The organism is Clostridium sardiniense (genome assembly GCF_019753795.1).
Classification (GTDB): domain Bacteria; phylum Bacillota; class Clostridia; order Clostridiales; family Clostridiaceae; genus Clostridium; species Clostridium sardiniense.
The window spans coordinates 1-57,671 of record NZ_JAIKTU010000017.1; the positions used below are offsets into that span (position 1 = coordinate 1).

At 29.2% G+C, this 57,671-nt stretch carries 52 protein-coding genes, 2 tRNA genes, 1 other RNA gene and 1 pseudogene (1 of these 56 running past the window's edge); 43 read left to right on the top strand and 13 right to left on the bottom strand.

Annotated features, from left to right (window positions below; translation table 11 throughout):
• A partial coding sequence (locus K5V21_RS16820) for an LPXTG cell wall anchor domain-containing protein (RefSeq protein ID WP_221862253.1) occupies positions 1-478 on the top strand: 478 nt, incomplete at its 5' end.
• Positions 479-891: 413 nt separating this feature from the next.
• Here K5V21_RS16820 and K5V21_RS16825 read toward each other — a convergent pair.
• Positions 892-1,653, bottom strand: a complete 762-nt coding sequence (locus tag K5V21_RS16825) for a hypothetical protein (RefSeq protein WP_221862254.1) — start codon at positions 1,651-1,653, stop codon at positions 892-894.
• A 150-nt stretch (positions 1,654-1,803) separates the two neighbouring features.
• A complete protein-coding gene (locus K5V21_RS16830) occupies positions 1,804-2,532 on the bottom strand; it encodes a lysophospholipid acyltransferase family protein (protein WP_221862255.1) in 729 nt (242 codons plus the stop codon).
• Between the two features lie 138 nt (positions 2,533-2,670).
• Between K5V21_RS16830 and K5V21_RS16835 the strand changes: the two genes are divergently transcribed.
• The 6 genes from K5V21_RS16835 (at position 2,671) to K5V21_RS16860 (ending at position 9,220) form a co-directional block, all read left to right on the top strand.
• Positions 2,671-3,450, top strand: coding sequence for a staygreen family protein (locus tag K5V21_RS16835; RefSeq protein ID WP_221862256.1), 780 nt, complete (start codon positions 2,671-2,673; stop codon positions 3,448-3,450).
• Between the two features lie 42 nt (positions 3,451-3,492).
• Entirely contained in the window at positions 3,493-4,071 is a 579-nt protein-coding gene (locus tag K5V21_RS16840; protein ID WP_221862257.1) for an alpha/beta hydrolase, read from the top strand.
• 111 nt (positions 4,072-4,182) lie between these two features.
• Positions 4,183-6,552 carry a cation-translocating P-type ATPase gene (locus K5V21_RS16845; RefSeq protein WP_221862258.1) on the top strand — a complete coding sequence of 790 codons (2,370 nt, stop codon included), beginning with the start codon at positions 4,183-4,185 and terminating at the stop codon, positions 6,550-6,552.
• Between the two features lie 210 nt (positions 6,553-6,762).
• A tRNA-Arg gene (locus K5V21_RS16850) sits at positions 6,763-6,837 on the top strand.
• 459 nt (positions 6,838-7,296) lie between these two features.
• Positions 7,297-8,748, top strand: a complete 1,452-nt coding sequence (locus K5V21_RS16855; protein WP_221862259.1) for an aminoacyl-histidine dipeptidase — start codon at positions 7,297-7,299, stop codon at positions 8,746-8,748.
• Between the two features lie 226 nt (positions 8,749-8,974).
• A complete protein-coding gene (locus tag K5V21_RS16860; RefSeq protein ID WP_204596186.1) occupies positions 8,975-9,220 on the top strand; it encodes a hypothetical protein in 246 nt (81 codons plus the stop codon).
• Between the two features lie 69 nt (positions 9,221-9,289).
• Here the strand turns inward: K5V21_RS16860 and K5V21_RS16865 are convergent, their stop codons facing one another.
• Complete coding sequence (locus tag K5V21_RS16865) at positions 9,290-9,850, bottom strand: hypothetical protein (protein ID WP_221862260.1); 561 nt, start codon at positions 9,848-9,850, stop codon at positions 9,290-9,292.
• Between the two features lie 110 nt (positions 9,851-9,960).
• Between K5V21_RS16865 and K5V21_RS16870 the strand changes: the two genes are divergently transcribed.
• The 5 genes from K5V21_RS16870 to lgt all read left to right on the top strand — a co-directional run bounded on the left by K5V21_RS16870 (position 9,961) and on the right by lgt (position 14,848).
• Entirely contained in the window at positions 9,961-10,341 is a 381-nt protein-coding gene (locus K5V21_RS16870; protein ID WP_221862261.1) for a heavy-metal-associated domain-containing protein, read from the top strand.
• A gap of 215 nt (positions 10,342-10,556) precedes the next feature.
• Complete coding sequence (malQ, locus tag K5V21_RS16875) at positions 10,557-12,035, top strand: 4-alpha-glucanotransferase (protein ID WP_221862262.1); 1,479 nt, start codon at positions 10,557-10,559, stop codon at positions 12,033-12,035.
• Between the two features lie 200 nt (positions 12,036-12,235).
• Positions 12,236-13,486, top strand: coding sequence for an HlyC/CorC family transporter (locus K5V21_RS16880; protein ID WP_221862294.1), 1,251 nt, complete (start codon positions 12,236-12,238; stop codon positions 13,484-13,486).
• 63 nt (positions 13,487-13,549) lie between these two features.
• On the top strand, positions 13,550-14,020 hold the full coding sequence (locus K5V21_RS16885) for a nucleoside deaminase (protein WP_204596181.1): 471 nt from the start codon (positions 13,550-13,552) through the stop codon (positions 14,018-14,020).
• 42 nt (positions 14,021-14,062) lie between these two features.
• A complete protein-coding gene (gene lgt, locus K5V21_RS16890) occupies positions 14,063-14,848 on the top strand; it encodes a prolipoprotein diacylglyceryl transferase (RefSeq protein ID WP_204596180.1) in 786 nt (261 codons plus the stop codon).
• 52 nt (positions 14,849-14,900) lie between these two features.
• Here the strand turns inward: lgt and K5V21_RS16895 are convergent, their stop codons facing one another.
• Together K5V21_RS16895 and citG are read right to left on the bottom strand one after the other, a co-directional pair.
• Positions 14,901-15,863 (bottom strand): sugar-binding transcriptional regulator, encoded by a 963-nt coding sequence (locus tag K5V21_RS16895; RefSeq protein WP_204596179.1) that lies wholly within the window; start codon positions 15,861-15,863, stop codon positions 14,901-14,903.
• Between the two features lie 114 nt (positions 15,864-15,977).
• Positions 15,978-16,838, bottom strand: a complete 861-nt coding sequence (gene citG, locus K5V21_RS16900) for a triphosphoribosyl-dephospho-CoA synthase CitG (protein ID WP_221862263.1) — start codon at positions 16,836-16,838, stop codon at positions 15,978-15,980.
• 302 nt (positions 16,839-17,140) lie between these two features.
• Here citG and citC point away from each other — a divergent pair, with 302 nt between their 5' ends.
• From citC to ffs, 10 genes are all read left to right on the top strand, one after another.
• Positions 17,141-18,196: a [citrate (pro-3S)-lyase] ligase gene (citC, locus tag K5V21_RS16905; protein ID WP_221862264.1), complete on the top strand. Its 1,056-nt coding sequence runs from the start codon at positions 17,141-17,143 to the stop codon at positions 18,194-18,196.
• 1 nt (position 18,197) lies between these two features.
• Entirely contained in the window at positions 18,198-18,491 is a 294-nt protein-coding gene (citD, locus tag K5V21_RS16910; RefSeq protein ID WP_221862265.1) for a citrate lyase acyl carrier protein, read from the top strand.
• Positions 18,491-19,381, top strand: coding sequence for a citrate (pro-3S)-lyase subunit beta (gene citE, locus K5V21_RS16915; RefSeq protein WP_221862266.1), 891 nt, complete (start codon positions 18,491-18,493; stop codon positions 19,379-19,381). The genes citD and citE overlap by 1 nt, the downstream gene beginning before the upstream one ends.
• A 3-nt stretch (positions 19,382-19,384) precedes the next feature.
• Entirely contained in the window at positions 19,385-20,944 is a 1,560-nt protein-coding gene (gene citF, locus K5V21_RS16920) for a citrate lyase subunit alpha (protein WP_221862267.1), read from the top strand.
• A gap of 2 nt (positions 20,945-20,946) precedes the next feature.
• A complete protein-coding gene (gene citX, locus K5V21_RS16925) occupies positions 20,947-21,474 on the top strand; it encodes a citrate lyase holo-[acyl-carrier protein] synthase (RefSeq protein ID WP_221862268.1) in 528 nt (175 codons plus the stop codon).
• An 81-nt stretch (positions 21,475-21,555) separates the two neighbouring features.
• Positions 21,556-22,698 carry an NAD(P)-dependent malic enzyme gene (locus K5V21_RS16930; protein WP_221862295.1) on the top strand — a complete coding sequence of 381 codons (1,143 nt, stop codon included), beginning with the start codon at positions 21,556-21,558 and terminating at the stop codon, positions 22,696-22,698.
• A gap of 24 nt (positions 22,699-22,722) precedes the next feature.
• Positions 22,723-24,063, top strand: a complete 1,341-nt coding sequence (locus tag K5V21_RS16935; protein ID WP_204596171.1) for a 2-hydroxycarboxylate transporter family protein — start codon at positions 22,723-22,725, stop codon at positions 24,061-24,063.
• 172 nt (positions 24,064-24,235) lie between these two features.
• Positions 24,236-24,451 (top strand): hypothetical protein, encoded by a 216-nt coding sequence (locus K5V21_RS16940; RefSeq protein WP_221862269.1) that lies wholly within the window; start codon positions 24,236-24,238, stop codon positions 24,449-24,451.
• 289 nt (positions 24,452-24,740) lie between these two features.
• Positions 24,741-24,830 (top strand) — tRNA-Ser (locus K5V21_RS16945).
• A gap of 3 nt (positions 24,831-24,833) precedes the next feature.
• Positions 24,834-25,098, top strand: an RNA gene (gene ffs / locus K5V21_RS16950) — signal recognition particle sRNA large type.
• A gap of 235 nt (positions 25,099-25,333) precedes the next feature.
• Here ffs and K5V21_RS16955 read toward each other — a convergent pair.
• The 4 genes from K5V21_RS16955 to K5V21_RS16970 all read right to left on the bottom strand — a co-directional run bounded on the left by K5V21_RS16955 (position 25,334) and on the right by K5V21_RS16970 (position 28,237).
• Entirely contained in the window at positions 25,334-26,002 is a 669-nt protein-coding gene (locus tag K5V21_RS16955; RefSeq protein ID WP_221862270.1) for an NAD(P)H-dependent oxidoreductase, read from the bottom strand.
• 236 nt (positions 26,003-26,238) lie between these two features.
• A complete protein-coding gene (locus K5V21_RS16960) occupies positions 26,239-26,730 on the bottom strand; it encodes a dihydrofolate reductase (RefSeq protein WP_221862271.1) in 492 nt (163 codons plus the stop codon).
• The gene (locus K5V21_RS16965) at positions 26,730-27,521 is read right to left on the bottom strand and encodes a thymidylate synthase (protein ID WP_221862272.1); all 792 of its coding nucleotides are present in this window, start codon (positions 27,519-27,521) and stop codon (positions 26,730-26,732) included. Before K5V21_RS16965 ends, K5V21_RS16960 begins: the two co-directional genes overlap by 1 nt.
• Positions 27,522-27,619: 98 nt before the next feature.
• Entirely contained in the window at positions 27,620-28,237 is a 618-nt protein-coding gene (locus K5V21_RS16970) for a hypothetical protein (protein WP_221862273.1), read from the bottom strand.
• 297 nt (positions 28,238-28,534) lie between these two features.
• Between K5V21_RS16970 and dnaX the strand changes: the two genes are divergently transcribed.
• From dnaX to K5V21_RS17010, 8 genes are all read left to right on the top strand, one after another.
• The gene (gene dnaX / locus K5V21_RS16975) at positions 28,535-30,175 is read left to right on the top strand and encodes a DNA polymerase III subunit gamma/tau (RefSeq protein ID WP_221862274.1); all 1,641 of its coding nucleotides are present in this window, start codon (positions 28,535-28,537) and stop codon (positions 30,173-30,175) included.
• Positions 30,176-30,323: 148 nt separating this feature from the next.
• The gene (locus K5V21_RS16980; RefSeq protein WP_204596165.1) at positions 30,324-30,662 is read left to right on the top strand and encodes a YbaB/EbfC family nucleoid-associated protein; all 339 of its coding nucleotides are present in this window, start codon (positions 30,324-30,326) and stop codon (positions 30,660-30,662) included.
• A gap of 198 nt (positions 30,663-30,860) precedes the next feature.
• Positions 30,861-31,298 (top strand): MarR family winged helix-turn-helix transcriptional regulator, encoded by a 438-nt coding sequence (locus K5V21_RS16985; RefSeq protein WP_204596164.1) that lies wholly within the window; start codon positions 30,861-30,863, stop codon positions 31,296-31,298.
• Between the two features lie 108 nt (positions 31,299-31,406).
• Complete coding sequence (locus tag K5V21_RS16990) at positions 31,407-32,777, top strand: MATE family efflux transporter (RefSeq protein ID WP_221862275.1); 1,371 nt, start codon at positions 31,407-31,409, stop codon at positions 32,775-32,777.
• Between the two features lie 147 nt (positions 32,778-32,924).
• Positions 32,925-33,734, top strand: a complete 810-nt coding sequence (locus tag K5V21_RS16995) for a CPBP family intramembrane glutamic endopeptidase (protein WP_221862276.1) — start codon at positions 32,925-32,927, stop codon at positions 33,732-33,734.
• 206 nt (positions 33,735-33,940) lie between these two features.
• Positions 33,941-34,537, top strand: coding sequence for a recombination mediator RecR (gene recR, locus K5V21_RS17000; protein WP_204596162.1), 597 nt, complete (start codon positions 33,941-33,943; stop codon positions 34,535-34,537).
• A 195-nt stretch (positions 34,538-34,732) separates the two neighbouring features.
• A complete protein-coding gene (locus K5V21_RS17005) occupies positions 34,733-35,011 on the top strand; it encodes a DUF2508 family protein (RefSeq protein ID WP_221862277.1) in 279 nt (92 codons plus the stop codon).
• Positions 35,012-35,024: 13 nt separating this feature from the next.
• On the top strand, positions 35,025-35,276 hold the full coding sequence (locus tag K5V21_RS17010) for a pro-sigmaK processing inhibitor BofA family protein (RefSeq protein WP_204596160.1): 252 nt from the start codon (positions 35,025-35,027) through the stop codon (positions 35,274-35,276).
• 67 nt (positions 35,277-35,343) lie between these two features.
• Here K5V21_RS17010 and glsA read toward each other — a convergent pair whose 3' ends face one another.
• Entirely contained in the window at positions 35,344-36,273 is a 930-nt protein-coding gene (gene glsA / locus K5V21_RS17015) for a glutaminase A (protein ID WP_221862278.1), read from the bottom strand.
• Between the two features lie 521 nt (positions 36,274-36,794).
• On the opposite strand from glsA, the gene K5V21_RS17020 reads away from it, so the two are divergent.
• The 3 genes from K5V21_RS17020 to K5V21_RS17030 all read left to right on the top strand — a co-directional run bounded on the left by K5V21_RS17020 (position 36,795) and on the right by K5V21_RS17030 (position 40,770).
• Entirely contained in the window at positions 36,795-38,285 is a 1,491-nt protein-coding gene (locus K5V21_RS17020; RefSeq protein WP_221862279.1) for a phosphohexomutase domain-containing protein, read from the top strand.
• 302 nt (positions 38,286-38,587) lie between these two features.
• Complete coding sequence (locus tag K5V21_RS17025; protein ID WP_204596157.1) at positions 38,588-39,502, top strand: ABC transporter ATP-binding protein; 915 nt, start codon at positions 38,588-38,590, stop codon at positions 39,500-39,502.
• Complete coding sequence (locus K5V21_RS17030; RefSeq protein ID WP_221862280.1) at positions 39,502-40,770, top strand: ABC transporter permease subunit; 1,269 nt, start codon at positions 39,502-39,504, stop codon at positions 40,768-40,770. The genes K5V21_RS17025 and K5V21_RS17030 overlap by 1 nt, the downstream gene beginning before the upstream one ends.
• A gap of 70 nt (positions 40,771-40,840) precedes the next feature.
• Here the strand turns inward: K5V21_RS17030 and K5V21_RS17035 are convergent.
• Positions 40,841-40,939, bottom strand: a pseudogene (locus K5V21_RS17035) (IS3 family transposase); the annotation flags it as partial.
• Between the two features lie 196 nt (positions 40,940-41,135).
• Positions 41,136-44,117, bottom strand: a complete 2,982-nt coding sequence (locus K5V21_RS17040; protein ID WP_221862281.1) for an NPCBM/NEW2 domain-containing protein — start codon at positions 44,115-44,117, stop codon at positions 41,136-41,138.
• Between the two features lie 564 nt (positions 44,118-44,681).
• Here K5V21_RS17040 and K5V21_RS17045 point away from each other — a divergent pair.
• The 7 genes from K5V21_RS17045 (at position 44,682) to K5V21_RS17075 (ending at position 53,804) form a co-directional block, all read left to right on the top strand.
• Positions 44,682-44,858 carry a hypothetical protein gene (locus tag K5V21_RS17045; protein WP_204596154.1) on the top strand — a complete coding sequence of 59 codons (177 nt, stop codon included), beginning with the start codon at positions 44,682-44,684 and terminating at the stop codon, positions 44,856-44,858.
• A gap of 24 nt (positions 44,859-44,882) precedes the next feature.
• A complete protein-coding gene (locus tag K5V21_RS17050) occupies positions 44,883-46,379 on the top strand; it encodes a carboxypeptidase M32 (protein ID WP_221862282.1) in 1,497 nt (498 codons plus the stop codon).
• A gap of 658 nt (positions 46,380-47,037) precedes the next feature.
• Positions 47,038-48,615: a glutamate:gamma-aminobutyrate antiporter gene (gene gadC / locus K5V21_RS17055; RefSeq protein ID WP_221862283.1), complete on the top strand. Its 1,578-nt coding sequence runs from the start codon at positions 47,038-47,040 to the stop codon at positions 48,613-48,615.
• A 123-nt stretch (positions 48,616-48,738) separates the two neighbouring features.
• On the top strand, positions 48,739-50,142 hold the full coding sequence (locus K5V21_RS17060) for a glutamate decarboxylase (RefSeq protein ID WP_221862284.1): 1,404 nt from the start codon (positions 48,739-48,741) through the stop codon (positions 50,140-50,142).
• 329 nt (positions 50,143-50,471) lie between these two features.
• A complete protein-coding gene (locus K5V21_RS17065) occupies positions 50,472-51,548 on the top strand; it encodes a pyridoxal-phosphate-dependent aminotransferase family protein (RefSeq protein WP_221862285.1) in 1,077 nt (358 codons plus the stop codon).
• A gap of 21 nt (positions 51,549-51,569) precedes the next feature.
• On the top strand, positions 51,570-52,478 hold the full coding sequence (locus K5V21_RS17070; RefSeq protein WP_221862286.1) for a D-2-hydroxyacid dehydrogenase: 909 nt from the start codon (positions 51,570-51,572) through the stop codon (positions 52,476-52,478).
• 84 nt (positions 52,479-52,562) lie between these two features.
• Positions 52,563-53,804, top strand: a complete 1,242-nt coding sequence (locus tag K5V21_RS17075) for a DUF1015 domain-containing protein (protein ID WP_221862287.1) — start codon at positions 52,563-52,565, stop codon at positions 53,802-53,804.
• Between the two features lie 32 nt (positions 53,805-53,836).
• On the opposite strand, the gene K5V21_RS17080 is transcribed toward K5V21_RS17075, so the two are convergent.
• Positions 53,837-54,532, bottom strand: coding sequence for a 5'-methylthioadenosine/adenosylhomocysteine nucleosidase (locus K5V21_RS17080; RefSeq protein ID WP_221862288.1), 696 nt, complete (start codon positions 54,530-54,532; stop codon positions 53,837-53,839).
• Positions 54,533-54,716: 184 nt separating this feature from the next.
• On the opposite strand from K5V21_RS17080, the gene K5V21_RS17085 reads away from it, so the two are divergent.
• The 3 genes from K5V21_RS17085 to glcT form a co-directional block, all read left to right on the top strand.
• A complete protein-coding gene (locus K5V21_RS17085; RefSeq protein WP_204596146.1) occupies positions 54,717-55,481 on the top strand; it encodes a tRNA threonylcarbamoyladenosine dehydratase in 765 nt (254 codons plus the stop codon).
• 437 nt (positions 55,482-55,918) lie between these two features.
• Positions 55,919-56,851 (top strand): GNAT family N-acetyltransferase, encoded by a 933-nt coding sequence (locus K5V21_RS17090; RefSeq protein ID WP_221862289.1) that lies wholly within the window; start codon positions 55,919-55,921, stop codon positions 56,849-56,851.
• A gap of 20 nt (positions 56,852-56,871) precedes the next feature.
• On the top strand, positions 56,872-57,671 hold the 5' portion of the coding sequence (gene glcT, locus K5V21_RS17095) for a glucose PTS transporter transcription antiterminator GlcT (protein ID WP_221862290.1). 58 nt of this gene lie beyond the right edge of the window; 800 of the gene's 858 nt are visible here — the first part of the coding sequence; it begins with the start codon at positions 56,872-56,874; its stop codon lies beyond the right edge, outside the window.

Below are 57,671 nucleotides of genomic sequence, written 5' to 3' on the forward strand. Positions count from 1 at the left end.
TGATAGTGGAGAAGCGGGGAAACCAGAGACACCAGGAACAGGGGGAACGACACCAGATTTACCAGGTGAGGAAGGGTCAACGCCAGATTTACCGGGTGATAGTGGAGAAGCAGGGAAACCAGAGACACCAGGAACAGGAGGAACAACACCGGATTTACCAGGTGAGGAAGGAACAACGCCAGATTTACCGGGTGATAGTGGAGAAGCGGGGAAACCAGAGACACCAGGAACAGGGGGAACGACACCAGATTTACCAGGTGAGGAAGGGTCAACGCCAGATTTACCGGGTGATAGTGGAGAAGCAGGGAAACCAGAGACATCAGGAACTACAAATCAGGATGTATCAGGTGAGACTACTAATTCAAGTGAAGTAGAAAGGTTACCTAACACTGGTTATGAAGATACATTACCATATATGGGAGCGATTATGACTTCATTAGGTGGATTTTTAGTATTAAAAAAGAAAAAACGTAAGTAATTCTAGAGTATTTTACTTATAACAAAAGAGTGTTTGAAATATTTCAAACACTCTTTAAATTTATATGTTATGTTGAGAATAGGGTACCAGCAAAGGTTCATGTTATGGAGTAGATACAGTAAAAATATATCTAAAATAGTTATAAGACAAATTATAATGTTGCAATATTAGTTATTATGCTCTCTTATCACTATTATTTATAATAAAGAAAATAAGCTATAGATAATAGCGAAAAATCCCATTTGTGAATATAATGCTCATATATAGGAGTATACTATAATCAACTTTTAGTAGTATAACCTCCTTTTTTTATTATCTTTGGCATAGAGTCCAATTTACTTAGCTCTTCCTTCTTTATGACTAAATATTAAGTTAGTTCTCTTAATACTATTATTTATTATAATTAATTGACATTATTGTTTTACACATTTAAAGAATACACCATCTTGTAGATACACAAGATATCCATCTTGTATATATAATTCATCAAAATCACTATTAGGATTAGTTGAGCTAGTTATATCTAATGCTGTAATTGTATTCCCTTTTAAACCAGTTCCTTTTAATGAATCCATCTTATATCCATTGCAGAAAGCCTTTGCAGGAACTTTAGCAATCAAATATTTAGGCTCATCTATCGTAAATCCAAATGAGTTGTTAGTATATTTATCTTTACTTAAAACTATTGTCTTATTAAGAGGTTTAGTATCAGCTGTAGTTAATAATGTATAGCCAATAACTTTTTCTATACGCCACGTTCCATAATATTTTGCCATAGCATCTTTAGATGATTCATCTTTATTTTGTGTTACTCTATCTTTAACTACTTCATTTTTGCTAGGTGTACTAGTTTGTTTAGCAATTTCAGCTTCTTTTTTAGTAGGTTTAGTAGCTGGTTTTACAGTAGTTTCTTTATCTTTAGTTATATCTGACTCTTTTTGATTTTCAGAAGTTTTTACGGAATCTTTATTAGTAGAATTATCTTTATCATTAGTTTTAGTAGTATCAGTTTGTTTGTTTATATCTGCGTTATCATTATTACTAGATGAATTATCCTGTACTACCGCTTGCTCAGTTTGGTTATTAGCAGCACTATTTTGTGATGATTTATCTGCGCAACCAGATACGACTAATGCACTTCCTAAAATAAGAATTCCTATAAGTAATTTTTTCATAAATTGTATACCTCCATTATAAGCATAAGTATACACATAAGTATAAAGGATAAGTATGAAAAATATTACCATCAAATATTAACAAAGTGTTAAAAAATAATAGTTTGTTAATTTTTTATACAAAAAAAGAAGGGGGATTCCCTTCAAATTTTATTGTTGTTCTTTAGGTAATTTTGAAACTACTATATTTCTAACTGTATTGTGTAATTCAGCTATTTCTTCCTTTGAAAGATTTGTAACATCTATAGGTTCATGTATATAAACTTCAACATCAGAAGATTTAATTTTACCTCCGTTAGCCTCTAAAAGTTTGTATGATCCGTTTATAGTAACTGGGACTATTTTAACCTTTGACTTTAAGGCCAATTTAAAGCTACCTGCTTTAAATTCTGCTACAGGTTTACCCTTACTTCTAGTTCCTTCAGGGAATATAACCATTGAATATCCTGATCTAAGGATCTGTATACCTTGTACAATTGCTTCTGCCGACTTTCTCATATTACTTCTGTCCATGAAGACACAATTAATATATTTCATCCACATACTAATTGCAGGCCATTTTTCTAATTCTTTTTTTGCAATAAATCCTTTAGGTACATCAATTGTACTCATTATTAATGGTATATCAAAATTACTCTGATGGTCTGATACAAATAATACCGCTTCATCTTTAGGAATGTTTTCTTTTCCATATACTTTAAGCTTAGCACCGCTAATCCACATAATATACTTTGCCCATGTGTGGGTTACTTTGTAGATAGCGGTAGTTCGCTCTGCATCTTTCCCTTTAATTTCTAAATACTTTATCTTAATTAATCCAATAGGTGCAATAATTAAACTAAGAATTATTCCAGGATAGAAAAGTATTGTTCTTAACATAATACCAATCCTCTCTAAGTTTTAAATAAATCATATAAAAAAAGTATATTATAAATTGTAAAAATTTAAAAGAACTAAAAAAAATAGAGTGACATATATTTTAAGTAAGATATTTAAATAGAGAAGGTGATAAGTAATATGAGTAATTTTATAAAAGATAAACTTAATGTAACCTTTATGAAAGGAATTACTAAGGAAGAGCCTATAATTCCAAGGTGTTATACTCTTACTCACTCAGATGAAACTGGTGATTTATATTTAGATGTAGGACTAAAGTTTGCATATAATAAGATTACAGCTACTAGAGATGAAGTTTTAGCAGAATGGTCTAAGATGGGGAACAAATATATTCTAAAAATTGATTTGCATGTTGATGGGCCATTAAATGGACTTGATATAAAAAAACGGGATCAAATATTTAGAAAAGAACTTAAATTAGCTATAGAAAGTATTGTTTACGGCGATAAAATATTTTTTTATAAACATAATATATTAGATGAATCTCCAATTATAGTATACTTTAATTCAAAACAAGAAGAATTCAATAAAATAGAATGCTGGGGAATAATTAAAGATTATATGAGAAGTGACTATATAGATGAGGCTAAAAAAGAGGTGGATAATAACTTTAAAAGTGAATTAGAATGTGAAAACATAAGTGATGAATATGAGGGACAAGTTATAATAACGCTTTTGCTACCATACATCGATAGAGCAATATATTATGAAACAAAAAATAGAAGAAGGTTTTCAAAAGAAGACGTTGAATTAATTAATATAGAAAAAATAAATGATTATAGAAATTCAAATGATTATAAAGTAAAAGTCAAAGCTTACTATGAGGCTGAAGAAAGCTTTAATATGGAGTTTATAATTAAATCGAGCAGAATAGAAATAAAAAAAGTAGAAAAAATATAAGGGTTTTTGGCAATAATACTTAATAAGATAGGGGTGAAAATAATGAAAAAATTTTTTCCTATGATACTTACAAGTATTATTGTCATTTTGTTTTTAGGAATATTTATTTATTCTAAACAAAATTATTCACAGGCTAGTATGGAAAATATAGCAGGATTTGTGGATAACAGATTAGTAACTGTTAGTAATTTTCAAAACAGTATATTAGTAAAGCCAAAAGAGAGAGATGCTATGGTAGGTTATATATTCTATCCACAAAATAATATAGATGAGAAATCTTATATTCCTGTTATGGCAGAAGTTGCACAACGAGGTTTTAATATATATATAATAAAAACTCCTCTGCATTTAAATTTAAATACAAATAAGCTTGGTGAACAAATAGTATCTACAAATCAATATATAAAAAAATGGGTTATTGGAGGAGTTGGTGAAGGCGAGAAATCTGCAAGTGATTTTCATGATAAAATAAAGGAGACTGGAAATGCTGAACTAGTATTATATAATGATGTTATTCCAGTTTTAGATGGAAATAATTATTATTGTGATAGATACTATAAAGAAAATGTATTAGAGAGTAGCAAAAACTTGCTTAAATATTTAAATAAAGTTAGGAATTAAGATGTCTTAAGGATAAATTTATTATATATTTGCAAAAATTTAAGAGTAAATTAAGATTAGTGAATTAAACTAGTATTTATATGAAATACGGTTTAGTAAAGGAGTTATGTGATGGAATGTAGAGAATCTTATGATATAGGGAAAAATGAAAAAATAATAGGGTTAACAGAGGACCAGGTAAAAGAGCGAATTTTAAGGGGAGAAACAAATAAAATTCCTAAGGCTCCATCAAAAACCTTTCCACAAATTTTAAGATCTAACTTTTTTACTATGTTTAATGCACTAAATCTTGTTCTTGCAGCAGCAGTAATAATTGCAGGTTCACCTAAAAATGCAATATTTGCAGGTGTAATAGTTGTAAATAGTTTAATTGGGGTTATACAGGAAGTTAAAGCAAAGAACATAATAGAAAAGCTTTCAGTAATTAGCGAAGCTAATTGTAATGTAATAAGAAGTGGATTTATTAGAAGAATAGGAATAGAAGAGATAGTAAAGGATGATATAGTATATGTTACATCCGGAGATCAGATTTTGGCTGATGGAGTTTTAAGTGAAGGAAATGAACTTGAAATAGATGAATCAATGCTTACAGGAGAAGCAGATCCTATTCATAAGAAAAAAGATGATAAAATTCTTTCTGGTAGTTTCGTTGTAGCTGGAGAAGGATATATGAGAATTACTAAGGTTGGAGCTAATACATATTCTTCAAAACTTGCAAATGAGGCAAGAAAATTCAAAATAACAAATTCAGAATTACAAAATTCATTAAATAAAATATTAAAAGTACTACTTTTCCTAATAATTCCTATAGGGATAATACTTGCAACTACTCAACTTATATTTATAAAAGCTAGTTGGCAAGATGCGGTAATAGGAACTGTATCAGGAATAATAGGTATGGTACCAGAAGGTTTAGTGTTACTTACAAGTGCAACGTTTATTGTTGCAATAATAAAGTTATCTCAATATGATACTTTGGTACAAGAGCTTTCAGCAACTGAAGTTTTAGCAAGAGTAGATGTTTTATGCGTAGATAAGACTGGGACAATAACAGAAGGTACTTTAAAATTAATAGATGTAATAAACTTATCAGATTATGAAAACAAAGAAATAGATGATGTATTATCATCTATAGCACATAATTTACCTAGTAAAAATCCAACTCAACAAGCAGTACTAGATAGATATAAAGAAGATTCAGAACTCGAGATAATAGAAAAGGTTCCTTTCTCATCGAAAAGAAAATGGGGAGGAATAGTAACTAAAGATAATGGGTCTTGGATATTTGGAGCTCCAGAGATAGTAATGGGAAATAAATATCTAGAAATTAAAGCTAAGGTTGAAGAAGAAGCGATGAAGGGCAGAAGAGTCCTTATACTTGCAAAATCAGATCTTAACTCATTAAGAGGAGAAAAGCTTAAAGATGTAGAGAAAGTTGCATTAATCTTAATTGAAGACATAATAAGACAAGATGCTCCAGAAACTTTAAAATTCTTTAAAGATGAAGGAGTTCAAGTTAAAGTAATATCAGGAGATAATCCTGTCACTGTATCTTCAGTTGCAAAGAGAGCTGGAGTAGAAGGTGCTGAAAATTATATAGATGCAAGAGAACTTCCAGAGGATATGGAAGAGCTAAAAAAAGAAGTTGAGAAGTATAGTGTATTTGGAAGAGTTACTCCTCATCAAAAGAAATCACTTGTAATCGCACTTCAAGAAAATGAGCATACTGTTGCCATGACAGGTGATGGAGTTAACGATGTTTTAGCACTTAAAGAAGCTGATTGTGGAATAGCTATGGCAAATGGATCAGATGCCACAAAAGCAGTATCACAACTTGTGCTTATGAAATCAAACTTTAGTGCATTACCTAAGGTTGTTGCTGAAGGAAGACAGCAAATAAATAACTTAGAGAGAGTAGCACAGTTATTTTTAACAAAGACAACTTACTCAATAATACTTGCAGTTGTATTTTCAATACTATTACTTCCATTCCCAATACAACCAATACAGCTTTCATTAATAGGAAGTTGTGCAATAGGGATACCAGCACTATTCTTAGCACTACTACCTAATACAGAAAGAGTTAAAAAAGGATTCCTTGGAAGAATACTAACAGCTAGTATACCGAATGGTGTTCTAATAGCAATATTTGTTTCAGCTACTTTTGCTATATCATATAACTATGCAGGTGCATCTATTGAAACAGCAAGAACGCTTGCAGTACTTATGCTTGCAGGAGTAAGTATGGTAATACTATTTAAGGTTGCATTACCACTTACACCATTTAAAGTTGCATTGGTATTTATAATGATGGGAATAGTATTACTTGGATTTATTACTCCAATAGGAAGATTGATATTTACTTTAAATAAACTTACAACAATGCAATGGATATTATCAGGGGCTACAATAGCAGCATCAATACCAATACTTGCTGCGGTAGTAAGCTTAATTAGAGTTAGAAGACATGTTGAACAATAAAAGCATATAAAATACTAATAGAAGTAGTTTAACTACTTCTATTTTTATATTCTTAATTATTTTAGTGAAAAAGTTTATAATGATATTTTGAGAAAACTATTGAAAATAATTACGAATAAGCTTTAGAGGAAAGTTTATAGAAAGATGTTGGTGGTATTTTCCATAAATGTTTGACATATAGATTATATTGTAATAAAATTAATGTGTTACGCCCCTATAGTTTAATGGATAGAATAGTCCCCTCCTAAGGGATAGATACAGGTTCGATTCCTGTTAGGGGTGCCATATACAATAAATAAATGACTTAACCACGTAGGTTAAGTCATTTATTTTGCTTAAAAAGTGATAAAAAGGTGACTAAAAGTTTTTCCGAGAACGTAGTCACCTTTTTTATTGAATAAAATATATAATCATTAAATAATTCAAGTTAAGCTCTATTAGTATTCTAGTCTTAAAGTATAGAAAAAAATTTCAAAAGATTAATTAAAGTGCAGAGAGAGCGTTGAGTAAGGTATTAAAATTAAATAGTTTATTAATAGGATAGAAACCTACAATTCCATGTACTAGAGCACTATGTAAGAGTGTAGAAATTAAAACTAAAAAAGTAGTAAAAGAATGATCTATTGGAAGTAAATCAATAAATGAGATATTATTATATAAGATTTATAAATCAAACAAAACAGAATTAATGATTAAATAATTCTATTAAGTAATGATTAAATATTGTTTAAAGGAGAGAGCAAAATGAGAGTATTAGAAAATTTAGAACCTAAAAAAGTATTTGAATTTTTTGAAGATTTAACAAGAATACCTCATGATTCTGGAAATGAAAAAGAAATTAGTGATTATCTTGTTAAGTTTGCAAAAGAGAGAAATCTTGAAGTCATTCAAGATAAGGCTTTAAATGTAATAATTAAAAAGCCTGCTACAAAAGGGTATGAGAATATACCAGGAGTTATAATCCAAGGTCATATGGATATGGTATGTGAGAAGCTAAAGCATAGTAATCATGACTTTGAAAAAGATCCATTAAAATTAAGAATTGTTGATGATGAATTTGTTTATGCAACAGATACTACTTTAGGAGCTGATGATGGTATAGCGGTAGCATATGGGCTAGCTATATTAGATTCTAATGTAATAGAGCATCCAGCAATAGAGTTTGTAGTAACTACAGAAGAAGAGACCGTTATGGGTGGAGCTAATGAGTTAGACACATCAGGATTGAAAGGAAAAGTTCTTTTAAATATAGATGCTGAAGAAGAGGGAGTATTTATTTTAGGTTGTGCTGGTGGAATTCTGGTTTACCCAGAAATAAAAATAGAATTTGAAGATTTTAATGGAGAGTCTTTGCAATTAGAGGTTGCAGGACTTAAAGGTGGGCATTCTGGAATGGAGATTCACAAGCAAAGAGGAAATGCTAATAAGTTAATGGGAAGACTTTTATATACGTTAGGTAAAGAAGTTAACTTTAATATTGCAACAATTAATGGTGGATCAAAATCTAATGCTATACCTCGTTCTTGTAAAACTATAATTAGTGTAAGAAAAGAAGAAATAGAAAAAGTTAAAGAGATTTGCGCTAATTTAGAAAAAGACTTTAAGAATGAATATAAAGTAGAAGATTCAGATATTCATATTATAGTTAAAAGTGATGAAAAGTTAGAGAAACAATTAACTAAAAAGGTTACGGATAGTTTAATAAGATTCTTATTTGTAGTTCCAGATGGCATACAATCTATGAGTAAAGAAATAGACGGGTTAGTAGAAAGCAGCTTAAATGTTGGGATAGTAGAAACTTTAGAGGATAGAATTAAATTTATTATTGATATAAGAAGTGCAGTTAGAAGCAAAACGCATGAGATTGTAAATAGAATAGAGGCTCTTTGTGATGCCGTAGGAGCTGCTATGGACCAAAATGGTGAATATCCAGAGTGGCAATATGAACCGAAATCAAGAATAAAAGATTTAAGCGTAAAAACGTATAATAATTTATTTGGAATTGAGCCTCAAATAACCGCTCTACATGCAGGGCTTGAAAGTGGAATATTTAAAGAAAAACTACCATCTGATGTAGAAATAATAAGTTTTGGACCAGATATATTTGATGTACATACTGCAAATGAGCATTTTAGCATAGAATCTGTTGGACGATTCTATAAATTCTTAACTCAGCTATTAAAGAATATGAAATAATAAAGTTATTTTATCGCGTAGTTTATAGCTATCATAAAAAATAAAATTACTATTAAAGAGTTAAATAGATCTTCAGATAATAAGTATATCTCGATGTTAAATTTAAAAACATTAAATTTGTTATATATAGTAAGATAAGTTTATCATATAGTTTTATGGTATAATTTACTATGAAAATAAAAAATGAAAAATTTATATATAAAAATTAGAGGTGAAGAAGGAATTTATGAGTAAAGAGGAAGCACTCAGTAAGTTAAGTAAAGAAGAGGTGGCAATTGTATTTAAGCATTCTGCACTCGTTACAATATTGTGTAGTGCCATCTATATTTTATTATCTTTTATGGAATTTGAGCTATTTAGTTCTATATGGATAGAGATATTATCTGCAATAGTATTTTTTGCTCTTCAGTTTACCTTTTTATATTTAGCAAAATCGCTAGATAAAAAATTAGAAGAATTAAAACAATTATAAAGAATAGAAAAAAGATAGACATTTAATATACGTCTATCTTTTTGTTTTAATTTAAGTTTAAGATTATCATTAATCCAATCTCTTATATATTATAGGAGATTCGAATCCAAATGTTATCTTATCATCCTTTTTAAACACTTCACTTACCTCTAGAACACCATCTGACATTCTTTCTTTCAATATGAATGTTGTACTAGGTGTAAAATGACTTATACTTTCTCCAATAAAGCTACCATCTTTATAAGAATATATCATTGGAGTGAATTTAGGAGATATTTTTAATTCATTAAAATCCATAGTTAAATCTACATTATCATTTCTGAAATCCTCTTTTGATATAGCATTAGGTAATTCATAAGATTCTAATACTACATTTCCTTCTTTATTTAATTTAAATAAGAATAAATGAGGAAGAATATTTTTGAAGTTCCCCATATCATAATAACTTTCTTCTATAACAAAGTAACCATTAAAGCCTTCTGGAATATCTTTAATTTTATCATTGCATACTCCATTTATATGATGAGCTTTTGGATGAATTATTTTTCCTAAAGCTTTTTCTTTAGATATTTGTTCATCATTATTGAATTCTCCGCATAGATTTTTAATAAATAGCTCTAATTTTTCCAAAATAAGCACCTCCATAAAAGTATATAAGTTAATTATAATACTTTTATTTTAGGATAAACGTTAAAATTTTATAATTTAATGAAAATAATTTAAGTATGTAGGGGGAATGTATGGGAATACAAGCAAAACTAATAAAGAAGTTAATAAAAATAAAGGTGTATGAGTGTTTGAAAGGGCAAGTAGTAATAGAGATGAAGTGCTTAAAGATGTTATCAGAGGAGTATAGAAGTTATGAAGTATTTTTAGAAAAGGCCCTTAGTAAGCTAAATGGTATTACAAGTATAGATGTTGATATATCCAAAGGATTTATAACCATAAATTATGATGATAATAAACAAAGTGAGGATAATGTAATAAAGTGGGCTTATAAAGTGAAAGATATTGGAATAGATAACTTTGATTTAATAAAAACAGAGGGAGAGAAGAATCTAGATAATGTAGTGAAAATTATAGAAAATAAGCTTGATAAAGAACTAAAAGACTATTGTTAAAAATATAACACGCAAAGTTCGACAAAGTCTAACACCTTGAAAATACACGCTTAGACATGGTTTTTAAGTGCTTGAAAAATAGATTATTGTTAAAGTATTAACAAATAGATAAAATAAGGTTAAAATTTTAACAAAGTATAAAATAAAAAGGTATTTTGGGATCGTAGAAGATATCAGATATATTTATAAAAAATATTAAATCTAAAGGAGGAGTAATGAGAAGAAGTAGTGGAATATTGATGCATATATCATCATTGCCAGGAGACTTTGGAATAGGAACTTTAGGGGAAAAGGCATATGACTTTATTGATTTCTTAAAGGCAAGTGGACAACATTATTGGCAGATCTTACCCCTAGGGCAAACTAGTTATGGTGATTCTCCTTATCAAAGTTTTTCAGCCTTTGCTGGTAATCCTTATTTTATCGATTTTAACTTATTAAAGGATGAGGGATTATTAAAGGAAGATGACTATATAAATGAAAGTTATGGAGCAAATAGGGAATCCATAGACTATGCTTTACTTTTTACGGTTAAATATAAGATTTTAAACAAAGCTTATAAGAATTTCAATAAGGATGACTTTAAAGACTATGAGGAATTTAAAACCAAAAATAAATTCTGGTTAGATGATTATTCTTTATATATGGCGATTAAGAAAAACTTAGCATTATGCAGCTGGAGAAATTGGGATAAAGGAATAAGAGGGAGAGAAGATAAGATACTTAAAGAGTGTAGAGATAAATTATCTTATGAAATAGATTTTTGGAAGTTTGTTCAATACGAATTCTTTAAACAGTGGGTGAGATTAAGAGCATATGCAAATAAAAATGGAATAAAAATAATAGGAGATATACCTATATATGTAGCGGAAGATAGTGCGGATATATGGGCAAATCCTAAGCTATTTAAGACAGATAAAGATTTGAATTTAGAAGTTGTCTCAGGTTGCCCTCCAGATGCTTTTACAGAAGATGGACAGTTATGGGGTAATCCTATATATGATTGGAAGGAACATGAGAAGGATGGTTTTAAATGGTGGATATCCAGGATTAAAGAGAGTTTTAAACTATATGATATGGTAAGAATTGATCATTTTAGAGGTTTTGAATCTTATTGGGAAGTTCCTTATGGAGAAAGTACTGCAAAGAATGGAAAATGGGTTAAAGGACCTGGTATTAAGCTGTTTAATTCAATTAAGAGTGAACTTGGAGACCTTGATATAATAGCAGAAGATTTAGGTTTTTTAACTGATGAAGTAAAGGAATTTAAAGATAAAGCAGGATTTCCAGGTATGAAGGTGCTGGAGTTTGCATTTGGAGAAGAGGATAGTGATTATTTGCCACATAATGTAGATGAAAATTGTGTTTATTATATAGGCACTCATGATAATGAAACTATAGTTGGTTGGTACAATAATATTAAAAATAAAAAAGATAGGGAGATGGCTAAGGACTACTTTTATATAAATAAAGAAGAGGGAATAAACTTTGGATTTTTAAGAGGAGTACTATCAAGTAGGAGTAAACTTGTTATAATTCAAATGCAAGATATATTAGGGCTTGGCAACGAAGCTAGAATGAATGAGCCATCAATACTAGGATGCAATTGGAGATTTAGAATAAGAGAAGAAGATCTAAGTAATAATCTAAGTAAAAAACTTTTAAAGATGACTAAACTATATAGTAGATTTTAGACTTTGATTAAATAGCTTAAATTCCTTTATTATCTTAGAGGATTTTAGGCTATTTTTATTTATATAATGACTGTATATTAAGGCTTTTTTATGGCATATAATAAGGCGTAGGAATATATAAAATTTTTTTAGTATATGATATAATGGAAAATAATATAATAAAATAACTAAAATTGTGAATTGTGGGAGAGTGATAATTGTTGGACTCTAGTTATACGGGGCAGATAGTTTTATTATTAGTACTTCTTGTTTTATCAGCATTCTTCTCTATGTCAGAGACTGCGCTTATGTCATTAAGTAAGATTAGAATAAGGCATATGGTTGAAGAGGGAGTAAAAGGAGCTAAGTTAGTAGAAAAGTTAATAGAAGATCCAAACAAGCTTCTAGGAGCTATTTTGATAGGTAATAATATAGTAAATATAGGTGCATCAGCTATAGCGACATCACTTGCTGTTAAAGTATCAGGTGGAAGTGAAAGTGCGGTAGCGATTGTAACTGCAGTTATGACTGTTTTAATTTTAATTTTTGGGGAAATTACTCCGAAGTCTATTGCAAAACAAAAGTCAGAGCAAGTATCTTTAGGGGTTAGTAAACCTATAAAGTTATGTGTGTTTATATTTAAACCTTTTGTAGTGATATTTACTGCTATTTCATCAGTATTTATTAGATTATTCGGTGGAGATCCAAAAGCTACTGAACCATTTATTACAGAAGAAGAGCTTAAGACAATGGTTGGTGTAAGTGAAGAAGAAGGGGTCCTTGAGGATGTTGAAAAAGAAATGATTTTTAATGTTTTTGATTTTGCAGATCTTCAAGTTAAAGATGTAATGGTTCAAAGAGTAGACGTTACAGCCATTGAAGTAAATGATTCATATGAAGATTTATTAAAGATAATAAAAGAAGATCAATATTCAAGAATTCCTGTTTATGATGATACTATAGACGACATAGTTGGAATACTTAATGTAAAAGATCTTATAATAGCAGGATACAAGGGTGAAGCATTTAATGTAACGGAATATATGCGTGAACCTTTATATACATTTGAATTTAAGAAGATAACGGAACTTTTCAATGAAATGAAAAAATCAAGAAATCATATGGCGGTTGTACTTGATGAATATGGTGGAACTGTTGGGATAGTAACAATTGAAGACTTAGTTGAAGAAATTGTTGGTGATATTCAAGATGAGTATGACAAAGAAAGAGATATGATTGAAGTAATAAAGGAAGATGAATATGTAGTTGACGGAAGTGCAAGACTAGATGATATAAGTGATCTTATAGGGGTTAATATGGAATCAGAAGAATTTGATTCTGTAGGTGGACTTATTATAGGTGAACTTGGAAGAATTCCTGAAGAACATGAAGAGATAGTAATAGATAGAATTAGATTTGTCGTTGAAGAAATTGAAAAAAATAGAATAATGAAAGTAAGAATATATACTTAAAATTAAAGGACGGCGAAGTGCTGTCCTTTAATTCTATAATTTTATAATTGAAGTGGTGATTTTATGAATTACATAGATTTAGCATTAGAAGAGGCAAGAAAAGCACTAGAGATTGGGGAAATACCAGTTGGAGCAGTAATTGTAAAGGATAATAAAGTTATTGGAAAGGGATATAATTTAAAAGAATATAGGAAAAGTGTTATTGCACATGCAGAGATAATAGCTATAGAAGAGGCGTGTAAGACTATTGGAGATTGGAGATTGAATGGGGCAGAAATGTATGTAACTTTAGAGCCATGTCCAATGTGTGCAAGTGCTATAATACAGAGCAGGATATCAAGGCTTCATATAGGTACATTTAATAAAGATATGGGGGCGTGTGGATCTGTTATTGATATTGTGAACAATAGATATATAAACTCTTATATACATATAAATTGGTTATATAACGAAGAATGTAGCAAACTTATAACTGATTTTTTTAAAAATAAAAGAAATGAGAAAAAACTTTATAAAAAAGTAATGAAGAAATAATCATTATCTGTTATATTATAGAAAAACATAAGGAGGTATGGTATGAACAATCCAGTGGCATTTGAAATTTATGGATTTAAGGTTATGTGGTATGGTATTCTTATAGGATTAGGTATAGTTCTAGCATTTATATTAGCGTATAAAAATGCTAAGAAAAAAGGATTAGATTTTGATGTGTTAATAGATGTATTCTTAATTTCTTTTCCTTGTGCAATAATAGGAGCTAGAGCATATTATGTAATATTTGAGTGGAGTAATTATAAGGATAACTTATCAGATATATTTAGGATAAGAGAGGGTGGTCTTGCAATCCATGGAGGGCTTATTGGCGCATTCTTAGCTGCGTTCATATATACAAGAATTAAGAAAATAAGCTTCTTGGCATATGCAGATTTAGTTGCACCATCAATTATATTGGCTCAAGCTGTTGGTAGATGGGGAAATTTTATGAACAGTGAAGCGCACGGTGGACCTGTATCACGTGAATTTATATCAAAATTCCCTGAATTTATTCAAGATGGAATGAATATAAATGGACAGTATTATCATCCGACATTTTTATATGAATCTATATGGGATATTTTGGTTTGCATAATACTAGTTATAATATTGTATAAAGTGAAAAAAGGATATGAGGGAGTAGTGATAAGCTCATATATGATATTATACTCAATTGGAAGATTCTTTATTGAGGGGCTTAGGACAGATAGTCTTATGTTTATGGGACTTAGAATGGCACAACTTATATCACTTGCAGGAATAGTGCTAGGGTTAATATTTATATTTATTATAGTTAAAAAGAATAAAAATAGAAATGTTATAAAATAGTTTATATAAAAAATAAAAGGAATGTGTACTGAGATGCACATTCCTTTTGTTATTAAATATTTCCTAATTGAAGGATTTTTGTTGCTGTTAATTCATCAGTAACAAGAGAATCTATTAAATTTCCATTTAATGCGCCTAAAATAGAAACTGATTTAAATTTACCTGTGACAATACATATTTTATTTTCTACTGAAAGGATAGAATCAAGATCTACTCCGAAAACCTTATTATTTAAGTCTATATCTAAGAATTCACCATTCTTATTATATAATCGTCCAAATAATGCACCAACTGCTTCGTGTTTTATAAAATCATTTTGGTAAAATGATTCCTTCCAAAGCAAGGTTGAATAAATTGATTCTGGAGTACCGATTCCTGTCAATAAGATATTCATTTTTTGAGATTTTAAAAGAGATTGATTTATAATTAACTCCATAGCTAAGTTTTTCCTTGTAACATCATTCATTATGTAAAGAGGTGCATAAAGAAAACGATAATTTGCATCATACTTAGTAGACAATAAATGTATTAAACTTGGAGTATCCATAGTTATATTTTTCTTTCCAAAAGTACCGAAGGGTTGAACTATTGTAAGTGGAAGCTTTTTCTCGGGTTTTATATTTCTAATTGCTTGATATAATGTTTTTCCCCAAGTTACTCCAACGATGCTATCTTCCTCTAGAATTGATTGAATATAATCAGCCGCAGCTTTCCCAACGGTTTGTGAAATATCTATAGTATCATTATTGTTTACTTTAGTAATGATAACTTCCTTCAAGTTGAAGTGTTCTTTGAATTTTTTTTCTAGTGATGTCACTCTAGATTCAGGGCGATTTATTTCTATATTCACTATATTTTTTTCGCGTGCTTCTTGCAAATATTTTGCGATTTTAAAGCGAGTGGTATCGAACTCTTTTGCTATTTCGGATTGTGTTTTATTTTCATTGTAGTATAGATTTGATATATCTGCCAGAAAATCATTGTATTGCTTTTCAAAATTATCTTCGAATTTCATGTAATCATACCTCGATTTTAGATTATTCTCATTAAATATGCTTCTAAAATAAAAAATATAAATTTAATAATATTTTTTATCTTAAAATTTATAGTAATAATAAACTACATTTAATTATAAAGGAAAATAATCTTTAATACCATCTAAAAAAACAGTTACCGCCAATAAATCAGCGCTTCCACCGGGGCTTATCTTTCTTTCTGAGAATTCTTTATCTAGTTTTATTACTTCTTTTTCGATAGATTTTAAGTTTTTATATTCCATGAGATTAAGTATTTCTGTCGATCTTGTATTTACTTCTTCTAAAACGTCTATATTGTGTCTGTGTAAAAGAGTAGAATCTTCACAATGAGCCATTATACAAATTAATGTAAGATATAACCTTTGATTTGTTTTTAGGTTTGAATATTTTTCATAAAAAGGTAGGCTGTGATTAAATACAGTTGGTAGACCTTTCTCAACTTCTCCTCTAATCCCTGTTATTCCGTATTTTTTGAATATTTTTTCTCCGTAAGTTATTGTATTCTTGTTTTTCTTAGAACATAATTCATTTTTAACTAAGTTAGATGAAATCTCCTTTATTACACTGTGTACTGAATCAAAGGGTAAATTGTTATAAAATGCTCTTGATACAGAAGCAACTACAACTCCAAGTAAGAATATTAATCCTTTATGTGTGTTTATTTTTTTTGTAGCAGTAAACATTGCATCTTCTATATTAATGCCTATAGGTCTTATTGTAGATAATAATTTATTAAGTGGGATTTGGGACATGCTCATCTCTATTATTTCTTTAAATAAGGGTCCTATTTCTGAAATGCTATCGATAAATGTGTAATAATCCATATCATTATGAGCTCCTGTTGAAACAGGAGATACTAATCCTGGAGAGGGATAGCAGCTTACCTCGTACAATAAAGATTTTATTATTAAACTAGTCGCTTTTTCTATGAAAAGTTTTCTATCAACTTTCAAAACACTCTCTCCTTTTCTTTAACATATGAAAAAATATATCACAAATGATAAAAAGAGACAACTTTGTGTAACTTGAAAAACGTTTTCATTTTATAAAAACATGAAAAATAATACAATTTACTACAAAATATATATAAAAATAAGCAAAAAAGTAACAAGTTTTAGGTTAAACAATGTAAAATATCGTAAATAATTAAAAAAATTAAAAAGTATTGTACTTTGAAAAGGGTATGGTAAAATAAAGTCACAAGCACAAATGTTAAGAAAATAAACAAAAGTAAAATAATTAGGAGAAAATATATATGGGAGTATGGATGTATGAAGGAGAGTTGAAAATTGATTTAACATTTATTTCATTTGATCCTCAAAGGGATATAAAAAATAAAAAGAAGGTTGAAAAATTCTTAGACGAAGAAGGACTTAGCTATTTAGATGATATTGAATTCACGATAGCAGTATTTAATCATAATGAAGTAATAGCTACTGGATCATTAGATGATAATGTACTAAAATGCTTTGCTGTAAGAGAGGATTTTAAGAATAGGGGTTTAACAAATGAGATAGTTAAGTTACTTACTGAAAAAGAATTTGAAAATAATAAAACACACTTATTCATATATACAAAACCAGAAAATTGCGAGCTTTTTGAAAGTCTTGGTTATCATACAATAGCAAAAATTGAAGGATTAGTAGCTTTATTAGAAAATAAAGCTAATGGATTAAAGAAATATCTTCAGAAACTTAGTAAGACTAGGGTAGAAGGAGATAATATTTCATCCATTGTTATGAATTGTAATCCATTTACAAAGGGGCATCTTTTCCTCATTGAAAAGGCAGCAAAAGAAAATGATATAGTTCATTTATTTATCTTAACAGAAGATAAGTCGGAATTTAGTACATATGATAGATTGGCTATGGTAAAGGTAGGTGTAGCTCACTTAGATAACGTTATCATACATGAAGCAGGAAAATATATAATTTCAAATGCTACGTTTCCTTCTTATTTTATAAAAGGACAAGAGAAGATTGTAAAGGCTCATGCTTATTTAGATTTAAATTTATTTTCTAAGTACATTGCTAAAACTCTTAATATTACATGTAGATATGTTGGAGAAGAACCACTGTCTAATGTAACAAATGATTACAATGAATATATGAAAGATATACTTCCTGACTATGGTATAGATGTTATTGAAGTGCCAAGGTTAGAATACAACGGACAAGCTATATCAGCTTCACGTGTTCGTGAATTTTTGCTTGAAAATAAATTAGATATGATAAAGGAGCTTGTTCCTAAGACAACATTTGATTATTTATTGAATTTAAATAAACAAAATAATATTTTTGGAGGTATTTAGTATGAAAATTAAAAAGCCTGCAGTAGCAGGAACACTTGAATCAAGTGATTGCATAGTTTCAGTAGAACCATCAGATACAAATAATATTGAAATAAATTTAACCAGTACTGTTAAAAAACAATTTGGTAATGAAATAATGGAGGTTGCAAGGGAAACTCTTAAGAGGTTAAAAGTAGATGAAGTTATCATGGAGATAAATGATAAAGGAGCTTTAAACTGTGTTATAGAAGCCCGTATTGAATCTGCAATTTACAGAGCTGCTGAATTAAAAGAATTTGATTGGAGGAATTATTAATGACAAGATTAAGAAGATCAATGATGTTTGTACCAGGAAGCAAGCCTGCAATGATAAAAGATTGCACTATATATGGAGCTGATTCAGTAATGTTTGATTTGGAGGATTCAGTTTCTATTTTAGAAAAGGATACAGCTAGGAGACTTGTGTATCATGCATTAAAATCAATGGACTTTGGAGACACTGAGACAGTTGTTCGTGTTAATGCTTTAGATTCTGAGTTTGGATTAGAAGATTTAAAAGCTATAGTTAGAGCACAGCCTGATGTTATACGTTTACCAAAGACAGAAACTGCACAGGATGTAATAGATATGGAAAATGTAATTGCATCTATTGAAGAAGAGGTAGGTTTACCTATTGGAACTACAAAAATGATGGCTGCTATAGAATCAGCATTAGGTGTTTTAAATGCTTATGACATTGCAACTTCATCTAAACGTTTAATGGGTATAGCACTTGGCGCAGAAGATTTTGTAACAGATATGAAAACTAATAGATCACCAGAAGGTATTGAGTTATTAGCAGCACGTAGTCAAATAATACTAGCATCAAGAGCAGCAAAAATCTCAGCTTTTGATACTGTATACTCAGACGTAAATAATGAAGAGGGTTTTATAAGGGAAGCTACATTAATAAAACAATTAGGATTTGATGGTAAATCACTTATAAATCCAAAACAAATAGATTTATTACATAAAATTTATGAACCAACTCTAAAGGAAATTGAAAAATCTATACTAATAATTGAAGCGGCAGAGGAAGCTGAAAGAAGAGGTTCAGGAGTTGTTTCTGTTAATGGTAAGATGATTGATAAACCGATTATTGCAAGAGCAGAGCGTGTATTAATGATTGCAAAAGCTTCAGGAATAGCATATGAAAAGGAAGTGTAATTTATGGGGTTAAATAGTATAGGTGTAAATATACCAGATGAAATATTAAAAGATAGAAAAACTGTAGGATTTGAAGGTGAATTTAGCTTAAAGCCAGAGGGAAATATTAAAGGAAGAAAAATTACTGCTACATTTAGAGGTCATAGTAAGAAGTTAGATTCTTTAGCAGAAGCTATTAAGAAAACAGGTCTTAAAGATGGAATGACTATTTCATTTCATCATCATTTCCGTGCTGGAGATTATGTAATGAAAATGGTTATGGATGAGATATCAAAGCTTGGAATAAGAGATTTAACTTTATGTGCAAGTTCTTTAACAAGTGCTCATGTATTTCTTATTGACTATATTGAAGATGGAGTTATTACTGGAATTGAAACAAGTGGAGTTCGTGGAAAGCTAGGAGAAGCTATTTCAAAGGGTATTATGAAAAAGCCTATAATTATTCGTTCTCATGGTGGACGTGCACGTGCAATTGAAGCTGGAGATTCTAAAATAGATATAGCATTTTTAGGAGTGCCATGTGCAGATGAATATGGTAATGCTAATGGTATATATGGGAAATCACAATGTGGGTCATTAGGTTATGCTATCATAGATTCCAAATATGCAGATCAAGTTGTCTTAATAACAGATACTATGATGCCATACCCTAATGTTCCAGCAAGTATATCACAACAAGATGTAGATTATGTAGTTTGTGTGGACGAAATTGGAGATCCAAATGGAATAGCTTCTGGAGCTACACGTTTTACAAATGATCCAAAAGAATTACTAATCGCAAAATATGCAGCAGCTGTTATTGAAGCTTCAGGATATTTAAAAGAAGGGTTTTCTATACAAGCTGGTACTGGAGGAGCATCTCTTGCGGTTGCACGTTTTTTAAAGGAAAAAATGCAGAAAGAAAATATTACAGCAAGCTTTGGATTAGGTGGTATTAGCAGACAGTTTATTGATTTGCATGAAGAAGGCTTTATAAAGACATTATTTGATGTCCAAAGTTTTGATTTAAAAGCTGTTGAGTCAATAGGTAAAAATAACAGACATGTAGAGATAGATGCATCATTATATGCTAATCCATACAATAAAGGATGTATAGCTAATAAACTAGATATTGTTATTTTAAGTGCATTAGAAGTAGATAAGAACTTTAATGTTAATGTTATTACAGGATCAGATGGATTTATACGTGGAGCATCTGGTGGACACTCAGATACAGCAGCAGGTGCAAATTTATCAATGATAGTAGCTCCACTTGTACGTGGAAGAATACCAACAGTTGTAGATAAAGTAAATACTGTTATTACTCCAGGAGATTCAATTGATGTAGTAGTTACAGAGCGTGGTGTTGCAATTAATTTATCTAATCCTAATAATAAAGAATTGAAAGAAAAATTAGAGAAAAATAAGAGAATACCTATATTTGATATAGAAGAATTATATGAAAAGGCAATATCAATAACAGGAAGACCGAAAGCTATTAAGTATGAGGATAGAATTGTTGGAGTAGTAGAATATCGTGATGGGTCAATTATTGATGTTATTCGTAAAGTAAAAGAGGATTAATTATGACAATTCAAAATAAATTATTACATGAAATATTAAAAGGAAGAGATGAGAGGGCAGGTGAGATAAAAAAGTTAAATGAAGAAAACTTAGGGAATATCATATGCTTTACAATTAATATTCCAGGTCCGTATAAGTTATCTGATAATTATTACTTTGCATTTAATGAAGGTGTTTTAGCATTAGAAGAGATTCTAAATGCTAAGGCACTAAAAAGAATAAAGCGTATGTCGGGGTTTGAGGCATATTTTATTTCAGATAAATCTCCGATTGATTTAAAGAAATTAACTGTAAATTTAGAAGAAAGACATCCTTTAGGGAGACTGTTTGATATAGATATTTTTTATAAAAATTTATCAAAGATAAGTAGAGAGCAGCTTAGTATTTCTAAAAGGAAGTGTCTTCTATGCGATAGTCCAGCAGTAGAATGTGGCAGAAGTAGAACTCATTCGGTAGAAGAGCTAATTATTTGCATAAATAAGCTAATAAATGAATATAGAGAAAATAATTTGCAAGAAAAATATAAATAATAAATTATAGACTCTTGGTAAACGTTTACTAACAGGAGGTTTTATTTGATTTATATGAATTTAGAAAAGAGGTATTTTATTATGACTAAAGAAGAGATATTAAAGACAAGAGAATCAGCACATGGGTTAATTAGTATAAACTCAAATTTTAATATAGAAAATAAGGAGGATTTATCTCAAATATATACACCAGGTGTTTCAACTGTTTGTAAGGAAGTTGAGCATTGTCCTGAAAGTATTAAAAAATTAACATCTATTGGAAATTCAATAGCAGTAATTACTGATGGAACAGCAGTTTTAGGCTTTGGTAATATTGGTACATTAGCTGGATATCCAATAGTAGAGGCAAAGGCTTCAGTATACAATCAATTGGCAGGGGTTAACGCAATTCCTTTATGTGTTGACCAGATGGATAAAGATGAGTTAATTAAGACTATAAAAAGTATAGCCAATAGTTTTAGTGGAATACATTTAGAAGATATTAAAGCACCTGAATGTTTTTACATAGAAGAGGTATTAAAGAAAGAGCTTAATATACCTGTGTATCATGATGATCAACATGGAACAGCTATTGCAGTACTAGCGGCTTTATATAATGCTACTAAGGTTGTGAAAAAGGATTTTGAAAGTTTAAAAGTTGTAGTTCTAGGGGCAGGAGCTTCAGGTATTGCAACAGCTAAATTATTAAAAGAAGCTGGAATAGACAATATAATTTTAGTAGATAGAAAAGGATCTTTAGTATGTGGAGATACGGATTTAAATGAACCACAGCAAGAAATAGCAAAAATAACGAATCCAGATAAGCTTAAAGGCTCCCTTGAAGATGTCATTAAGAATAGTGATGTATTTATTGGTTTGTCAGAGGGGAATGTCTTAACATATGACATGATAAAAACTATGGGTAAGGATCCTATTATATTTGCTCTCGCAAATCCAACACCAGAAGTTAAACCCGAGATAGCTAAGGAGGCTGGAGCAGCTGTAATAGCTACAGGTGGACCAGCGTATCCAAATCAAGTAAATAATATTTTGGTTTTTCCAGGCTTATTTAAGGGGCTATTAGAAGCTAATGCTAATGATGTAACTTATGATTTAATGTTAAGTATTGCAAAGAAATTAGCTTCATTGGTGGATAATCCTAAGCCAAATAAAGTGATACCTGGAGTGTTTGAAGGGAATATAGTCGATGCAGTTTCAGAGACTGTAAGATTAAATTTTAAATAATAAATATCTAAGGAGGAAAATTATATGGAATTACAAAGTGGAAATAAGAATGAGAGTCAAGAAATTGGACCTTTGAAAAAGTTTATTAAATTAAATCTTTTTGGGATTCCTATGCCATTATTTATTATTGGAGCGGTCATAATTATATTGGGAATAGAAACTAAGTCTTTACCAAAAGATATGGTTGGAAGTATATTTTTAGTATTTACTTGTGGGATAATCTTAGGTAAAATTGGTGATTCAATTCCAATTTGGAAAGATTATTTAGGCGGTGGAGCTATATTAGCATTTTTAGCTACTTCATGGGCTGTATATATGGGATTTATTCCAACTGTATATGTTCATAATGTGAAAACCCTTTTTGATAGTGGATTTTTAGAATTATACATATCTATAATGATTTGTGGGTCATTGTTATCTATTGATAGAAAATTTTTAGCAAAGACTATTGGAGGATTTATTCCTATGGTACTTATAGCGACAATTACTGCGGCAGGGTTTGCTGTAATTGGAGGATTAATTACAGGAGTTTCACCTAAGGAAGTTATATTAAATTATGCTCTTCCTATCATGGGAGGTGGAAATGGAGCAGGTGCTATACCTATGAGCCAAATATGGGGTCAAGTAACCGGAAAGGATCCTAAAGTATGGTATTCTTCTGCTATGGCAATATTAACTATAGCAAATATTATAGCTATTATTGCAGGAGCGATATTAAATGGAATAGGAAACAAGAAGCCAAATTTAACAGGCCATGGTGAATTAATAAAGGGTAGCGTTAATGCGAAAGAAGAAAAGTCTAACTTAAAAGTAACCATGGAAGATGCGGCTGCTGGATTATTTATAATACTTGCATTCTATTGTTTAGCAAACTTATTTGGTAAAGGATTCTTCCCAACTATAGGTGGTATAGTAATTCATCCATTTGCATATATGGTTGTATTTGTATTAATAGCCTGTGCTCTAAATATAGTTCCAGAAGGTATAAGGGTTGGAGCAAAGCAAGTTCAAAAATTTATGGTAGGTAATTTATTCTACGTATTAATAGCTGGTGTTGGTATAGCTATGGTTGATTTTGGAGAATTGCTAAAAGCATTTAATGTGACTACTGTAATAATATCATTATTTGCTGTTTTAGGAGCAATAATTGGACCTTGGATAACTGCTAAAATATTTGGGTTCTATCCAATAGAATCTTCTATAGCAGCTGGATTATGCCATGTTAATAGAGGTGGATCAGGAGATTTAGAAATATTAGGAGCAGCAAAAAGAATGAATTTGATGGCATATGCTCAGATTGCTACAAGGCTTGGAGGAGCTCTAATTTTAGTAGTTGCAGGAGTACTTTTCAGTATATGGCTTTAGTTTATAAAGGAAATAAGATGATATTGCAATTTGGGTAAACGATTTCTGATATTGAGATTAAAAAATCCTCCTTTGATTAGCTTAATACAAATAGGTAGAGGAGGATTTTTTAATTTATATAAACTAGGTATTTAAGAGCTATTTTATTATAATGTATATTAGAGGTGATTATATGTTTTCAAATAAACTTACTCATATACTAAGTGTTATTGAGATAATTGGACTAATATCAATGATATTTATACATAATAATGTAATTAGAATAGCTATATTCGTACTCTTAATGCCTATATTTTTAATAAATGGACAAATAAAAAAGCAATTATATGCTGAAGAGAGAAAAGCTAATAGTAATAAAAAGAGTGATGATAAAAAGATTAAAAAATAAATTCTATAAAAAATAATTATAATATTATTTATAAACATACAAAAGGTAGAAATATTTATCTAATTTTTATATGTTTATTATAATTTAATAAGTAAAATTAAATTCAATTAAAAAAATATTGCAACAATAAAAATATAAGAATTTTAAGGATAAATCTTTCTATTGAACTAAAATAGTATTTATGATAGAATGAAAAAGTATCAAAACTAAATATCGTTTTATAACGGATTTAGTATATTAAGTTTAATTGTAGTTAAAACTATTTAAGCTTAATAATTAAATACTTTATGGAGAGATGTCCGAGTGGTCGAAGGAGCACGCCTGGAACGCGTGTGTAGGGGAAACTCTACCGTGGGTTCAAATCCCACTCTCTCCGCCAGAACCGTGCTAGATGGGGAGTTAGCGGTGCCCTGTAACCTGCAATCCGCTACAGCAGGGTCGAATTCCTCGGGGAGGCTTTAGTTTGTACGGCCTGCCCTATGTAAGTGGTGTTGATGGCTGGGTCCCACGCAACGGGAGCCCATGAATCTTGTCAGGTCCGGAAGGAAGCAGCAATAAGTGGATCCTTCCGTGTGCCGTGGATAAATCTGGCCTGAGCTAACTGCATAGGTAACGCGTATAAGCTACTGTCGAAGCGAGGTGCACGGTTTTTTAATGTTAATTTTGAATATTAAAGTACATATTCAATAAAATAATTTAATTCGGTTACTCTTCAATAGGATTAACAATATAGGACAAAAACAATAGGATAAGAAAGTGAGGGAACTTTGCAAGCCAAGAAGTAAAGAGCCCTCTTTTTCTTGTTAAAGATAAAATAAATCTATACAAAATATTTATAACTATATATTTTGTATAGATTTATTTATATAATGAATTAATTTTTTATATCCATTCTACTATTTTATCAAGAGACTGCCTTGTTTTAGCAAATTGAGGATCAGCTTTTCTATATCCAAAAGCAACCATACAAGAAACATCAAAATGGTTTTTATCTAATATACCTTTATTTATAAGTAAATTCTCAACTTGATCTTTATCAAAGCCTTCCATAGGACAAGAATCTATTCCTATTTGAGCTGCAGCTGTCATCATATTTGCTAATGTTATATAAGTTTGCTTGCATGCCCAATCAAAAATTGCTCGATCGCTTTCTAAAAGTTTAAATTGATTCTCTTGAAAATCTTTATAGAACTTATTCTTAATAGGTATTACATCACTAGGTAATTTTTGAACATTTTCCATAAAGTTTAATATATATTTAGAGTCATATTTCATTTCATTTATGTTTCTAGATAATATTATTAAAAAGTGACTTGCTGTAGGTAGTTGACCTTGAGCTCCCCAACAAAGCGGTTTAAGTTCTTCTCTTAAACTTATATCTTGAATAACTAAGAATTTCCAAGGTTCAAATCCAAAGGAGCTAGGAGATAGTCTAGCTGTTTCAAGTATAAATTTAAAATTATCATCAGAAATCTTTTTTGAAGAATCAAATTCCTTACAAGCATGTCTAAAATTATAAGCCTTTATAATAGAATTTTTTATATTTTCCATAATTTTACCACCTTTCATTTATACATTACTTATATTAATATTAGTTTTCCTTAGTTTGTATAATAGTATTAGATAAATTTTATTACAAGTAGGTACTTTTTAGAAACTATAGAGAAATAACTATATATACATTGAAAAATTTAAAGAAAATACTTTTATAACACTTAATAATTAGATTATTGGTTATATTATATAAAAAATAAAAAAAGCTACCTCAAGTATGAGGTAGCTTAAAATTACTTTCTAATAAGATCTATAAATTCAAAAATTAATCCACTTTTATCATCAGTTTTATCACCAGAAGTGTGGATAACTTCCCATTTATTCATATTAATCTGTGGAAAGAATGTATCTGCATTAAAATCTTTCTTAACTTTTGTTAAGTATAGCTTATCTGCATAAGGCATAAGTAAATTATATATCTCTCCCCCACCAATTATAAATATTTCTTCATCAGAGTTTTTATAATTACTTATAACTTCATCTAAGTTATGAATTACAGTTACTTTATCAGAGTCTACACTAAAATTAATATCTCTAGTAAGAACTATATGTGGCCTATTTGGAAGTATTCCAGGTAGAGATTCAAATGTTTTTCTTCCCATAAGTATCTTATTACCTGAAGTTATTTCTTTAAATCTTTTAAGGTCTTCTGAAATATGCCATAAAAGAGAATTATCCTTACCTATTGCATTATTTTGAGCAGTGGCAACTATTATTGATAACATTAAACTGATACCTCCATTTTTATTGATGGGTGGTATTTATAGTCTTCTAATTTAATGTCATCAGGTGTAAAGTCATAGAAATCTTTAATCTCTGGATTAATCCAAAGTTTTGGGGCATCATAAGCTTCATTTCTTCTTGTTAATTGAAGTTTCATTCCTTCAATTTGGTTTTCGTAAATGTGTGCATTGTTTATAACGTGAGTAAATAATCCAGGCTTTAATCCAGTTACTTGAGCTATTAGGTGAACAAGAACTGCATATTGAGTAGTATTAAATGGTACTCCAAGCGGAATATCTCCTGAACGTTGTACAAGCATGCAATTTAATCTACCATCTGTTACATCCCACATAGTAAGGAAACAACATGGGTGAAGAGCTCCTGTATCTAGATATGGAATTTGCCAAAGGTTAATCATCATTCTTCTATCTTGTGGATTATTTTTAAGTGCATCTATTAATTTATCTAATTGATCAAATTTTTTAACAACCCATCCGTATGATGTTCCTATTGTTCCGTCATCCATCATCCATTCGTTCCAAATCTTAACGTTTTGTTCTTGTAATTTCTTAACACTGTTTGATTGATCTTTATATATCCATAAAAGCTCTTTAACAGCTGTTTTGAAGGCAACAAATTTAGTTGTTAATATAGGGAATTCTCTTTCTAAGTCAAATTGAAGTATTTGATGAGGAATTTTATATGTAGCAACTCCAGTTCTATTTTGGTCGTAATATCCGTGGTCTAGAATTTTTTCCACAATATCAAGGTATTGTTTATCATATAAGCTCATTTAAAATTCTCCTTTCATTTTATCAGCATATTATTATCATATTATTTTAACATATAAAAAGGATTATTTGTGACAGAAAAAAAGCATTGATTTATAAATTAAACCAATGCTATGTGTAGACACATTAATATTATGAATATTATTCCTAAAACTTTGTGTACATGAATAACCTTATTAAATATTCTAAACATACCAGTTATAAGCATTAATATTAAATCTGTAAGTGCTAATATTCCTAATATATATCCTATAGTCCATTTAAATCCTAAATGCAAAAAGATATACGCATGTATCAATATTATAGATACTGCTAATACAGCTATTGGTACATGAAATTTTTGAAATATTTTAGATATAAATATAATAAAAGATTTAGTCTTTTTTAATATATCACTTTTTAGAAATTTATATTGTTTTTCTTGTGGAATATCTAATTTAAATTTGTTTAAAAATGAGTTTAATATCTTTAAACAATTGCTATTAAGAGATTTAATTATAGACCTTAAAATAAATAGTTCTATAACTAAGAAAAAGCAAATCTCTGCAAATGTAGCTAGGTTCTTGGCTATATCCTTTAAGTATTTATTATTAAAACCAAATAAATAATTATTTGTAGTTGAATAATATATAAAATATAAACTACAAGATATTAGTATTAATCCTACAAAAAAGAATAGTAAGTTTCTTTTTTGAAAAGGTAGTAATTTCTTTTTCATATTAATCACCTTCTTAAGTTTTCATAAAATAGCTCTTTAAACTATTCTATAACAATAAATATTTGAAAGTTTGAATATGTATTAAAAGTTCAATTTTGTTATTATAGTTTTACAATTTATAATAGATTGTATTTAGTTAGGAATTAATAAATATATAAATATTAATTCAAGAAAAGTATAGTAAATTTAAAAAGTATTAAGTGAAAGAGCCATTATCCTTATAAATTGTATAAATAATGTGCTTATTAGTGTATAATTAATATAGACTTTAACTTTAGAAAAAGAGGTGACAAAACCTTGGCATATACAGCGTTATATAGAGAATGGAGACCAAAAACATTTGAAGATGTAGTAGGTCAGGAACATATAACTACAACACTTAAAAATCAAATATTAAACGAAAGAATAGCACATGCATATCTTTTCTGTGGTACAAGAGGAACAGGTAAAACATCAACAGCTAAGGTATTTGCAAAGGCTTTAAATTGTACTGATTTAAGAGATGGAGAGCCATGCAATGAATGTGAAATGTGCAAAAAGATAAATGAAGGACTTGCGATAGATGTTACTGAATTAGATGCAGCTTCAAACAATGGGGTAGATAAAATAAGAGATATTATAGATGACTCGAAATATCCTCCTCAAGAGGCTAAATATAAAGTTTATATAATGGATGAGGTTCACATGCTTTCAACAGGAGCCGTTAATGCATTCCTTAAAACTTTAGAAGAGCCACCTGCAAATGTAATATTTATTCTAGCAACTACAGACCCTCAAAAACTTCCTATAACAATACTTTCAAGATGTCAAAGATTCGATTTTAAAAGAATTAGTAATAAAGAAATTACAGCAAGGCTTAGAGAAATTGCTGAAAATAAAGGCGTTTTTGCAGAGGATAAGAGTTTAGATCTTATTGCGAGGGTATCAGATGGGGCTATGAGAGATTCACTTAGTATATTAGATCAAGCAATTGCTATGGGTGATGGTAATGTAGATTATGATGAACTAGTATCAATGCTTGGATTAGTTACTAATGAATATTTATTTGAGATAACATCAGCTACTATAGAGAGAAACATTGAGGATGCAATGACTATAATAGATAAAATAGTTTATGCAGGTAAAGATGTATTCCTGTTTATTAAGGATTTAATAGCTCACTATAGAAATCTTCTTATGATTAAAGTTACTAATAACCCAGAAGAAGTACTTGATATGTCTCTTGAGAATATTGCTTTAGTAAAAGAGCAAGGAGACAGAATAAGAGTTGAGGAAATAATGAGAAGTATAAGGATACTTCAAGAGGCTGAAGGCAATGCGAAAATGTCAAAGCAAGCAAGACTTTACCTAGAACTTGCTATAATTAAGATATGTAAAATTGAGTATGATACATCAAACGAGGTTATACTTGGTAGATTAAATAGATTAGAATCAGCCTTAAAATCAGGGAAGATAAAAGTTGCAGCCTCTAATCAAGCTGTAAGTACAGATGGAGCAGCTAATATTAATGATTTAAAAAGGCAAGTAACAGCTAAGAATCAAAACACTAGTCAATCTGTAGAAAATAACGTTAAACGAGATGAGACTCTTTCAACTAATGTAAGTATTCAAAGTGTAAAATCAGCTTGGAAAGATATACTAGAAGAATTAAAGAATAGAAGAGCAATGATAGTATATGCATCAATAACAACAGGAAGGCCTGTTGACTGCAAAGATGGAGTTATAACGGTTCAATATACTGATCAGTACTCATTTAATAAAGAGAGATTAGAAAAAGCTGAGAATAATAAATTAGTAAATGAAGTATTCTCAGAAGTTTTAAGAAATAATGTAAGAGTTAGATTTACAGTTTCTGATGAGCAAAAAGAAAATGCTGCTCCAGAGCAAGTTTTAAGTGATGTCATTGGAGCAGATTTTTTAGAGATTATTGATGAATAAAGACTAATACTATTTGGTACACTATAAAAATTTAAGGCATAAATTATATAAGGAACATATAGATAAATACTAATAGGTTATGTATAGTAAAGTTATAAAAAATACTATATAATTAAAATTAGATTTTATTATTAAGGAGGACATATATATGGCAAAAGGTGGATTCCCAGGCGGCATGGGAGGAATGAATAACTTAATGAAACAAGCGCAAAAGATGCAAAAGCAAATGGAGCAAATGCAAAAAGATCTTGAAGAACAAGAATTCGTTGCATCAGTTGGAGGCGGAGCTGTAACTGTAACTGCAAATGGTAAAAAAGATATATTAGCTATTAACATAAAGCCAGAAGTTGTTGATGAAGACGATGTAGAAATGTTAGAAGATTTAGTTCTAAGCGCGGTAAACGAAGCATTAAGAAAAGCAGAAGAAGAAACTGCAAACAAGATGGGTAAAGTAACTGGTGGAATGAATATACCAGGATTATTTTAATCAATAAAAATAATAAACTATTTATTTGATTTTAGTAGAGTGTCGATAAATTCGGCACTCTTTTATTTTTATAGGTATAGATAAAAGATAATAGTTAGAATTCTAACTATTAGAGTATTGACAATTAGATATATAGATGTTAATCTGTATTTAATATTTAGTTAGTAATCTAATTAGTTAATAAAGGAGTTGATATTTATGAACCAACATAATGAAAAGATAGATACAACTTTTTCAGATTTGTTTCGTATAATTAGTATAAAGCTTAAAATAGAAGCTGATGAAAGCATAAGACAACTTGGATTAAATTCTCAACAAGGTAGGATTCTTGATTATATATATAACCATCAAGATGAAGGAATAATTCAAAAAGATTTAGCTGAGGTTTTTAACAGAAGAGGTGCTACTATTACGAGCATGCTAAAGGGACTTGAGAAAAAAGGATACATTGAGCGTCGTATTCCTAAAGATAATGAACGTCAAAAAAATATTTATCTTTTATCTAAAGGAGAAGAATTAATTAATGATTTTAATGAAGCTTTTTCTAAGGTTGAATCAAGTATTACAGCTTCCCTTACAGTTGAAGAGCGTAAGACTTTAGAAAAATTATTATCTAAAATAAATCATTCTTTATAATTAACTTTAAGTAGTAGCTATAAGCTACTATTAACTAATTAGTTAGAATTCTAACTATATTAAATCTAATTATTAGATATTTAATTATTTATAAGGAGGTATTTTATTATGGAAAATACTATAGATATAACAAATGAATATTATTTAGAAAAAGCACCTATAAAGAAAGCGATCAGACATCTTTCAATTCCAATGATGATAGGGATGTCAATTGGAACTGTGTATAATATTATTAATGCATACTTTATAGGACTATTACATAATACTGAGATGTTATCTGCAATAACATTAGGTCTTCCAATTTTCACTATACTAATGGCCTTTGGAAATGTATTTGGTGTTGGAGGTGGAACTTACATAACTCGTTTAATTGCTAAAAGTGAGATAGATAAAGCAAAAAGAGTGGCTAGTTATACTGTATTTGCAAGTATAGTAGCAGGAATTATTATAGCAACTATTTCTTTATTTGTAATGAACCCACTTATGAAATTACTAGGTACAAATGATATAACCTTTAATTTAACCAAAAATTATTCAATAGCTTTGTTTATTAGTGGATTTACAATTGTTTTGAATTTTGCATTAGAACAAATAGTTAGATCAGAAGGGGCATCAAAAGAATCAATGTATGGTATGGGGGTTAGTGCATTAGTCAATTTAATATTTGATCCATTATTAATACTATTTTTTAATTTAAATGTAGTTGGAGCAGCACTTGCAATGTCAATAGCGAATCTTGCCTCTGCAATTTACTATATATACTATCTAGAAAAGAAAAGTGAACACCTTAGAGGTTTTATTGGTGGATTTAAACTCTCATTAAAAGAGCAATGGGAAATATATAAAATAGGTATATCAGAACTTTTGCAAATGTCCTTTATGATTGTTACAACACTGCTTTTAAATAATTACTGTATGGAGTATGGGGATAATGTCATAGCTGCGTTTGGAGTTGCTTTACGTATTGTACAAGTCCCTGAATTTTTATCAATGGGAATATTTTTAGGGATTATACCACTATTAGCTTATAATTTTTCGAATAAAAATTTCTTAAGATTAAGATCAGCAATCAAAGAGGCAGCAAAATATATAGGTATAATTTCATTGTTATTTGTAGCAATAGTATATATATTAAGAGTACCTATAATTAGATTATTTACTAATCAGTCATCTGTTGTAAGCATAGGTACTTATATTTTAATAGCTATGTTAATTTCAGCATTATTTAATGGATTTACTGGACTACTTATGGGAGTTTTTCAAGCGTCTGGACAAGCGGCACCAACTACTATAATGGCAGTAGCACAAGGGATTTTGTATATTCCAGTAGTTATAATTGCTCATCATTTCTTAGGACTTCATGGTGTTATTTGGTCATCAACTATAACTGAAGTGATTACATGTATAACAGGAATTGTATTATTTGCTCAATTTAATAGGAAAATTAAAAAGTTAGATAGTAATCCTGTTAGTTTATAAGATTTTAGACCAACTATTTTAGTTGGTCTTTTTATATTTAAAAATAAACATTTAATTTACAAATAAAACCTTTTGTTACATAAATGAAGAATAATTAAATAATATGGTAATATATAGATGAACTAATGAGAAATAGGGGGAAATGTAATGAAAAAATATCTTGGAGTTTTTGGAAAGATTATAGGATTTGGTCTTATTTATCTTATTATGCAAGCTTTAGTAGGCATGATTTATGGGTTTATCATAATGGCTGGCGCAATAATGAGTCAGTCAGACATAAATATGATGGGAACTCAAATAATGAATAATCAATTTATTTTAGCTGTAATTTCTGCATTAATAACATTTTTAATATATGTCTTAATGCTTAGAAAAAGAAAGAAAAATCTTTGGGAAAGATGCAAATTTAATAAAATAAAAAAATCTTATATTCCAATAATAATTTTAGCTACTTTAGGATTTGCAGTATTATCATCAGCTTTTGTTGCTTTAGTAGGAGATAAATTCACTAGCTATAGTGATACATCAAAGGGATTAATGACTGCATATAATTCTATATATACAATGATAAGTGTAACCATAATAATACCTATATTTGAAGAAATTTTGTTTAGGGGATTAATATTTGATCAATTAAAAAGAGGATTTAATGTAATAGTAGCCATAATATTGCAAGCAATAATATTTGGATTATTTCATTTTAATCCGGTACAAACTATGTATACAATAGTTTTAGGAATAATATTAGGAGTCATAGTTACTTGGTCTAATTCTATAATAGGAAGTATGATAGGCCATATAACTTATAATATAGTGGGAATATTAGTAATGCCGATGATTGTATATTATGTAGGGGACTATACAGCAATATATGCAATAATAGGATCTATATTATTAATAGTAGGAGTAATCCTTATATATAAAACATATAAAGTAAGTAATAGAAAAGTTTTATAGTTTAATAAATAATAAAAACCCTTTAAATTAATATAATTTGAAGGGTTTTTATTATTAGTTATTATATCAGGGTGTTTATAATAGTTATTATAAATTAATTCTTATTTAATCTTTATTAAGTTGTTAAATGGTATAAACTATATTAAACTACTATTATAGTTTTTAGTGATAGTTATTGAAAATAGAGATTTGAAAGGAAGAGGGTTATGGAATTTTATCCAGTTGCGATAGAGAAATTAATAGAGGAATTTGCTAAGTTGCCAAGTATAGGTCAAAAGACAGCACAAAGGTTAACGCTTCATGTATTAAACTTACCAGAGGATGAAGTGAAAGAGTTTGCAGAAGCATTAGTAAAGGCTAGAGGAACAATTAAATATTGTTCAGTTTGTGGTAATTTTACTGATTCAGATCCTTGTGCTATATGTGCGAATCCTAACAGAGATAAGAGTACTATATGTGTAGTAGAACAACCAAAAGATATAATGACTATGGAAAAAGTTAAAGAATATAATGGAGTTTACCATGTTCTTCATGGAAATCTTTCACCAATGCAAGGTAGAGGACCACAAGATATTAGAATAAGAGAATTAGTCTCTAGAATGAGAGAAGAAATTAAAGAGGTTATTATAGCTACAAATCCTAATATAGAAGGTGAAGCTACAGCTATGTATATAGCAAAGATACTTAAACCTTTAGATGTTAAGGTAACAAGAATAGCAGCTGGTATACCAGTGGGTGGAGATCTAGAATATGCTGATGAAGTAACTCTTTCAAAAGCATTAGAGGGAAGAACTCAAATATAAAAAGAAGGACTCAAAAAATTGAGTCCTTAATATAGATGGGAGTTAGAAGTTTTGTTTGAGAATGAGTGAAAAGCTTCTTATGATAATAATGTATGAGGATGTTTGAAAATGTGTTACTAAATTTTTAATAGCTTGCATACTAATTACAATTTTTGGATAAAATTTAATTATAAATGAATTTTAAGGGGTTAGTATATGAATAAAAATTTTATAGTTAAATATCTTAAGGGTGTAATTGGTTATAGAAATGAAAAAATGGACTTGCTAATGGCAATTGAAGGTGCAAAGGCTGAAATGGAGATTGCAAATAGTATTTTTGAAAATGTAGAAGATCCATTACTTATAGAGGTGGCTATATATACAGAGCAAGCCGCTAAAAAAAGATATTCATATTTGATGGATCAAGCTAAGAAAAAAGGAATTAAAGCTAATAGAAAATATATTATGAATAAAAATCTAAGACTAGCAGAATAAAGAGGTGTTTTTAATGTTAGATGCTAAGTTACTTGTATATGGGCTTATTGGATTAGTAGTTTTATATGTTATTATAAGATTATTAAAATGGCCAATTAAATTGTTGTTAAACGGAATATTTGGAGTTGTATTACTATATATAGTAAACACAATCGGAGCGGGATTTGGATTCCATATAGCTATTAATATTATTACCGCATTAATTGCTGGTATATTTGGAATACCTGGTGTAGCAGCTCTTATATTATTTCAAATATTTTTATAAAAAAGAACCAAGCTAAATTAATTTAGCTTGGTTCTTTTATCTTAATTAAATTTTTAATACCTCTTGCTTATCTAAAGATATCTAATTTTAATTTATCATTGATATCATTAAGTAATTTAATACTAGCAACGCTATTTCCAGGAACATCTAATGCAGGACTAAATAATCCAATACCACATTTACTTGGAACTGCTGATAGTATTCCTCCACCTACACCACTCTTTGATGGAAGGCCAATGTGAACTGAGAAAGTACCAGATTCATCATATAATCCGCAAGTAGTCATTAAAGATTTAACTACTGTAGCTGTTTCAATTGGGAATAATCTTTCATTATTCCAAGGACATACACCTTCATTTGCAAGAACAGCACCCATTCTAGATAGACCAACTGCTGTTACTTTCATAGAGCATTGTCTAAAGTATGAGTCAAGTATATCAGGAACATCTCCTTCGATCATATTATTACCTTTCATGTAGTAAGCTAATGATCTATTTATATCTCCGGTTCTTTTTTCTGATAAATAAATTTCAGTGTTTAATTTAACACCATCATCACCCATGATTTTCTTGAAGAATTCTAAAATTCTAGCTGAACGTTCTTCGGTATCTTTTCCTTTTACTAAAGATGTTGTTGCAATTGCACCAGCATTTACAAATGGATTTGTTGGTTTATTTCTATGATTTATTTGCATATTTAATATTGAATTAAATGCAAAACCAGTAGGTTCAGTATCAACTTTCTTAAATACTTCTTCTAATCCATTATCTAAAGTTGCAAGTATAAGAGTTGGAACTTTAGAGATACTTTCTATAGCAAATCTTGTATCATAATCACCGGCAAAATATTCTTTATTACTTTCTAAATCATAAATTGCAACACCTAATTGATTAGGGTCCACTACTGCAAGACCAGGAATGTATGTTGCTACATGACCATCCTTAATATACTTTTTATTCTTTTCTACTAATTCTTCTAAGTCATTATTGTTAATCATAAAATCACCTCGTAGTATTAATTTTCTAGTTATTCACATCATCTTAAATCGCTTAACCAAAGCATAGCACTTTGAATTTTGCTATTCAATAAACGCTTTATGAATATTTGCATATATTTGTAAAAATAATAAGAATGAGGATTTTATCTATATTTAAAATAATCTTAAAGGTAAAATAATTTTAGTATTTTTATGGAAAAATTATTTGGAATTGATACTGAAATAAGAACTAGAGTATACTCTAGTTCTTATTGTTACAGTTATTTTATATAGCTAGTTTGCTTTGGATTTATGTCTTTAAAAATTAATATTTTAATAATAAAAAGTATATGCTATTAACAAATAGAGTAGAAATTTTTTTAATTAAATGTTTACAGTAAAAATTTAAAAAGTATTATATATTATTTATTGTGATAAGCCTTTATACAGCTTGTGTAAAGGTTTAGGTATGTGTAACAAAAGATTAGATAGAAATTATATATTATCTTAAGGTAGTAATAGTTTAAATATAAGGAGTAGCAATGAACAAAAGGTTAGAAGAATTAAAGAATGGAACTGATATAAGAGGTATAGCAATTAAAAATAAATACAAGGAAGTAAACTTATCTAAAGATGAAGTCAGAGAAATAGCAACAGGATTTTATAATTGGCTTGTAAAAGAAAAGAATTCAAATTCTTTAAAGGTAGCTATAGGATGCGATTCAAGATTATCAGGAGAAGAGTTGAAGGCAGTATTTATAGAAACACTAAGGGAATTAGGTTGTGACGTTTATGATTGTAGTATGGCTACAACGCCAGCTATGTTTATGTCAACTATAATGGATGGATATAAGTGTGATGGTGCAGCGATGATAACAGCAAGTCATTTACCTTTTTATTATAATGGAATAAAGTTTTTTACAGATAAAGGTGGAGTAGAAAAATCTGATATAGATGAAATAGTAGCTTTATCGGAGGTTAATAAAATCACTACACAGAATATAGGTAAGCTAGAAAAAAGAAATCTTATTGATGATTATTCAAAAATTTTAGTAGATAAAATAAGAGTTGGTGCAGATAGTAAGGGTAACTTTGATAAACCTCTTGATGGATTAAATATAATAGTAGATGCTGGAAATGGTGCTGGTGGGTTCTTTGTCGAAAAGGTACTTAAAGAATTAGGAGCAAACACATCAGGAAGTCAATTTTTAGATCCAGACGGCAATTTTCCAAATCATATTCCTAATCCTGAAAATAAAGAAGCTATAGAATCAATATGTGAAGCTGTAAAGAGAACTAAAAGTGATATGGGAATAATCTTCGATACAGATGTTGATAGAGCTGCGATTGTAGATAAAAATGGAAATCCAATAAATAAAGATGCACTTATAGCATTGATATCAACAATAATTCTTAAAGAATATCCAAATAGTACTATAGTTACAGATTCAGTTACAACTGAAGGTCTTGGAAGATTCATTGAAAGTAAAGGTGGAAGACATCATAGATTTAAAAGAGGATATAAAAATGTAATAAATGAAGGTATTAGATTAAATAAAGAAGGCATAGAATGTCATCTTGCAATAGAAACCTCAGGACATGCAGCTATAAAAGAAAATTATTTTTTAGATGACGGAGCATTTTTAGTATCAAAAATATTAATTGAAGTTTCAAAGCTGCATGAACAAGGAAGAGAGATTGGAAGTCTTATAGATAATCTTGAAGAACCTTTAGAAAAAGTAGAATATAGAATAAATATAGAAAAAGATAACTATAGAGAATTTGGAGAGGGGATCCTAAAGGATTTAGAGTCGTTGGTTAAGAGTCATACTTCATGGAAATTACCTGAAAAAAATTATGAAGGAGTAAGAGTTATGTGTACATCAGAAAAAGAAGATGGATGGTTTCTATTAAGATTATCCCTTCATGAACCGCTATTAGCATTAAATGTTCAATCAGATGTAGAAGGTGGAGCTGATGTGATGATAGAATCAATAAGAAGATTTTTAAAAAAATATAATATGAAATTTTAAATAAAGATATAACAAATAATCCAAAATAATATATAAATAATTAAAGCTTTAAGTGGTTAAATTTAAATATTAATTACTTAGAGCTTTTTTAATATCTAAGTTTATTCCATTAGAAATTTTGTATTGTCTTTACAATATAATATTAGAGGTTATTGAGTTATTCTTAATAATTAAGGGTAGAGTTTTTACAATTATATATGGATAATTAAGGAATTGTTAAGAAATTAATAAGAAAATACTCCTCTTTATATTAAGATTTAATGTTTAGAATTATATTATAGTAATCACTGGAGGGGTAGTTAATGAATGTTTTAGAGGTGAAAAACCTTAAAAAGGTTATTGGGAAGAGAGAGATAATAAAAAATTTAAACTTTACAGTTAAAGAAGGGGAAATATATGGATTCTTAGGACCTAATGGTGCTGGTAAGACAACAACAATTAGAATGTTAGTTGGGCTTATATCACAAACATCAGGTGAAGTTAGAATTTGTGGAGCAAATCTTAAAGATAATAAAGAGAAAGCATTAAAGGATGTAGGGGCTGTAGTTGAAAATCCTGAGCTTTATAAGTATCTTTCAGGAAGAGAAAATCTTATGCAAATTGCAAGAATAAGAAAAGTATCAAAGGAAGAGGTAGAAGAATTAATAAAGCTTGTTGGATTAGAAAACAGAATAAATGATAAAGTAAAGAAATATTCTCTTGGAATGAAACAGAGATTAGGTCTTGCTGCAGCACTTATCGGAAATCCAAAACTTTTAATATTAGATGAACCAACAAATGGACTAGATCCATCAGGAATTATAGATTTTAGAAACATAGTAAAGAGCGCTTCAAGAGAAAGAGGAATGGCCGTATTTGTATCTTCACATATATTAAGTGAAGTTCAACAACTTTGTGATAGAGTAGCATTTATTAATGATGGTGTTATAAAAGCAGTAGAAAATATGAATGAAGCTGTACAAGGAACAGAAAAAGAAAGTCTTACATTAGTTGCAAAGAATGATGATGAAATAGTGCTTAAGGTATTGAGAAATCAACCATTTGTATTAACTTCAGAGAAATCAGAAGACGGAATAAATATTGTTATAGATTCAGGTACAACTCCGGAACTTGTAAAAGCCTTAGTAAAAGAAGATATTTTAATTGAAGAAATATTTAAAAACAGAGAAGGCTTAGAGCAAAGATATATGGAGCTTGTTGAAGGAGGTATAAGATAATGATATTTACTCTAATAAAAAATGAACTTATTAAGATAACAAGAAGAGGTAAGACTTGGGTTGTATTTGGATTATTTGCATTAGCTATGGTAGGATTTATATTTATGGCCAAAATAAGTGCAAATCAAATGGCTCATTGGCAATCACCTGAGGGGCAAATTGAAAATATAGATACCCAATTAGGATGGAGTAAAGATAACTTAAAGCATAATGAGGATTATTTAAATGAAGTTAAAAATAATAAATCTTCTAGTAAAGAAGAAATAGAAAATGCTAAAAGCAATGTAGAGTATGCTAAAAATGATATAGAAAGATTACAAGCTGATAGAAAGATTCAAGAGAAACTTATAGGTCAAGAAGCTCCTGATTGGAGGATTGCAGTTAAATCAGAGATTGCTAGCTTAAAGAGTGAATTGGAAAGAGCAAAAGTAGAAGGACATGTTAATAAAGAGCAGACAGATAATATTAATAAGCAAATTGAAAGAAACCAATATTTCTTAGATAATGATATAAAGCCAATACAAGAGTGGGAATTCTATCCTAGTAATTTCGGAATACAAGTTATGATGATGCTTGGTATGGTTATACTAGTTGCAGGAATTGCAGTATTTATGAGTGATATAATCTCAGGGGAATGTACTCCAGCAACACTTAAATTCTTATTAGTTCAACCTATTTCAAGGGGAAAAGTGGTGTTATCTAAATTTATTGCCATAATAATAACTGTAGTAAGTATGATATGTGGACTTGAAATTGCAACATTTGGTATAATGGGAGCTTTTACAGGATTTGATGCAATGAAGATGCCAGTTGAATTAGCTCTAAAATATCAGATTAATCAAGAGGTTTTAATTCAGCAAGGATTTAAGCAATTAGATTTAGTTGCAAATTCAGGATATAACTCAACAATGGGTGAGTTTGTACTTAAGAGCTTTTTACTGCAAGTATTATTTATAATTGCATGTTGTGCATTTATATTTATGATATCTGCTTTATTTAAAAGTAGTATGATAACAATGGCAGTTTCAGTAATTGTTTCAGTAGCAGCTACAATGTTACCTATGATGAGCCAAAAAATTGGAGAATATGCACATCTTATATTCTTAAATTACGGCAATACACCGGCAGTGATTCAAGGTAATATAGCATACAATTATTCTAACGTAAACTTTACACCGCAACTTGGTGCTATACTTATGATTGGAACTATAATAGTTTCATATATAGTAGCCCATGTAGTATTTAGTAAGAGAGATATGCTTGTATAGTATATTTGAATATAAAAAAGTTAGAGATTATAAAGTTTCCCCTATGTTAAGTAGATTTTAAAAAAGAGAGTTAATAAGCTAAAAGCTGATTTCTGTATTGAACAGGAGTCAGCTTTTTTAGGTTACATTGACAACGGTAATTATTATAATAGTCAATATAATAATCTATAACTAATTATAGTTCTTCAAAGCTAGAGAAAGATTTGTAATTAAATGCTATTAGAACAGTATTTTTAATTACTTCATCCTTTGAAAAAGCTTCATTTCACTTATAACGAATTGACCTAATAAATTTATTGTACAAAAAAAGAACCTATATAGATAGGCTCTCTTTTTATTTTCGGATTTTATAACTGGATTATTATTTATTTTTTTGTAGTATCTTCAAAGAAATTTAGCATTCTTCCTGTAAAGAAAACATTTTCTGGATTCCCATAACTATTTACAGCTTGAAGTTTAACAAACTTAGCATTTGTTGGTGTATTTAAGTTTAAAGTTTTAACATTATCATTGTTTTGAAGATTACGTACTTCACCAGATTTTGTCCAATTAATACCATCTAAACTTGTATAAATATCTACATTTTTTAATCTTCCATTTACATTACTAGGTTTATACTCTATAGAAGTAATATAATGTGGCTTATTAAACTTAACAGAATAATATTTATTTTTTTCTCCATTCCATGTATTGTGCCATCCTGTGTTTATATTTCCATCTATCATATTTAAAGCAGCAGCTTCTCTATTATTTTCTTGTGAAGAATAGCTATTAAGTGTTATACCTTCTAGCTGAATATATTTTCTTGTATCAGGCTGATTATCTTCTGTAAATTTATATTTAACTGTATTACTCTGCATTTTATTTCCAGAGGAAGCGTATCTTACATGAACTGTTTTGTTTCCAGTAAATCTAGTACTAGAAGCATCATATTTATTCCATGTGTTTCCACCATCTTCACTATATTCTAAGTTTCCATTAATACCTCTAAATTGATTTTCAAGGTCATTAACATATAGTTTTGAAGGAGCATCATGTTGTGTAATATCAATAGTATAAATTTGTGGAGTTCCTACAAGTGAAATCTGAATATCTTGTTTTGAATTAACTTTTTCGAGTTCTTCTTTAGTTAATGTAACTTCTTTTGAATTAGTTTCCTTTTTTGTAGCCCATCCATCTACACTATATTCCCATCTAATTGATGAATTTGAGTAAATATCATTTATCTTAATTTTATCAGCATTTTTACCATCAAAGGAGAATGTTGCAAGTTCTACTTTATTTTGTCCTAAAAGGTGTTTTGCCATAGTTTTACATGCATTAGCTTGAACAGAATCAGATGCAGTAGCTTCTGAAGCTCTTTTAAGTGTTTTTGTCTTAAGCATATCAAAAATTACTTTATCTGAATCATTAGTTATATTTTTATCTAAAAGTTTCATCACATCTACATATGGTAGTGGGAAAAATTCAAGACCATTCGATGCTCTTTTAGCAAGATATAAATAATCATTACTTGTTTTATTACCTGAACCTTTATATGCATTAATAAGCCCTACAAGAGAATCAAGATTATAATTCTGAATTGTAAGAGCTTTTTTATAAATATCTATTTGCTTTTCAGGATTACCATTATATACATCTGCAAGATAATTATAATATGATGCCTTTATTAAATTATCATAATCATCAAGAGCATGCTGTGCTAAAAGTATATAACTAACAGAATAATAAGAATCCCAATCTTTAGAGCCCCATCCTAAAGGCATTCTTTCTCCCTTTTCAGATTTTACCCATCCTGAAATATCATTTTTAATACTCCATATACCTTTACCTTGAGCATTTTTATTGTAAGTTAAAGCTGCTGCATGTCCAGGTTGTCCTATAACAGCTGCAGGAGTTCCAAATACCTGTGCAAGATTTGCGTAAGTTTTGGCAAGCCCGCCACATACTGAACCTTCTTCAAATACCATCCATAATTTATGAGTTCCACGTTTCCCATAATCAGATAAAGACTCTATGTTATATTTTTTATTCCATTCATCAAATTTTGATTTATCATAATACTTATCCTTATTATAATTAAATCCATTAGTGTAAGTAATATATGTATATGCATCTAAGTAACTTTTATTTTTAGCCTTTTTATCTAATGCATTATTTACTAGCCAGTTTATTTCTTCATCATCAATATTATTATTCATTACCCATCTCATAAGCTCAACAGGTAAATCCTTAAATAATCCAGAATATCCACCTTTATTCATAAGTCCATTATCATAAAGATCTTTATATATTTTATATCTTTCACATGCATTAGAAGCTTTTGAATTGCCTGTCCATAATCCAATAGATTTAGAGTGACTTAATGATGTCGCAATTGCCATTTTTAAATATAGGTCACCATTTTTAGTATCATTAAAATCATTTTTATATTTGTCTCTAATATCTGCTAAAGCTTTAATTGATGTAGAATAATTTCCACCCCATTCAAGCTCTCCGCCAGTTACATAAAGATTAAGAGCTTTTTTATTATCTACAAGCCAATTAATTGTATCTTTATATTTATCTCCTAATTTAGCAATCTCTTGAAGAGTATTAAATCCAGCTCTTTTTACAAAAGTTCTCTGTAATAATAACTTCTCATAATCTCCAGAAATTTCATCATTAATTGTATACGTTTTTTTTATTAGTTCATCATATTGTGTAACCCTTTTGATACTATCTAAATACTCAGTATTAATATCATAATTAGGCTTTAATATCCTTGGAGAACCATAAACGGCATGATCATTTCCATTATCTCCATTTTTATCTGCATAAAGTTTTAAATATTTAGCACCTTTAATATTTACATCTATAAATGTAGCATTCTTATTTCCCTTAAGAACATTTGTTTTTGCTACTTCAGTCCATTGCTTACCATCATTAGATGTAAAAATAGCGACTTTTATCCCATCACCTTTATCCCATTGAGATCTATCAATACCAGCATATGTAGTGAATCTTGAATATGTTTGAGAATATTTTGAAACATCAAAAACAACATTTGAAGTTGCATGAGCACCTATTCCCTTGTTAAATTGTAAAACTTCACCTTCAACATTTAAAGCAATTTTACCTCCATCAGTATTTTTATCTTTTTTTATGTTCCCCCAGGCTGTATTAGACATATTTTCAATATACCCTAAATCTGATAGAAACATGTAATTAGCATTACTTTGGTCTTCAGTCTGTATTATGTTATTTTTGTTAATACTTTCACTTGCGAAGACCATTGAACCTTGAAAAGTTAAAGAAGTTATTAAACACCCTGCTAAAAAACTACAAATTTTTCTTTTATTTATCATATTTCCCCCTATATTTTTGATTTTATATTATTTTTTGTTATATTTTACTATACTTTTTCATTTTATCCAATATAGCATTTGAATTGAATATTAAAGTTAACATAAATTTATTAATATGTACATTTATAGTAAATTTAGTAAAATAAAGTTTTTGTTGTGTATGTGGCTATAAGTAGACAATGATTGCTTAAATTTTAGTACTATATGTATTTTTTATTATTTCTGAACTTACTGTACCTTATTATCTTCGTTTAACCCAAAGAGTACTACCAAAAAAATTAGATTTCTTAAATTAGGAAATACTTTGAATATTTAGTTTAGTAATAAGATTTCTAATAAATTTAACTATGTTTGTAGGGTGAACAGTTTATGGAGCAGATATAAATGGATATAGTCTGACATTATTTCTTCAAATAAATCGCCCTTTTGTAATGCTGATATTCTAATACAATTAATTTATCTAATTTAAAAGTAAATTATAAATATGAATATAATTAGGATAACTAGAAGAATATAGTTTTTCTTTGCTATAATAGGAGTATAAATCAAAAGAGGAGTGTTTTTATGTCAGCAGGAATTGCAGTAAATTGCGGAGATTGTCCAGAAAAAAGAAGCGGAAATTGTGATGGAAAGGATCTACAATGCGTTTGCTTTAAGTGTCCAAGAAAATTAAGTGAATGTATAGTAACTAAATATTGTAGAGAAACTGAATCTGTATTATATTTTGGACCTGAATATTAATTAAAAGGAGATGAATTGGGGCTTATGAGAAAAACAAAGTTAAATGAACTTAAAAGTTATATTGAAAGTATTTCTAAAATGAATTCGGCTTTAGAGCTTATTTATTGGGATATGCAAACTAAAATGCCTAAAAAAGCAATAGAACAACGTTCAGGTATTATAGAGCATATATCTGGAGAGATATTTAGGATGACAACTTCAGATCGAATGGGAGAACTTTTAGATTATTTTGTTCATAATATAGAAGGTTTATCAGAAAAAGATAAGGCAATAATAAAACATGCTAGAAAAGAGTATGATGAAACAAAGAAGATTCCAGAGGAGAGATATAGAGAATTCGTAATAGCACAAGCGCTATCAGAAGGTGCATGGGAAGAAGCTAAAGAAAAAAAGGATTTTGAAATATTTAAGCCTCATCTGAAAAGGATGATAGATTTTCAAAGGGAATTCGTAGAATACTGGGGCTATAAAGATAATAAATATGATACACTTTTAGATAAGTATGAAGAAGGTTTAACTGTAAAGAAACTTGATAAGATATTTGATGAGCTTAAAAATGGGATAATAAAAATATTAAATAAAATAGAAAAGAGCGGAAAGCAGGTTAACAGAGACTTTTTACTTGGAAGGTTTGATAAGAATTCTCAGGAAAAGTTTGCTTTATTTATTCTAAATAAAATGGGATATGATCTTAAAGCAGGAAGACTTGATGAAAGTATGCATCCATTTACAATAAGTTTTGGGAATAAGGATGTAAGAATTACAACAAATTATGATAATGAAGATTTTACATCAGCTTTATTTAGTTCTATACATGAAGGTGGTCATGGTATATTTGATCAAGATGTTCCAGATGATCTTCAAAGAACAGGACTCGATACATCACTTTCTATGAGTATTCATGAATCCCAATCAAGGTTTTATGAAAATATATTAGGCAGAAGTAAAGAATTCTGGGAATACTTTTTCCCTTTTGCAAAGTACGAATTTAGTGAGTTTAAAGATATAAGCTTAGAGGAATTTTATGAAGCAATAAATTACGTTGAGCCATCACTTATAAGAACAGAAGCTGATGAATTAACATATAGCATTCATATAATAATTAGATATGAAATAGAAAAAGCTCTTATAAATGGAGATTTAGATATTGATGATGTTAAAGAAGTATGGAATAGAAAATATAAGGATTATTTAGGGGTAGAGCCTAAAAATGATAGTGAAGGAATACTTCAAGATATTCATTGGTCAGATGGTTCTTTTGGGTATTTCCCAAGTTATGCATTAGGAAATATTTATGGAGCTCAAATGCTTCATACAATGAAAAAGGAATACCAAGGAATATATGATGATATAAGAAATGGAGAGTTAGGTGGAATTCATATGTGGTTATATGAAAATGTCCATAAGTATGGCGCGATGTATTCACCTAGTGAAATTATAAAAAATATTAGCAATGAAGATTTAAGTTGCAAGTACTTCTTAGATTATTTAGAAAAAAAATATCTAAGCATATATAAATAGGTTAATAAATTTGTTAAGACCAATAGTTTACTATAACAAGTAAAAAGAGTATTGGTCTTTTTTTTATTGCATAAATGGTAATATTTTAAGTGTGAATGGTAAAAAAACAAAGAATATAAGAAAAAAATAGCATATATGAGTAAACAACTATGAATACTAGGTCATTGACTATTAATAATTAATCCAATATATGATTTAAATGTATAAAATTGTAACCATATATAAAAGAAAGTTAAGTTTTTAAATAAAAAGTAATTATTAGATATAAATTGATTACAATGAAATATCTAAGTAAACGTTTAACATTAGTGATATAGCCATTATTTAAAATTAATAATTATATGAAATTTATTAATTTTATGCGTTAAGTGGCTATTTTAAAGGCTTTAAGGGGTATTTGTAAAATTTGCAGAACGAATTTAGTAATAAAACTAAGAATAGGGAAGAATGCGAGATTATTTATAGGGATTTATTGCTATAATCAAATCTTACAGTTGATTTGAATATTTTGGGTTTAAAAACAGCGTTTTACATAAAAAATAACAGTTGCTATACTTTAGCCATAGACAGGAACAAGAAAAAAGTTCCTAACTTGCTTAATACTGTCGACAAGATTAAGCCTTTTAATAAAAACAAAATATTGAAGGGTCGTGAAATTATGGATAAAGGTTCAAAGCCAAAGAGCGCTAAGTCATTAAGCTTATTTGGGTTCTTTGCAATAACAGCATCTATGGTAATGGCTTCATATGAATATCCAACATTTGCAACATCCGGATTTACTCTAGTATTCTACTTATTGGCTGGTGGTTTCTTATGGTTTATACCAGTAGCTTTATGTGCAGCAGAAATGGCGACAGTTGAAGGATGGCAAGAAGGTGGTGTTTTTGCTTGGGTTGGAAATACACTAGGAGAAAGATATGGATTCGCAGCAATAGCATTTCAGTTCTTTGAAATATCAATTGGATTTATTACAATGCTATATTTCATATTAGGAGCATTGTCATATGTATTTGATTTTCCAGCACTTAATACAGATCCAACAGTTAAATTTATTGGGGTATTAATTGTATTTTGGGCATTAACATTTACTCAATTAGCAGGAACAAAATATACAGCAAAAATTGCTAAAACAGGATTTATAATAGGTATAGTAATACCATCATTAATTCTATTTGGATTAGCAATAGCTTATATAGCACAAGGTAATCCAATGGATGTAAAAATTAGTGCGGGAACATTCTTCCCAGATTTTACCAAGTTAAATACTTTAGTTGTTTTCGTATCATTTATATTAGGATATATGGGTGTTGAAGCATCAGCTACTCATGCAAATGAAATGAAAAATCCTAAGAGAGATTACCCATTAGCAATGTTAATCTTAGTTGTTGTTGCAATAATTTTAGATACTATGGGTGGTCTATCAGTTGCAGCAGTTATACCACAATCAGAATTAAACTTAAGCTCTGGTGTTATACAAACATTTGCAGCTTTAATAGGTCACTTTACTTCTCATGGAACTTGGATTGTAAAGATTATATCATTAATGATTGCAGTTGGAGTTATGGGAGAAGTTAGTTCATGGGTTGTTGGTCCATCAAGAGGATTATATGTAGCAGCTCAAAAGGGAATTTTACCAAAAGTATTTAGAAAAGTTAATAAACATAATGTTCCAGTTCCATTAATTATGGTACAAGGTATTTTATGTACAATATGGGCAGCAGTTTTAACATTCGGAGGCGGTGGTAACAACGTTTCATTCTTAACTGCGATGTCACTTACAGTTGTTGTTTACTTAGTTGGTTACTTCTTATTCTTTATAGCTTACTTTAATTTAGTACTAAAGAAGAAGAATTTAAAGAGAGCTTACCAAATACCAGGTGGAACAGTATTTAAAATGATAGTTAGTATAGTAGGTTTTATAATGTCAATATTTGCATTCGTTATATCCTTCGTACCACCAGCATCATTAGATGCGGCAAGTGCTAAGCAATACGAAGCAATGCTTATAATATGCTTCATAATAGTTCTTATACTTCCATTTGCAATATACGCACTTCATGATAAGAGTGCACACAAGAGTCTTAAAGAACCAGTTGCATTAAAAGCCGATGAAGTTAATAAATTCGTTCCTCCTATAGCTAGAGGACAACATCAAATTAATCCAGATCCAGAAGATATTATGGATCAAGAAGAAAAGCTACTTCCACCGGGAGATAGTTCAGGCAATAAGAAATAGTATAAAGCTAGTAGCTTTGTTCACCCAATGGCAAGACTATAAAGAAAATCACAGCCTACCTAAAGATGAACATGTTATAAATATAAAAATATAAAATAATTAATAATCAAGGGAGGTCTTACTATGTTATTTAGTAGAGATGATAAAGAATTAAAGGATACTTATAGAACACCAATATTTGGTACAGAAGAAGAAGATGTAGAAATGCCAAGATATTCAATTGGTAAGAAACCGATACAACCAAGAGTTGCATATAGATTAGTTAAAGATGAATTAATGGATGAAGGTAACGCAAGATTAAACTTAGCTACATTCTGTCAGACATATATGGAAGATGAAGCTACAAAATTAATGGCTGAAACATTAGAAAAGAATGCTATTGATAAGTCAGAATATCCTCAAACAACAGAACTTGAAAATCGTTGTGTAAATATAATTGCTGATTTATGGCATGCTCCAAAGGATATGAAGTTTATAGGTACTTCAACAGTTGGATCATCAGAAGCATGTATGTTAGCTGGTATGGCTATGAAGTTCAGATGGAGAAATAGAGCTAAGAAGCTTGGTATGGATGTAACTAATAAGAAACCAAACTTAGTAATATCATCAGGGTTCCAAGTATGTTGGGAAAAATTCTGTGTATATTGGGATATAGAAATGAGATTAGTTCCATTAGATGAAGAACACATGAGCTTAAATATAGATAAAGTAATGGATTATGTTGATGATTATACTATAGGTATAGTTGGAATACTTGGTATTACTTACACTGGTAAATATGATGACATTAAGAAATTAAATGATGTAGTTGAAGAATATAATAAGACTGCTAAATTATCAGTACCAATTCACGTTGATGGTGCTTCAGGTGGATTATTCGCACCATTTATAGAACCAGATCTTGAATGGGATTTCAGATTAAAGAATGTTGTATCAATAAGTACTTCAGGTCATAAATACGGACTAGTTTATCCAGGTATCGGTTGGGTAATGTGGAAAGATGAACAATTCCTACCTAAAGAATTGATATTTGAAGTAAGCTACTTAGGAGGAAAGATGCCAACAATGGCTATAAACTTCTCAAGAAGTGCAAGTCAAGTAATAGGACAATATTATAACTTCTTAAGATATGGTTTCGAAGGATACAGACAAATACATCAAAGAACAAAAGATGTTGCGATGTATTTAGCAAAAGAAATCAAGGACATGGGATTATTTGAAATCTACAATGATGGATCAAACTTACCAATAGTTTGCTATAAATTAAAAGAAGATGCTAATGTAGAATGGACATTAGATGATCTAGCAGATAGATTATTAATGAAAGGATGGCAAGTACCTGCTTATCCATTACCAGAAAACTTACAAAATGTAAGAATCCAACGTATCGTATGTCGTGCTGATTTAGGTCATGCAATGGCTGAGCAATTAGTAAATGATATTAAATCTGGTATAAAAGCTCTTAATAATGCACATGTTTTAGAAAAAAATGAACAAAATAAAGGTGCACATGGATTCACACACTAATTAAAAAAGATTATTAAATAAACAAACAATAGTTCAATTCACTATATATCGCTTAAATTACAATAAAAAAAGTTCTTTATCTATAAATTTATAGATAAAGAACTTTTTTTATTGTAAGATAATGAAATTTTTTCGTTCTAAATCATATTATTAATAAGTAAAGAATTAAAATCATTTAGGATAAAAAATGTATTTGAAATGTAGACATTTTTGCTGAAAAGTATTTTACAGTAAAAACTGTTAATGGTATTTGGAATTATGGAATATAATAGTAGAATGTATGAATAAGCAATAACGAAAAAAGAGATTTAATAATAGGGGGAATGTATATGCATAAAAAGTTGTTTATTCCAGGTCCTGTAGAAGTTCGCAAAGAGGTATTAGATCAGATGGCAAAGCCTATGATAGGTCATAGAAGTAAAGATGCATCAGTGCTTCAAAGAAGAATAAGTGATAATCTAAGAAAGCTATTTTTTACAGAAAGCGAGATATTATTATCAACAAGTTCTGGAAGCGGTCTCATGGAAGGGGCTATAAGATCATGCACATTAAAAAAGGCTGCTGTTTTTTCTTGTGGGGCTTTTGGGAAAAGATGGCATGGTATGGCCGTTAACAATAATGTACAGGCAGATATTTTTGAAGTAGATATGGGCAAAGGTATAACAAAAGAAATGGTTGATAATGTATTAAAAACTGGTGAATATGATTTAGTTGCAGTAACTCATAATGAAACATCAACAGGAGTTATGAATCCTATATATGAAATTGGTGAAGTTATTAAGAAGTATCCAGATGTCGTATTTATTGTTGATGCAGTAAGTTCAGCAGCAGGAACAAAAGTAGAGGTAGATAAAATCGGTATAGATGTATGTATTACATCTAGTCAGAAAGCTTTAGGACTTCCTCCAGGGCTTGCTATATGTACTTTTTCTAAGAAGGCAAGGGAGAGAGCAGAGAAGGTTCCAAATAGAGGCTTTTATTTAGATTTATTATCACTCTATAAGTATATTCAAAAGAAGGATTATCAGTATCCATCAACACCATCTATTTCTCATATGTATGCACTAGATTATCAGCTGGATTATATATTAAACAATGAAGGACTAGAAAATAGATTCAATAGACATTTAACAATGGCAAGAGTAGTTAGAGAATGGGGAAAGAAGTATTTTGAGCTATTCCCAGAAAAGGATGAGCTACTATCAAATACATTAACTACTATAAAAAATACTAGAGGAATAAGTGTTGCTGATTTAAATAAGGAGCTAGGAAAAAGAGGATTTGCTATATCTAATGGATATGGTGATTTAAAGGAAAAAACATTTAGAATAGCTCATATGGCGGATTGTCAGGTGGAGGATGTTAGAGAATTATTAGATAATATTGAAGATATATTGGGGTTATAGTTTAAGGTAAGGGGGTATTTTATGTATAGAATTTTAACTAATGATGGTTTGCAACAAAGTGCTATAAGTAAGTTAGAAGCTTTAGGTATAGAAGTTGTAAACACTCATTATAATCAAGATATATTAGGAGAAAAACTTAAGGATTTTGATGCAATAGTAATTAGAAGTGCTACAAAGCTAACTAAAGATGTTTTAGATGAAGCATCAAAAGGAAAGCTTAAACTTGCAATAAGAGCAGGAGTCGGAATAGATAATATAGATGTTAAATGTGCTGAAGATCTTGGAATAACTGTTAGGAATACTCCAAATGCAAGCTCAGATTCTGTTGCAGAACTTGCAATAGGTCATATGTTTTCAATTGCTAGATTTTTAGGTGAATCCAACTCAACTATGAGAAATGGTGAGTGGAACAAGAAGAAGTATCAAGGAACTGAAATTTATGGTAAAACCCTTGGAATAATAGGTATGGGAAGGATAGGAAAAAGTTTAGCTAAGAAAGCCGAAGCGCTAGGTATGAAGGTAATATATTATACAATTGAAGGAAAACATGATGAATTACACTATGAATTTTTTAATTTTGAAGATGTATTAAAATCTTCAGATTTTTTATCAATTCATGTTCCTTATAATAAGGATACTGAATCATTAATTGGAGAAAATGAATTTAATATAATGAAGTATGGAATATATATTGTAAATTGTTCAAGGGGAAAGGTTGTAGATGAAGATGCATTATTAAAAGCACTTGAAAGTGGAAAAGTATCAGGAGCTGGAATTGATGTATTTGAAAAAGAACCAACACAAAATAAAGCATTAGTAAATCATCCAAGAGTTAGTGTAAGTCCTCATATAGGGGCCTCTACTAGAGAAGCACAAGATAGAATTGGTGAAGAGATATTTAGTGTAGTTAAAGAATTTTTTAATTTATAAAATACTATTAAAAGTATGCAGTCTATATTAAATAAGTTTATTAAGTCTGCATACTTAAATATATTTAAAAATGGAGGGAGTTTTATGGCAATTGTTAAGCCTTTTAAGGCTGTTAGACCAGTGAAGGAATTAGCTTCAAAGATAGCAGCATTACCTTATGATGTTATGAGTAGTGAAGAAGCGAGGAAAATAGTTAAGAATAATAGATATTCATTTTTACATATAGATAGAGCGGAGATAGACTTAGATATTGGAATTGATGCTCATGATAAGAGAGTATATGAGAAAGCTAGGGATAATCTAAATAGAATGATTAAAGAGGGAGAATTTATTCAGGATGAAAGTCCATACTTTTATATATACAGGCAAATAATGAATGAAAGAGTTCAAACAGGATTAGTATTTACAGCATCAATTGATGATTATGTAAACAATGTTATTAAAAAACATGAATTTACAAGGGCAGATAAAGAAGAAGATAGAATTAATCATGTAGATTATTGTAATGCAAATACAGGCCCAATATTTCTAACTTATAGAAAAGATAATAGTATTTTCGATATTATAGATAAATATACTAAAAAAGACCCAGAATATGATTTTCATTCAGAAGATGGTGTAAGGCAGAGTGTATGGATTATAAATGAATATAAGGATATAGAGGGATTAGAAAAGTTATTTAAAAATATAGATAGAATGTATATCGCAGATGGTCATCATAGGTGTGCATCTGCTGCAAAAGTTGGACAAATGAGACGAAAAGAAACACCAGGTTATACTGGTAATGAAGATTTTAATTATTTTTTAGCGGTAGCATTTCCGGATGAAGATCTTTATGTCATGGATTATAATAGAGTAGTTAAAGATTTGGGGAATCTTAATAAAGAGGAATTTATTGATAAGGTTTTAGAGAACTTTGAAATAAGTAAGTATAAGGGTGAAGGCGGATATAAGCCAATTAAGAAGCATACTTTTGGAATGTATTTAGATAATGAATGGTTTATATTAGAAGCAAAAAAAGATAGTTTTAATGAAAATGATCCTATAGATAGATTAGATGTTTCAATTCTTCAGAAAAATTTGTTAGAAAGAGTTCTAAATATTAAGGACGTTAGAACATCAGATAGAATAGATTTTATAGGTGGAATAAGAGGAATTAAAGAACTTGAAAGACGCGTAAATAAAGATATGAAAGTTGCATTTTCTATGTATCCAACAGATATTCATGATGTTATGGATGTTGCAGATATCAATAAAGTTATGCCACCTAAATCAACATGGTTTGAGCCAAAGCTTAGAAGTGGATTATTTATTCATAAATTGTAAGTTAAAATAAAAAAAGTCCTAATGGACTTTTTTTATTTTAACTTATTAATCATTCCTTTAAGAATAGTTGTTGAGTTTCTAACTCCGATTGGAGTAAATTTTTCATAATCCATGTGTGCTCCATTATTAGCGTTATCTGAAATTGATCTTATAACTACAAATGGAATGTGGTTTAGGTAACAAACATGAGCAATACTTGCTCCTTCCATTTCAACGGCTTTAGCATCGAATTCTTTTTCAAGCCATTTAATCTTATCTACACTAGCTACGAATTGATCTCCTGAAACTATTCTTCCTGAGAAAGTATTGAATCCTTCGATTTCATCGCAAGCTTCCTTACAAACTGATACTAAGTTTTCATCACATTTGAAATCAAAAGTATCTAATCTTGGAATTTGACCATGTTTATCTCCGAATACTGTTGTATCCATATCGTATTGAACTAAGTTTTCAGCTATAACAACATCTCCAGGATATATATCCATTCCGATACCACCTGCAACTCCAACATTAATTACTGTTCCAATATTATATTCTGAAATTAATATTTGAGTACATATTGCTGCATTAACCTTACCTATTCCTGAAACAACTGCTACAACATCCTTATTCCAAAGTTTGCCTTTGTGGAAAGTCATGTTTGCTTTAACGTTTTTTTCAGTAACTTCCATATCTTTTAGAAGAATTTCTAATTCTTCGCTCATTGCACTTATTATTCCAATTACCATAATCTAATCCTCCGTAAAACAATTAGTTATCTCAAAAATAGATAACTTATACAATATTATAGACTCAATAGAAAGTATAGTAAACCTAAGTGAATATTTTACCGGAGAAAAAAACCTTGTATAAGGTAATAATATAAAATAAAATAGAAATAAATATTTTGAGATAATAAAGGAGATAAAATATATGGCGCAACATTCACTGTCAAGAACGGAATTACTTATAGGAAAAGAAGGTTTAGATAAATTAAAAAATGCTAAGGTAGTTGTATTTGGAGTTGGAGGAGTTGGAAGCTTTACAGTTGAAGCATTAACTAGAGCTGGAGTTGGAAATCTAGTTTTAATTGATGATGATACAGTATGCCTTACTAATTTAAACAGACAGATCCATGCAACATATAATACAATAAGCAAAGTTAAAGTAGATGTTATGAAGGAAAGAGTTTTAAGTATTAATCATAAATGCAATGTAATTACTCACCAAGCTTTTGTAACTCCAGATAATATAACTGACTTTATAACAGATGATGTTGATTATGTAGTTGATGCAATTGACACAGTAACTGCAAAGATTGCTCTTGCGAAATATTGTTATGAAAATGATATAAAAATAATTAGCTCAATGGGAACTGGTAATAAATTTGATCCAACTCAATTTAAGGTAACTGATGTGTTTAAAACAAAAGTTTGCCCTCTTGCAAAAGTAATGAGAAGTGAACTTAAAAAAAGAGGAGTTAAAAAGCTTAAGGTTGTATACTCAGAAGAGCAACCAACTAAACCAAGAACTGAAGATGTAGTTACGTGTAAAACAGGTTGTGTTTGTACAGGTGGTACAAAAAAATGTGCTGAAAAGAGACAGATACCAGGAAGCATTTCTTTTGTTCCTCCAGTTGCAGGTATGATAATTGGTGGAGAGGTTATAAAAGATATAATAGGAATGAATGATAAATAATTTATGTGGATAACTTTTAATAAACAAAAATCATTTTACAAAAATTGGATAAAATATGACTTTTGTCGATTAAGTTAGCCAAAAAAATATAATATACAACAAGATTACAAGCACAATATATTGTGCTAAGATGAAAAGTTATCAACAACATGTTGATAAAATTGGGGATAACTTTATTTTAAAGATTCAATTACAATAAAGTTTAGATGTATTAATTTAAAGACCTCTTTGAATAAATTTAAAGAGGTCTTTATTTATTAGTCTAATAAAGAGCAATTATATTTTTAAAATATAAATTTCAATTAGTGATTAAGTATAAATTATTTAAATACATTATAAACATAATATTATTTATAAATATAATAAGTTAAACCTTGTAAACGTAGAAGTATAATATATAATATTCTTATAAGACTTTAATTTTAGGAGAATTTAATATGTCACCAAATTACAATATAAATATAGCTTTAAATAAGGGAAGTAATAATGAATATCTTATTAGGGATAAAAACAGCATAAACATAGGAAGATTTTCCATAGAAGAATTAGATCAGAGCAATAAAAGATGTAATATTGATTTAAAATTTTATAGAGAATATGATTATAGCCTATTAAGAGAAACTTTAGAGTTATTATTAATGGCGACTTTTAAGGATAAGAATATTTTTAAGGTTAACATAAAAATAATTGAAGGAATTAGTCTTTCGCCATTTCTTGATTTAGGATTCATTTTAGAGGGTATATTATCGGATAATATATATTCTAATGGAATTTATAAGAATGAACTTATGTTAGGAATTAATAGAGAAGACTATATATATAAAAATTGTGCATCGATGATTCAATTGGAGGGTAAAAATGTTACATTAAGAAATTTAACTCCAAATGATGATGAAGCATTATTAGAATACTATACTAAAAATAAAAAACATCTTGAAAAATTTGAGCCTACAAGAGATAAAGAATTCTATACATTAGAAGCACAAAGAAATTCATTAAATGAAAGTTACAAGCAATTCTTAAACGGAACCTCAATAGATTTAGCAATTATAGATAATGACAAAATAATAGGAAAGCTTAGATTATCTAATATAGTATATGGAGTATTTAAAAGTGGAATACTTGGTTATTCTATAGACGAGGATTATCAGGGAAAAGGTTACATGAAAGAAGCTGTAAATTTGGTTGTAAATTATGCTTTTAAAGAATTAGATCTTCATAGAATAGAAGCCTCAGCACTTTTAGATAATGAGAGATCAAGAGGGGTACTAATTGGTACTGGATTTAAGGAATTGGGGATAAATGAAAAATATCTTTTTATAGATGGAGTGTGGAAAGATCATATAACATATTACAAAATAAAGGGTTAAAATGTAAGTGAGGGGAAAAGATGGGCAAATTATTAAAGGATGATGTGGTGGTAACTAAAGTTTTTAACAATAGTATAGTTTTAGTAAAGTCTGAAGGTAAAGAAAAAATATTATTTTCAAAAGGTATAGGGTTTGGAAAAAAATTTGGAAATATAATTTTAAAAGATACTGAAGTAGATAAAATTTTTAAAATTGAAAATGAAGACAATATAAAGAATTTTAATAGAATAATTTCAAAGATAGATGATGAATTCTTTGCTTTATGTGAGGAAATTATTTATGATATATCAGAGAGTCTTGGGGAAGACCTTAGTGAAAATATTCACATAGCTCTTATAGATCATCTATTTTTTGCTACGAAAAGATTACAAAATAATGAAGAGATTCAAAATCCTTTCATTGTAGAGATAGAGACATTATATCCTAAGGAATTTTTACTTGCAGCAGAAGCAGCGAGAAAGATAGGAAAATCAATTAATATAAATATACCAGATGGAGAGATTGGATTTATAGCACTTCACATACATTCATCTAGGAATAATGGGAAACTCTCAAACACTATAAAGTATAGTTACTTAAGTAGTTCTATAATCGAATATGTTGAAGAAACTTTAAGTATAAAGATAAATAGAAAATCATTAGATTACGCAAGATTCTTAACACATATAAGATTTGCAATAGAGAGAATAATGACTAAGAGTCCAATAAAAAATGATTTGATATCAGTGATAAAAGAAAAATATAAAAAATCATATAATATAGCAATAGGAATAGGTAAATTCTTAGAAGAAGAACTAGATACGGAAATAGTTGAAGATGA

Coding starts and splice junctions, on each gene's coding strand:
- K5V21_RS16825 (WP_221862254.1), bottom strand. CDS start 1,653: ATGAAAAAATTACTTATAGGAATTCTTATTTTAGGAAGTGCATTAGTC.
- K5V21_RS16830 (WP_221862255.1), bottom strand. CDS start 2,532: ATGTTAAGAACAATACTTTTCTATCCTGGAATAATTCTTAGTTTAATT.
- K5V21_RS16835 (WP_221862256.1), top strand. CDS start 2,671: ATGAGTAATTTTATAAAAGATAAACTTAATGTAACCTTTATGAAAGGA.
- K5V21_RS16840 (WP_221862257.1), top strand. CDS start 3,493: ATGAAAAAATTTTTTCCTATGATACTTACAAGTATTATTGTCATTTTG.
- K5V21_RS16845 (WP_221862258.1), top strand. CDS start 4,183: ATGGAATGTAGAGAATCTTATGATATAGGGAAAAATGAAAAAATAATA.
- K5V21_RS16855 (WP_221862259.1), top strand. CDS start 7,297: ATGAGAGTATTAGAAAATTTAGAACCTAAAAAAGTATTTGAATTTTTT.
- K5V21_RS16860 (WP_204596186.1), top strand. CDS start 8,975: ATGAGTAAAGAGGAAGCACTCAGTAAGTTAAGTAAAGAAGAGGTGGCA.
- K5V21_RS16870 (WP_221862261.1), top strand. CDS start 9,961: ATGGGAATACAAGCAAAACTAATAAAGAAGTTAATAAAAATAAAGGTG.
- malQ (WP_221862262.1), top strand. CDS start 10,557: ATGAGAAGAAGTAGTGGAATATTGATGCATATATCATCATTGCCAGGA.
- K5V21_RS16885 (WP_204596181.1), top strand. CDS start 13,550: ATGAATTACATAGATTTAGCATTAGAAGAGGCAAGAAAAGCACTAGAG.
- lgt (WP_204596180.1), top strand. CDS start 14,063: ATGAACAATCCAGTGGCATTTGAAATTTATGGATTTAAGGTTATGTGG.
- K5V21_RS16895 (WP_204596179.1), bottom strand. CDS start 15,863: ATGAAATTCGAAGATAATTTTGAAAAGCAATACAATGATTTTCTGGCA.
- citC (WP_221862264.1), top strand. CDS start 17,141: ATGGGAGTATGGATGTATGAAGGAGAGTTGAAAATTGATTTAACATTT.
- citD (WP_221862265.1), top strand. CDS start 18,198: ATGAAAATTAAAAAGCCTGCAGTAGCAGGAACACTTGAATCAAGTGAT.
- citE (WP_221862266.1), top strand. CDS start 18,491: ATGACAAGATTAAGAAGATCAATGATGTTTGTACCAGGAAGCAAGCCT.
- citF (WP_221862267.1), top strand. CDS start 19,385: ATGGGGTTAAATAGTATAGGTGTAAATATACCAGATGAAATATTAAAA.
- citX (WP_221862268.1), top strand. CDS start 20,947: ATGACAATTCAAAATAAATTATTACATGAAATATTAAAAGGAAGAGAT.
- K5V21_RS16930 (WP_221862295.1), top strand. CDS start 21,556: ATGACTAAAGAAGAGATATTAAAGACAAGAGAATCAGCACATGGGTTA.
- K5V21_RS16935 (WP_204596171.1), top strand. CDS start 22,723: ATGGAATTACAAAGTGGAAATAAGAATGAGAGTCAAGAAATTGGACCT.
- K5V21_RS16940 (WP_221862269.1), top strand. CDS start 24,236: ATGTTTTCAAATAAACTTACTCATATACTAAGTGTTATTGAGATAATT.
- K5V21_RS16955 (WP_221862270.1), bottom strand. CDS start 26,002: ATGGAAAATATAAAAAATTCTATTATAAAGGCTTATAATTTTAGACAT.
- K5V21_RS16960 (WP_221862271.1), bottom strand. CDS start 26,730: ATGTTATCAATAATAGTTGCCACTGCTCAAAATAATGCAATAGGTAAG.
- K5V21_RS16965 (WP_221862272.1), bottom strand. CDS start 27,521: ATGAGCTTATATGATAAACAATACCTTGATATTGTGGAAAAAATTCTA.
- K5V21_RS16970 (WP_221862273.1), bottom strand. CDS start 28,237: ATGAAAAAGAAATTACTACCTTTTCAAAAAAGAAACTTACTATTCTTT.
- K5V21_RS16980 (WP_204596165.1), top strand. CDS start 30,324: ATGGCAAAAGGTGGATTCCCAGGCGGCATGGGAGGAATGAATAACTTA.
- K5V21_RS16985 (WP_204596164.1), top strand. CDS start 30,861: ATGAACCAACATAATGAAAAGATAGATACAACTTTTTCAGATTTGTTT.
- K5V21_RS16990 (WP_221862275.1), top strand. CDS start 31,407: ATGGAAAATACTATAGATATAACAAATGAATATTATTTAGAAAAAGCA.
- K5V21_RS16995 (WP_221862276.1), top strand. CDS start 32,925: ATGAAAAAATATCTTGGAGTTTTTGGAAAGATTATAGGATTTGGTCTT.
- recR (WP_204596162.1), top strand. CDS start 33,941: ATGGAATTTTATCCAGTTGCGATAGAGAAATTAATAGAGGAATTTGCT.
- K5V21_RS17005 (WP_221862277.1), top strand. CDS start 34,733: ATGAATAAAAATTTTATAGTTAAATATCTTAAGGGTGTAATTGGTTAT.
- K5V21_RS17010 (WP_204596160.1), top strand. CDS start 35,025: ATGTTAGATGCTAAGTTACTTGTATATGGGCTTATTGGATTAGTAGTT.
- glsA (WP_221862278.1), bottom strand. CDS start 36,273: ATGATTAACAATAATGACTTAGAAGAATTAGTAGAAAAGAATAAAAAG.
- K5V21_RS17020 (WP_221862279.1), top strand. CDS start 36,795: ATGAACAAAAGGTTAGAAGAATTAAAGAATGGAACTGATATAAGAGGT.
- K5V21_RS17025 (WP_204596157.1), top strand. CDS start 38,588: ATGAATGTTTTAGAGGTGAAAAACCTTAAAAAGGTTATTGGGAAGAGA.
- K5V21_RS17030 (WP_221862280.1), top strand. CDS start 39,502: ATGATATTTACTCTAATAAAAAATGAACTTATTAAGATAACAAGAAGA.
- K5V21_RS17040 (WP_221862281.1), bottom strand. CDS start 44,117: ATGATAAATAAAAGAAAAATTTGTAGTTTTTTAGCAGGGTGTTTAATA.
- K5V21_RS17045 (WP_204596154.1), top strand. CDS start 44,682: ATGTCAGCAGGAATTGCAGTAAATTGCGGAGATTGTCCAGAAAAAAGA.
- K5V21_RS17050 (WP_221862282.1), top strand. CDS start 44,883: ATGAGAAAAACAAAGTTAAATGAACTTAAAAGTTATATTGAAAGTATT.
- gadC (WP_221862283.1), top strand. CDS start 47,038: ATGGATAAAGGTTCAAAGCCAAAGAGCGCTAAGTCATTAAGCTTATTT.
- K5V21_RS17060 (WP_221862284.1), top strand. CDS start 48,739: ATGTTATTTAGTAGAGATGATAAAGAATTAAAGGATACTTATAGAACA.
- K5V21_RS17065 (WP_221862285.1), top strand. CDS start 50,472: ATGCATAAAAAGTTGTTTATTCCAGGTCCTGTAGAAGTTCGCAAAGAG.
- K5V21_RS17070 (WP_221862286.1), top strand. CDS start 51,570: ATGTATAGAATTTTAACTAATGATGGTTTGCAACAAAGTGCTATAAGT.
- K5V21_RS17075 (WP_221862287.1), top strand. CDS start 52,563: ATGGCAATTGTTAAGCCTTTTAAGGCTGTTAGACCAGTGAAGGAATTA.
- K5V21_RS17080 (WP_221862288.1), bottom strand. CDS start 54,532: ATGGTAATTGGAATAATAAGTGCAATGAGCGAAGAATTAGAAATTCTT.
- K5V21_RS17085 (WP_204596146.1), top strand. CDS start 54,717: ATGGCGCAACATTCACTGTCAAGAACGGAATTACTTATAGGAAAAGAA.
- K5V21_RS17090 (WP_221862289.1), top strand. CDS start 55,919: ATGTCACCAAATTACAATATAAATATAGCTTTAAATAAGGGAAGTAAT.